This window comes from Burkholderia sp. BCC1972, from assembly GCF_905339605.1.
Taxonomy (GTDB): domain Bacteria; phylum Pseudomonadota; class Gammaproteobacteria; order Burkholderiales; family Burkholderiaceae; genus Burkholderia.
Genome location: NZ_CAJPGH010000001.1, coordinates 629307 through 684440, shown reverse-complemented (window position 1 = coordinate 684440; position 55134 = coordinate 629307). Strand labels below are relative to the sequence as shown.

At 65.4% G+C, this 55134-nt stretch carries 57 protein-coding genes and 3 pseudogenes (2 of these 60 running past the window's edge); 33 read left to right on the top strand and 27 right to left on the bottom strand.

The window, feature by feature from the left end; genetic code table 11:
• The 8 genes from U5798_RS03070 to U5798_RS03035 form a co-directional block, all read left to right on the top strand.
• Positions 1-813, top strand: the 3' portion of a protein-coding gene (locus U5798_RS03070; RefSeq protein WP_124448732.1) for an ABC transporter substrate-binding protein. The gene continues 396 nt to the left of window position 1, outside the view; the window shows 813 of its 1209 coding nt (coding positions 397-1209); its start codon lies beyond the left edge, outside the window; the stop codon is at positions 811-813.
• Between the two features lie 70 nt (positions 814-883).
• Positions 884-1744, top strand: a complete 861-nt coding sequence (locus U5798_RS03065) for a branched-chain amino acid ABC transporter permease (protein ID WP_124448730.1) — start codon at positions 884-886, stop codon at positions 1742-1744.
• On the top strand, positions 1741-2784 hold the full coding sequence (locus U5798_RS03060; protein ID WP_322081126.1) for a branched-chain amino acid ABC transporter permease: 1044 nt from the start codon (positions 1741-1743) through the stop codon (positions 2782-2784). Before U5798_RS03065 ends, U5798_RS03060 begins: the two co-directional genes overlap by 4 nt.
• Positions 2781-3548 (top strand): ABC transporter ATP-binding protein, encoded by a 768-nt coding sequence (locus U5798_RS03055; protein ID WP_124448725.1) that lies wholly within the window; start codon positions 2781-2783, stop codon positions 3546-3548. The genes U5798_RS03060 and U5798_RS03055 overlap by 4 nt, the downstream gene beginning before the upstream one ends.
• Positions 3545-4246: an ABC transporter ATP-binding protein gene (locus U5798_RS03050; RefSeq protein ID WP_124448723.1), complete on the top strand. Its 702-nt coding sequence runs from the start codon at positions 3545-3547 to the stop codon at positions 4244-4246. Before U5798_RS03055 ends, U5798_RS03050 begins: the two co-directional genes overlap by 4 nt.
• A gap of 32 nt (positions 4247-4278) precedes the next feature.
• Positions 4279-5559 (top strand): Zn-dependent hydrolase, encoded by a 1281-nt coding sequence (locus tag U5798_RS03045; RefSeq protein ID WP_322081125.1) that lies wholly within the window; start codon positions 4279-4281, stop codon positions 5557-5559.
• Positions 5556-7058: a M81 family metallopeptidase gene (locus tag U5798_RS03040; RefSeq protein WP_124448719.1), complete on the top strand. Its 1503-nt coding sequence runs from the start codon at positions 5556-5558 to the stop codon at positions 7056-7058. Before U5798_RS03045 ends, U5798_RS03040 begins: the two co-directional genes overlap by 4 nt.
• A 122-nt stretch (positions 7059-7180) precedes the next feature.
• Positions 7181-8368, top strand: a complete 1188-nt coding sequence (locus tag U5798_RS03035) for a beta-propeller fold lactonase family protein (RefSeq protein ID WP_124448717.1) — start codon at positions 7181-7183, stop codon at positions 8366-8368.
• A gap of 73 nt (positions 8369-8441) precedes the next feature.
• Here U5798_RS03035 and U5798_RS03030 read toward each other — a convergent pair whose 3' ends face one another.
• Positions 8442-8576, bottom strand: a complete 135-nt coding sequence (locus tag U5798_RS03030; protein WP_006405345.1) for a hypothetical protein — start codon at positions 8574-8576, stop codon at positions 8442-8444.
• A 401-nt stretch (positions 8577-8977) separates the two neighbouring features.
• Between U5798_RS03030 and U5798_RS03025 the strand changes: the two genes are divergently transcribed.
• Positions 8978-9445 carry a hypothetical protein gene (locus U5798_RS03025; RefSeq protein ID WP_322081124.1) on the top strand — a complete coding sequence of 156 codons (468 nt, stop codon included), beginning with the start codon at positions 8978-8980 and terminating at the stop codon, positions 9443-9445.
• An 86-nt stretch (positions 9446-9531) separates the two neighbouring features.
• Positions 9532-10344, top strand: a complete 813-nt coding sequence (locus U5798_RS03020; RefSeq protein ID WP_322081123.1) for an alpha/beta hydrolase — start codon at positions 9532-9534, stop codon at positions 10342-10344.
• A 57-nt stretch (positions 10345-10401) separates the two neighbouring features.
• On the opposite strand, the gene U5798_RS03015 is transcribed toward U5798_RS03020, so the two are convergent.
• Genes U5798_RS03015 through U5798_RS03005 form a run of 3 tightly spaced genes read right to left on the bottom strand, consistent with a single transcriptional unit; the run spans position 10402 to position 14470 of the window.
• Positions 10402-12390 (bottom strand): DUF4034 domain-containing protein, encoded by a 1989-nt coding sequence (locus tag U5798_RS03015; RefSeq protein WP_322081122.1) that lies wholly within the window; start codon positions 12388-12390, stop codon positions 10402-10404.
• 14 nt (positions 12391-12404) lie between these two features.
• Positions 12405-13187 carry a DUF1266 domain-containing protein gene (locus tag U5798_RS03010; protein ID WP_322081121.1) on the bottom strand — a complete coding sequence of 261 codons (783 nt, stop codon included), beginning with the start codon at positions 13185-13187 and terminating at the stop codon, positions 12405-12407.
• Positions 13181-14470 carry a hypothetical protein gene (locus tag U5798_RS03005; RefSeq protein ID WP_322081120.1) on the bottom strand — a complete coding sequence of 430 codons (1290 nt, stop codon included), beginning with the start codon at positions 14468-14470 and terminating at the stop codon, positions 13181-13183. Before U5798_RS03005 ends, U5798_RS03010 begins: the two co-directional genes overlap by 7 nt.
• Positions 14471-15081: 611 nt before the next feature.
• On the opposite strand from U5798_RS03005, the gene ampC reads away from it, so the two are divergent.
• Positions 15082-16251: a class C beta-lactamase gene (gene ampC / locus U5798_RS03000; protein WP_322081119.1), complete on the top strand. Its 1170-nt coding sequence runs from the start codon at positions 15082-15084 to the stop codon at positions 16249-16251.
• Positions 16252-16272: 21 nt separating this feature from the next.
• Here ampC and U5798_RS02995 read toward each other — a convergent pair whose 3' ends face one another.
• Both U5798_RS02995 and U5798_RS02990 read right to left on the bottom strand, forming a co-directional pair.
• A complete protein-coding gene (locus U5798_RS02995; RefSeq protein ID WP_415859482.1) occupies positions 16273-16644 on the bottom strand; it encodes a cupin domain-containing protein in 372 nt (123 codons plus the stop codon).
• A 77-nt stretch (positions 16645-16721) separates the two neighbouring features.
• Positions 16722-17840 (bottom strand): polyamine ABC transporter substrate-binding protein, encoded by a 1119-nt coding sequence (locus tag U5798_RS02990; protein ID WP_124448701.1) that lies wholly within the window; start codon positions 17838-17840, stop codon positions 16722-16724.
• Positions 17841-18111: 271 nt separating this feature from the next.
• Here U5798_RS02990 and U5798_RS02985 point away from each other — a divergent pair, with 271 nt between their 5' ends.
• From U5798_RS02985 to U5798_RS02970, 4 genes are all read left to right on the top strand, one after another.
• On the top strand, positions 18112-18969 hold the full coding sequence (locus U5798_RS02985) for a helix-turn-helix transcriptional regulator (protein ID WP_322081117.1): 858 nt from the start codon (positions 18112-18114) through the stop codon (positions 18967-18969).
• On the top strand, positions 18962-19675 hold the full coding sequence (locus tag U5798_RS02980) for an ankyrin repeat domain-containing protein (RefSeq protein ID WP_260434815.1): 714 nt from the start codon (positions 18962-18964) through the stop codon (positions 19673-19675). The genes U5798_RS02985 and U5798_RS02980 overlap by 8 nt, the downstream gene beginning before the upstream one ends.
• Before the next feature lie 377 nt (positions 19676-20052).
• A complete protein-coding gene (locus U5798_RS02975) occupies positions 20053-21072 on the top strand; it encodes an aldo/keto reductase (protein WP_124448697.1) in 1020 nt (339 codons plus the stop codon).
• Between the two features lie 17 nt (positions 21073-21089).
• A complete protein-coding gene (locus U5798_RS02970; RefSeq protein ID WP_322081116.1) occupies positions 21090-21506 on the top strand; it encodes an SRPBCC family protein in 417 nt (138 codons plus the stop codon).
• Between the two features lie 230 nt (positions 21507-21736).
• On the opposite strand, the gene U5798_RS02965 is transcribed toward U5798_RS02970, so the two are convergent.
• Positions 21737-22648: a LysR family transcriptional regulator gene (locus tag U5798_RS02965; RefSeq protein WP_124448693.1), complete on the bottom strand. Its 912-nt coding sequence runs from the start codon at positions 22646-22648 to the stop codon at positions 21737-21739.
• Between the two features lie 298 nt (positions 22649-22946).
• Positions 22947-24983, bottom strand: a complete 2037-nt coding sequence (gene shc / locus U5798_RS02960) for a squalene--hopene cyclase (RefSeq protein WP_322081115.1) — start codon at positions 24981-24983, stop codon at positions 22947-22949.
• Positions 24984-25036: 53 nt separating this feature from the next.
• On the opposite strand from shc, the gene U5798_RS02955 reads away from it, so the two are divergent.
• Positions 25037-25726: a TetR/AcrR family transcriptional regulator gene (locus tag U5798_RS02955; RefSeq protein ID WP_322081114.1), complete on the top strand. Its 690-nt coding sequence runs from the start codon at positions 25037-25039 to the stop codon at positions 25724-25726.
• Positions 25727-25871: 145 nt separating this feature from the next.
• Here the strand turns inward: U5798_RS02955 and U5798_RS02950 are convergent, their stop codons facing one another.
• Positions 25872-26255 (bottom strand): ATP-dependent protease, encoded by a 384-nt coding sequence (locus U5798_RS02950; RefSeq protein ID WP_124448687.1) that lies wholly within the window; start codon positions 26253-26255, stop codon positions 25872-25874.
• 451 nt (positions 26256-26706) lie between these two features.
• Here U5798_RS02950 and U5798_RS02945 point away from each other — a divergent pair, with 451 nt between their 5' ends.
• Together U5798_RS02945 and U5798_RS02940 are read left to right on the top strand one after the other, a co-directional pair.
• The gene (locus U5798_RS02945) at positions 26707-27261 is read left to right on the top strand and encodes a hypothetical protein (RefSeq protein WP_124448685.1); all 555 of its coding nucleotides are present in this window, start codon (positions 26707-26709) and stop codon (positions 27259-27261) included.
• 302 nt (positions 27262-27563) lie between these two features.
• Positions 27564-27797: a hypothetical protein gene (locus U5798_RS02940; RefSeq protein WP_006487081.1), complete on the top strand. Its 234-nt coding sequence runs from the start codon at positions 27564-27566 to the stop codon at positions 27795-27797.
• A gap of 199 nt (positions 27798-27996) precedes the next feature.
• Here U5798_RS02940 and U5798_RS02935 read toward each other — a convergent pair whose 3' ends face one another.
• Together U5798_RS02935 and U5798_RS02930 are read right to left on the bottom strand one after the other, a co-directional pair.
• Positions 27997-28575 (bottom strand): DUF4337 domain-containing protein, encoded by a 579-nt coding sequence (locus U5798_RS02935; RefSeq protein WP_124448683.1) that lies wholly within the window; start codon positions 28573-28575, stop codon positions 27997-27999.
• Between the two features lie 63 nt (positions 28576-28638).
• Positions 28639-29934, bottom strand: coding sequence for a citrate synthase family protein (locus U5798_RS02930; protein WP_322081211.1), 1296 nt, complete (start codon positions 29932-29934; stop codon positions 28639-28641).
• Between the two features lie 103 nt (positions 29935-30037).
• Here U5798_RS02930 and U5798_RS02925 point away from each other — a divergent pair, with 103 nt between their 5' ends.
• From U5798_RS02925 to U5798_RS02915, 3 genes are all read left to right on the top strand, one after another.
• Positions 30038-31471: a CoA transferase gene (locus U5798_RS02925; RefSeq protein WP_322081113.1), complete on the top strand. Its 1434-nt coding sequence runs from the start codon at positions 30038-30040 to the stop codon at positions 31469-31471.
• A 108-nt stretch (positions 31472-31579) separates the two neighbouring features.
• Positions 31580-31990 carry a VOC family protein gene (locus tag U5798_RS02920; protein WP_322081210.1) on the top strand — a complete coding sequence of 137 codons (411 nt, stop codon included), beginning with the start codon at positions 31580-31582 and terminating at the stop codon, positions 31988-31990.
• A 197-nt stretch (positions 31991-32187) separates the two neighbouring features.
• Positions 32188-33753 (top strand): methyl-accepting chemotaxis protein, encoded by a 1566-nt coding sequence (locus tag U5798_RS02915; protein WP_322081112.1) that lies wholly within the window; start codon positions 32188-32190, stop codon positions 33751-33753.
• A gap of 49 nt (positions 33754-33802) precedes the next feature.
• On the opposite strand, the gene U5798_RS02910 is transcribed toward U5798_RS02915, so the two are convergent.
• Together U5798_RS02910 and U5798_RS02905 are read right to left on the bottom strand one after the other, a co-directional pair.
• Positions 33803-34210, bottom strand: a complete 408-nt coding sequence (locus U5798_RS02910) for a DUF3224 domain-containing protein (protein ID WP_322081111.1) — start codon at positions 34208-34210, stop codon at positions 33803-33805.
• 175 nt (positions 34211-34385) lie between these two features.
• A complete protein-coding gene (locus U5798_RS02905) occupies positions 34386-35366 on the bottom strand; it encodes a YafY family protein (RefSeq protein WP_322081110.1) in 981 nt (326 codons plus the stop codon).
• Positions 35367-35465: 99 nt separating this feature from the next.
• On the opposite strand from U5798_RS02905, the gene U5798_RS02900 reads away from it, so the two are divergent.
• On the top strand, positions 35466-36128 hold the full coding sequence (locus tag U5798_RS02900) for a glutathione S-transferase family protein (protein ID WP_322081109.1): 663 nt from the start codon (positions 35466-35468) through the stop codon (positions 36126-36128).
• 74 nt (positions 36129-36202) lie between these two features.
• Here the strand turns inward: U5798_RS02900 and U5798_RS02895 are convergent.
• Positions 36203-36364 (bottom strand): annotated as a pseudogene (locus U5798_RS02895) (alpha/beta hydrolase); the annotation flags it as partial.
• A 27-nt stretch (positions 36365-36391) separates the two neighbouring features.
• Here U5798_RS02895 and U5798_RS02890 point away from each other — a divergent pair.
• A pseudogene (locus U5798_RS02890) lies at positions 36392-36529 on the top strand (FMN-dependent NADH-azoreductase); the annotation flags it as partial.
• Between the two features lie 27 nt (positions 36530-36556).
• Here the strand turns inward: U5798_RS02890 and U5798_RS02885 are convergent.
• A complete protein-coding gene (locus U5798_RS02885; protein WP_322081108.1) occupies positions 36557-37174 on the bottom strand; it encodes a LysE family translocator in 618 nt (205 codons plus the stop codon).
• 67 nt (positions 37175-37241) lie between these two features.
• Between U5798_RS02885 and U5798_RS02880 the strand changes: the two genes are divergently transcribed.
• Together U5798_RS02880 and U5798_RS02875 are read left to right on the top strand one after the other, a co-directional pair.
• Positions 37242-38225: a LysR family transcriptional regulator gene (locus U5798_RS02880; protein ID WP_322081107.1), complete on the top strand. Its 984-nt coding sequence runs from the start codon at positions 37242-37244 to the stop codon at positions 38223-38225.
• Between the two features lie 313 nt (positions 38226-38538).
• The gene (locus U5798_RS02875; RefSeq protein WP_322081106.1) at positions 38539-39348 is read left to right on the top strand and encodes a DUF6602 domain-containing protein; all 810 of its coding nucleotides are present in this window, start codon (positions 38539-38541) and stop codon (positions 39346-39348) included.
• 324 nt (positions 39349-39672) lie between these two features.
• Here U5798_RS02875 and U5798_RS02870 read toward each other — a convergent pair whose 3' ends face one another.
• From U5798_RS02870 to U5798_RS02840, 7 genes are all read right to left on the bottom strand, one after another.
• Positions 39673-40572 carry a DMT family transporter gene (locus U5798_RS02870; RefSeq protein WP_322081105.1) on the bottom strand — a complete coding sequence of 300 codons (900 nt, stop codon included), beginning with the start codon at positions 40570-40572 and terminating at the stop codon, positions 39673-39675.
• A gap of 157 nt (positions 40573-40729) precedes the next feature.
• Positions 40730-41461, bottom strand: a complete 732-nt coding sequence (locus U5798_RS02865) for a transporter substrate-binding domain-containing protein (RefSeq protein ID WP_322081104.1) — start codon at positions 41459-41461, stop codon at positions 40730-40732.
• 139 nt (positions 41462-41600) lie between these two features.
• Positions 41601-42062 carry a MarR family transcriptional regulator gene (locus U5798_RS02860; protein WP_322081103.1) on the bottom strand — a complete coding sequence of 154 codons (462 nt, stop codon included), beginning with the start codon at positions 42060-42062 and terminating at the stop codon, positions 41601-41603.
• A gap of 160 nt (positions 42063-42222) precedes the next feature.
• Positions 42223-42936, bottom strand: coding sequence for an SDR family oxidoreductase (locus U5798_RS02855; protein WP_322081102.1), 714 nt, complete (start codon positions 42934-42936; stop codon positions 42223-42225).
• Between the two features lie 71 nt (positions 42937-43007).
• On the bottom strand, positions 43008-43382 hold the full coding sequence (locus U5798_RS02850) for a hypothetical protein (protein ID WP_322081101.1): 375 nt from the start codon (positions 43380-43382) through the stop codon (positions 43008-43010).
• A gap of 33 nt (positions 43383-43415) precedes the next feature.
• Entirely contained in the window at positions 43416-44297 is an 882-nt protein-coding gene (locus U5798_RS02845; RefSeq protein ID WP_322081100.1) for an NmrA family NAD(P)-binding protein, read from the bottom strand.
• A gap of 409 nt (positions 44298-44706) precedes the next feature.
• Positions 44707-44877: a hypothetical protein gene (locus U5798_RS02840; protein ID WP_322081216.1), complete on the bottom strand. Its 171-nt coding sequence runs from the start codon at positions 44875-44877 to the stop codon at positions 44707-44709.
• On the opposite strand from U5798_RS02840, the pseudogene U5798_RS02835 reads away from it, so the two are divergent.
• Positions 44800-45750, top strand: a pseudogene (locus U5798_RS02835) (MFS transporter); the annotation flags it as partial. The gene U5798_RS02840 and the pseudogene U5798_RS02835 overlap by 78 nt on opposite strands.
• Before the next feature lie 244 nt (positions 45751-45994).
• Here U5798_RS02835 and U5798_RS02830 read toward each other — a convergent pair.
• On the bottom strand, positions 45995-46798 hold the full coding sequence (locus tag U5798_RS02830) for a glutathione S-transferase family protein (protein WP_322081099.1): 804 nt from the start codon (positions 46796-46798) through the stop codon (positions 45995-45997).
• Positions 46799-47034: 236 nt separating this feature from the next.
• On the opposite strand from U5798_RS02830, the gene U5798_RS02825 reads away from it, so the two are divergent.
• The gene (locus U5798_RS02825; protein ID WP_322081098.1) at positions 47035-47412 is read left to right on the top strand and encodes a RidA family protein; all 378 of its coding nucleotides are present in this window, start codon (positions 47035-47037) and stop codon (positions 47410-47412) included.
• 99 nt (positions 47413-47511) lie between these two features.
• Positions 47512-47841: a cupin domain-containing protein gene (locus U5798_RS02820; RefSeq protein WP_322081097.1), complete on the top strand. Its 330-nt coding sequence runs from the start codon at positions 47512-47514 to the stop codon at positions 47839-47841.
• A gap of 137 nt (positions 47842-47978) precedes the next feature.
• On the opposite strand, the gene U5798_RS02815 is transcribed toward U5798_RS02820, so the two are convergent.
• Entirely contained in the window at positions 47979-48278 is a 300-nt protein-coding gene (locus U5798_RS02815) for an H-NS family nucleoid-associated regulatory protein (RefSeq protein WP_124448856.1), read from the bottom strand.
• A gap of 226 nt (positions 48279-48504) precedes the next feature.
• Here U5798_RS02815 and U5798_RS02810 point away from each other — a divergent pair, with 226 nt between their 5' ends.
• Positions 48505-48993 carry a RidA family protein gene (locus U5798_RS02810; RefSeq protein WP_124448854.1) on the top strand — a complete coding sequence of 163 codons (489 nt, stop codon included), beginning with the start codon at positions 48505-48507 and terminating at the stop codon, positions 48991-48993.
• Positions 48994-49029: 36 nt separating this feature from the next.
• On the opposite strand, the gene U5798_RS02805 is transcribed toward U5798_RS02810, so the two are convergent.
• Both U5798_RS02805 and U5798_RS02800 read right to left on the bottom strand, forming a co-directional pair.
• A complete protein-coding gene (locus U5798_RS02805; RefSeq protein ID WP_124448587.1) occupies positions 49030-50022 on the bottom strand; it encodes an AraC family transcriptional regulator in 993 nt (330 codons plus the stop codon).
• Positions 50019-51077 carry an NAD-dependent epimerase/dehydratase family protein gene (locus tag U5798_RS02800; protein ID WP_322081096.1) on the bottom strand — a complete coding sequence of 353 codons (1059 nt, stop codon included), beginning with the start codon at positions 51075-51077 and terminating at the stop codon, positions 50019-50021. Before U5798_RS02800 ends, U5798_RS02805 begins: the two co-directional genes overlap by 4 nt.
• 203 nt (positions 51078-51280) lie before the next feature.
• Here U5798_RS02800 and U5798_RS02795 point away from each other — a divergent pair, with 203 nt between their 5' ends.
• From U5798_RS02795 to U5798_RS02785, 3 genes are all read left to right on the top strand, one after another.
• Positions 51281-51685 (top strand): hypothetical protein, encoded by a 405-nt coding sequence (locus U5798_RS02795; protein WP_322081095.1) that lies wholly within the window; start codon positions 51281-51283, stop codon positions 51683-51685.
• Positions 51686-51787: 102 nt separating this feature from the next.
• Positions 51788-52840: an ankyrin repeat domain-containing protein gene (locus U5798_RS02790; RefSeq protein WP_322081094.1), complete on the top strand. Its 1053-nt coding sequence runs from the start codon at positions 51788-51790 to the stop codon at positions 52838-52840.
• Positions 52841-53144: 304 nt separating this feature from the next.
• A complete protein-coding gene (locus U5798_RS02785; protein WP_124448581.1) occupies positions 53145-53396 on the top strand; it encodes a hypothetical protein in 252 nt (83 codons plus the stop codon).
• 73 nt (positions 53397-53469) lie between these two features.
• On the opposite strand, the gene U5798_RS02780 is transcribed toward U5798_RS02785, so the two are convergent.
• Entirely contained in the window at positions 53470-54582 is a 1113-nt protein-coding gene (locus U5798_RS02780; protein ID WP_322081093.1) for a histidinol-phosphate transaminase, read from the bottom strand.
• A 429-nt stretch (positions 54583-55011) separates the two neighbouring features.
• On the opposite strand from U5798_RS02780, the gene U5798_RS02775 reads away from it, so the two are divergent.
• Positions 55012-55134, top strand: partial view of a helix-turn-helix transcriptional regulator gene (locus U5798_RS02775; protein ID WP_124448577.1) — the 5' portion only. It continues 969 nt past the right edge of the window; 123 of the gene's 1092 nt are visible here — the first part of the coding sequence; it begins with the start codon at positions 55012-55014; the stop codon falls past the right edge of the window.

The window sequence follows — 55134 nt, the reverse complement described above, 5'->3', positions numbered from 1 at the left end:
GAGATCACCGGCAAGGATTGCAACGCGGCGACCTTCCGCTGGTCGGTGCCGACCTTCGGCGCGATCGAGCAGACGGTGCGCCCGCTGATCCAGATGCTGCCGAAGGCGAAGCGCTGGTACACGATCACGCCGCAATACGTGTTCGGCGACGGCCTGCTGTCGGCCGCGAAGGCGGTCTTCAAGGAGAAGGGCATCGAGCACGTCGGCAACAGCTATCACTCGCTCGCCGAGAAGGAGTTCAGCGGCTACCTGACGAATGCGGCGGCCGCGCAGCCCGACGTGCTGCTGATCCTGAACTTCGGCTCGCAGTCGTCGGACACGCTGCGCCAGGCCGTCAGCTTCGGAATGAAGCGCAACTGCACGATCCTGCTCGCGTGGGCGTCGGGCCTCGAGCAGTTCGAGGCGCTCGGCCCGGACATCTGCGACGGCGTGTATTTCGGCGCGCAGTACTGGCACGGCATCGATTCGCCGCTGAACCGCGATCTCGTGAAGCGCGCGAACGCCGCATTCAAGGCAAACCCGAACTACAGCCTCGCGGGTTCGTACATCTGCTCGAAGATCCTGATCGACGCAATGGTGAAGGCCGGCAGCGCCGATCCGAAGAAGGTCGTCGCGGCGATGGAGGGGATGAAGTACGACGGCCTCACGGGGCCGGAGGAAATCCGCAAGGGCGACCACCAGGTGCTGAAGAACTACTACCTGCTGAAGGGCAAGCCGAAGGGCCGGATGAAGAACGCGGACGACTATGCCGACATCGTCAGCTCCGGCCAGTCGTTCCTGCCGCTCGACAAGACGGGCTGCAAGCTCGCGTGACGCCGTGCATGCGTTCGCGGCGCATCGCGCGCCGCGGGCGTCCGTTACCTTCCTTTCCGACACGGAAGCCATGAACGTCTATCTGCTGCAGATCGTCAACGGCATCGGCGTGGGCATGCTGTATTTCCTGCTCGCCGTCGGCCTGTCGATCGTGTTCGGCCTGCTGCGCTTCGTGAATTTCGCTCACGGCGCGTTCTATCTGCTCGGTGCGTACCTCTGCTACCAGGCGCTGCAATGGTCGGCGAATTTCTGGGTCGCGCTCGCGATCGTGCCGCTCGTCGTCGGCGCGTTCGCATGGATCGTCGAGAAGCTGGTGCTGCGTCACGTGTACGCGCAACAGCACGAATTCCACATCCTCGCGACGGTCGGCCTCGCGCTCGTGCTGCAGGAATGCGCGATTCTCGCGTGGGGGCCGCTCGGCGACAACGTGCCGCCGCCCGATGGGCTGAATGGCGTCGTGATCTGGGGCGCCTTCGTCTACCCGAAGTACCGGCTGTTCGTGATCGCATTCACGGCCGTCCTCGCCGCGTTGCTGTGGTGGGTACTCGAAGGCACGCGGCTCGGCAGCACGGTGCGCGCGGGCAGCGAGTCGACGGAAATGGTGTCGCTGCTCGGCATCAACGTGACGCGCGTGTTCAGTCTCGTGTTCGCACTCGGCGCGGCGACGGCCGCGCTGGCCGGCGTACTCGCCGCGCCGATCCGCGGCGTCGATCCGTTCATGGGCATCGAGGCGCTCGGCGTCGCATTCGTCGTGGTCGTCGTCGGCGGGATGGGGAATTTTCTCGGCGCGCTCGTCGGCGGGCTGCTGGTCGGCATCGTGCAGAGCCTGATGAGCACACTGTGGCCCGAAGGCGCGCGGCTGATGATTTATGTCGCGATGGCGGCCGTGCTGCTGCTGCGTCCGAACGGTTTGCTGGGGAGGGCCGCATGATCGATTCGTCGAAACCGATGCCGCCGGACGCGGCAGCGTCGCAACGCTCGCAGCCGTGGCGCGGCGTGCTGCAGCGGCCGGAAGGCTGGCTCGCGGTGGCGGCCGCGTGCGTGTTGCCGCTCGTGTTGAGTTCGGGCTCGCTCGCGACCGAAGTGCTGGTGTTCGCGCTCGCCGCGCTCGGCTGCAACCTGCTGCTCGGCTACACGGGGTTGTTGTCGTTCGGGCAGGGCATCTTCTTCGGGCTCGGCAGCTACGCGGCGGGGCTGGTGCTGACGCGCGGCGTCGCATCCGTGACGGCGGCGCTGGTCGCGGCCACGGTGCTCGGCGCCGCCGCGGCCGCACTCGTCGGCTGGTTCTCGATCCGGCAGCGCGGCACCTATTTCGTGATGCTGACGCTCGCATTCGGGCAGCTGTTCTACTTCCTCGCGTACACGACGCCGGATGTGACGGGCGGCGACAACGGTTTGCTCGACATTCCGCGCCCCGTGCTGTCCGCGTTCGGGCATCCGCTCGTCTCGCTCGATTCACCGTGGCGTTACTACGGCTTCGTCGCGGTGCTGTTCGTCGCGGTGTTCTGGCTACTGCTGCGCGTATCGCGCTCGGTGTTCGGCCGGACGCTGCTCGCGATCCGCGACAACGAGGCGCGCGCGGCGGCAACTGGCTACGACGTGAAACGCTTCAAGCTCGCCGCGTTCGTGATCTCGGGCGCGGTCACGGGCCTGGCGGGGGCGCTGCACGCGTTGATGACGGGCATCGCGCCGCTGTCGAACATCGACTATCACACGAGCGAAATGATTCTCGTGATGACGGTGATCGGCGGCACGGGCAACCTGTTCGCGTCGGTGCTCGGCGCGGCGTTCTACGTACTGTTCGCGGACTGGCTGTCGACGTTGTGGCCGCGCTGGCTGCTGCTGCTCGGCCTCGTGCTGATCGCGGTCAGCCTGTTCATGCAGCGCGGGTTGTGGGGGCTGGGCGAACGCATCGTGACGTCGCTGCGGCGTAGCGACGGCGCGGCGGGAACGGTCAAGGAGCGGCAATGAGCGAAGCGATTCTCGAAGCACGCGGCATCGTCAAACGTTACGGCAAGTTCACGGCGCTGGGCGGTGTCGATCTGCGCATCATGCCGCGCACCGTGCATTCGGTGATCGGCCCGAACGGCGCGGGCAAGACGACGCTGTTCCATACGCTGACGGGCACGCTGCCGATCACGTCGGGCTCGATCCTGTTCGATGGCCAGGACGTGTCGCACGAACCCGATCACAAGCGCGTGCGGCGCGGCATCGCACGCTCGTTCCAGGTGACGAGCCTGTTTCCGAACCTGAGCGTGCGCGAAAACCTGCGCGTCGCCGCACAGGGCGTCGAATCGCGGCGGGCGCTGAATCCGTGGACGCCGCCGCGCGGCGCGCTCGCGCATGACGGCATCGTCGACGACGTCCTCGAGCGGCTCGGCCTGCAACGCTTCGCCGACACGGCAGCGGGCGTGCTGTCGCATGGCCAGCAGCGCCGGCTCGAGGTCGGCATGGCGCTGGCGGCGCGGCCGCGCGCGATTTTTCTCGACGAGCCGACGTCGGGCATGGGCATCGACGATCTCGACGACATGAAGGCGCTGATCCGCGGCCTGCGCGACGACTACACGGTGGTGCTGATCGAACACAACATGGGCATCGTGATGGATATCTCGGACACGATCACGGTGATGCAGCAGGGGCGCGTGCTGGTGGAAGGCAAGCCCGACGCGATTCGCGGCGACGCGCGCGTGCGCAGTGCGTATCTCGGCAACATGATCACCGGAGGCCGCGCATGATGCTCGACGTGAAGGAGGTTCATGCGTGCTACGGCAAGAGCCACGTACTGCAGGGCATTTCGCTGAGCGTGAACGAAGGCGAGACGGTGACGCTGCTCGGCCGCAACGGCGCGGGCAAATCGACGACGCTGAAGACGATCGCGGGCGTCGTCCCGCCGACCGGCGGCACGGTGACGTTCGCGGGCCGGCCGGTGTCCGGGCAGCCGGCGCACCGAATCGCCGCGCAAGGGCTGTGCTTCGTGCCCGAGCATCGCGGGATCTTCCGGCTGCTGTCGGTCGAGGAAAACCTGCGGCTCGGCGCGCGTCGCGATTCGCCGTGGCAGCTCGACGACATCTACCGCATCTTTCCGCGCCTGAAGGAGCGCCGCCGCAACGGCGGCGCGCAGTTGTCGGGCGGCGAGCAGCAGATGCTCGCGATCGGCCGCGCGCTGATGAATCATCCGCGGCTGCTGATGCTCGACGAACCGGTCGAGGGGCTCGCGCCGGTGATCGTCGAGGAGATCGTCGAGCAGTTGAAGCGGATCAAGGCGGCCGGCGTCGCGATCCTGCTCGTCGAACAGAACCTCGAAGTGTGCACGCAGCTCGCGGATCGCCACTTCGTGATCGAGCAGGGCGTGATCGTCTACGAAGGCAGCAACGCGGCGTTCGCGGCCGATCATGACGTGAAGGACCGGTACCTGGGCGTCGGCGTCGCATGAGCCGTGCCCTTTCAATGCGAGGAATGGCAACGATGCAAGTACAGGATTTGACTCCGGGCGTCGCGGCGTCCGGCTTGCGCGTCGATGGTGCGCGACTGTGGGACAGCCTCATGCGTCTGGCGCGGATCGGCGCGACCGAGAAGGGCGGAGTGTGCCGTCTCGCGCTCACCGAACTCGATCGCGAGGCGCGCGACCTGTTCGTCGCGTGGGCGAAGGAAATCGGTTGCACGGTGCGTGTCGATGCGATCGGCAACATCTTTGCGCGACGCGTGGGCGAACGGGACGACCTGCCGCCCGTGGCGACGGGCAGCCATATCGATACGCAGCCGACGGGCGGCAAGTTCGACGGCAACTACGGCGTGCTGGCCGGCCTCGAGGTGCTGCGTACGCTCGATGACGCCGGGGTGCGTACGCGCGCGCCGCTCGAGGTTGCCGTCTGGACCAACGAGGAAGGTTCCCGTTTCGTCCCGGTGATGATGGGTTCCGGCGTGTTCGCGGGCGCGTTCACGCTCGACCATGCGCTCACGCAATGCGATCGCGATGGCGTGTCGGTGCGCGATGCGCTGGCCGCGATCGGCTATGCGGGCGACGCGAAGGGCGCGCATCCGGTCGGCGCGTATTTCGAGGCGCACATCGAGCAGGGGCCGGTGCTGGAGGCGCACGATACGACGATCGGCGTGGTCGAGGGCGCGCTCGGGCAGCGCTGGTACGACGTGACTGTCCACGGCATGGAGGCGCACGCCGGCCCGACGCCGATGGCGCTGCGGCGCGACGCGCTGCTCGTCGCGTCCGATCTCGTGCGCAAGGTGAACGAGATCGCGTGTGCGCATCCGCCGCATGGGCGCGGCACGGTTGGCTGGGTCGACGTGCACCCGAACTCGCGCAACGTGATTCCGGGCCGCGTGACGCTGACCGTCGATTTGCGCGCGGCCGACGACGCGACGCTGACGGCGATGGATGCGCAACTGCGTGCGGCATGCGCCGACCTGGGCGCGGCGGCCGGGATGCGGATCGACATCGAGCCGGTCGTGTACTTTCCGCCGCAGCCGTTCGATACGGCACTGGTCGGGCAGGTCCGCGCCGGTGCGCACGCGCTCGGGCTGTCGTCGATGAACGTGATCAGCGGCGCGGGTCACGACGCCGTGTATCTCGCGCGTGTTGCGCCGACCGCGATGATCTTCGTGCCGTGCAAGGACGGGATCAGCCACAACGAGATCGAGGACGCCGATCCGGCGCATCTGGAAGCCGGCTGCAACGTGCTGCTGCAGGCGATGCTGGGTGCTGCCGGGATCGCGGAGGGCGCTGCGCGATGAAGATCCTGATCGCCCGGATGAACCACGAGACCAACACGTTCTCGCCGGTGCCGACGCCGCTTGCCGCATTCGGCCGCAACGGGCCCGACTGGGGCGGCGACGCGTATCGCGCGAACCACGGGATGCGCACTGCGATGGCCGCATTCATCGATGCGGCCGCGCGCGAGGGCGCCGACGTCGTGACACCCGTGTCGGCGGCCGCGAACCCGAGCGGGCCCGTCGCGGCCGACGCGTATGCGGCGATCTGCGACGCGATCGTCGCGGCCGCGCCCGGTTGCGACGCGGTGATGCTCGACCTGCACGGCGCGATGGTCGCCGAGCAGAGCGCGGACGGCGAGGGCGACCTGCTCGCACGCGTGCGCGCGGCGCTGCCCGATGCGCCGATCGCGGTCGCGCTCGACCTGCACGCGAACGTCACGCAGAAGATGGTCGACAACGCGGACGTGATCGTCAGTTTCAAGACCTATCCGCACGTCGACATGTATGAGACCGGCGAACACGCGGCGCGGCTGCTGCTCGACCGGCTTCACGGCCGTGCGCGGCCGGTGCTCGCATGGCGGCAGCCGCCGCTGATGGCGTCGACGTTGCGCAGCGCGAGCGCGGAAGGCGCGATGCGGCGCGCGGTGGAGGCCGCACGCGCGGCCGAAGCCGACGGGATGCTCGCGGTATCGGTGCTGCCCGGCTTCTCGCTCGCGGACATTCCCGCCCCGTGCATCAGCGTGGTCGTGGTGGCCGATGGCGACCGCGCCGCGGCCGATGCGGTGGCCGAGCGCATTGCGCGGCAGATCTGGGACGCGCGCGACGACTTCGTCTATCGCAGCGCGCCGCTCGCCGAATCGGTTGCGCAGGCTGCGGCGCTCGCACAGGGCGCGGACCGCCCCGTGCTGATGCTCGATCACGGCGACAACTGCATGTCGGGCGGCCCGTGCGACACGATGGACCTGCTCGAGGCTGCGCTCGCGCACGGGCTCGACGGCATCGTCAGCGGGCCGTTGTGCGATCCCGAGGCCGTCGCCGCGCTGATCGACGCGGGTGTCGGCGCAACGGTCACGGTGCCGGTCGGCAACCGGCTGCCGTCGCATGGCGGCGTGCGGCGCGAGCCGTTCCGTGCGACGGGCGTCGTGCGAGCGATCACCGACGGCGAATACGTGATCACGGGGCCGACGTATACGGGGCAGCGCGCGTACATGGGCCGCGCGGCCGTGCTCGACATCGGCGCGGCCACGCTCGTCGTCACCGAGCGCACGCAGGAGCCGTGGGATCTCGGCGTGTTCGAGAGCGTCGGCGTCGATCCGCGCCGCGCCCGTTTCCTGCTGCTGAAGTCGCGGATGTATTGCCGGCCGGTGTTCGTGCCGATCGCGGCGGCGCTGGTCGAATGCGACAGCCGCGGCGTGACGGGCTCGGACTACGGGCTGTTCCGTTACGAGCGGCTCGTGCGGCCCGTGTATCCGCTCGACGATGCCGCACAGTGGGAGTCGGGCGCGCGATCTGCAACCTGACGGATCGCGGCGCGAGACACCGGATCCGCGCGCTTTCGGGCATCATGCGATGGCGTCGACCCGTCGAGCAGCAGGGTCGTGCCATTCATTGCGTCCGCAACCGATCCGGAGAACCGACCGCCATGCATTCGAATCCCTTCCGCCTGCGCAGCGCGCGCCTGCTCGCCGCGCTGACCCTCGCCACGACGGCCGTTGCCGTGCACGCCGCCGACTGGATCGTGTCCGGCAACGACGGCAAGTACCAGCGCGTCGAGGGCCGCGACACCTATCTGCCTTCCCCGCCCGCCGACACGCTGACGCTGCTCGACGCCAGCACGTTCCCGCCGAAGGTCGCGCTGCAGGTCGACGTCGAGAACGGCATCCAGGGCCCGCCGCAGGCCGTCGCGATCACGCCCGACGCGAAGCTCGCGCTCGTCGGTGCGCCGACGCGCTACGACACGGCCGCGAAGCAGCTCGTGTTCGATACGTTCCTGCAGGTCGTGACGCTCGACGCCGCGCCGCCCGCGATCACGCGCATCGAGCTCGGCACGCATCCGCAAGGGATCGCGATCGACCGCTCGGGCCGGCTCGCGCTCGTCGCCAATGTCGACGGCAGCGTGTCGATCCTGCGCATCGATGGCACGCAGGTGACGCTCGACGGCAACCTGAAGATCGGCAAGAAGCGGCTGGCCGGGATCAGCTTCACGCATGACGGCAAGCACGCGCTCGTGTCGCTGCGCGACGAGCAGGGCGTCGCGGTGCTGAACGTCGACGACGGCAAGGTGACCGACAGCGGCACGCGCCTGAGCACGGGCGTCGCGCCCTACACGATCGACGTGTCGAGCGACAACCGCTGGGCCGTCGTCAGCAACGTGGGGCTCGCGGGGCTGCCCGGTTATACGGGCACGCTCGCGGGCGATGCCGATTCGGTCGCACTGATCGACGTGTCGCGCGTGCCGTTCCGCACGGTCCAGTACCTGACGGTGCCGTCGCTGCCGGAGGGCGTCGCGATCTCGCCGGACGGGAAGTGGATCGCCGTGCAGGCGATGGACGGCTCGAACCTGACGCCCGACAACCCGGGCCGCCACAAGCTCGGCAAGGTGCTGCTGTTCGCGATCCGCGACGGGCAGGCCGTGAAGGTGAGCGAGCTGCCTGGCGGCGAAGCCGCGCAGGGCATCGTGTTTACCGCCGACAGCCGGCACGTGATCGTGCAGTTCAACGTCGAACGGCAGCTTGCGCTGTATGCGGTCGAAGGCGGCAAGCTGCGCGATACCGGCAAGCGAATCGCGCTGACGGGCGGGCCGTCGTCGTTGCGGACGCTGCCGCGCTGACGCGCACGGCGTCCCGCTCGTTCCTCCCGGTGAGTTCATGCGGCGCCCGGATTTACGGGGCGCTGACCGGGCATTACGGACGCAGCAGATCGAACCCGCCGAACACGACGACACCGCTGAGCGCGATCATTGCGACGGAGTGCTGGCCAAAGTAGAGAATCGCGGCGGCAAGCCACGTCGTGATGCAGAAGGCGCCGATGCGGGCCATCGTGTGTTCCTCGAATGCGTGATGAATGAAGCGCGCGCCGCATGGCGTTCGCCGCTCGAACCGGCGAGCGGGTCACGAAGGCGGACGGAAAAGGCGACCCGCTGCGCTGCGATTGCGGCGTCGGCACGCGTAGCATGCGGCGCCGGACAGGGCGGGAGTCGATACCGGCGACGTTGCGCGTAGGCGCCCGAAGGCGGTCGGCGCGCGATTCCGGCCGGCGAATTCGCGATTTTACCAGCGCTGCCGCGGCGCGAATCTGGCCCTTTCGCGACCGGAACGGGGCGATTTGCGAAGCATTCGTCCGATCGCGGTACTCAAGTTTCGTGTGACGAATGCCGTAAACGAGTTGGAAGGCTTTCCCGCCCCGTCACGATTCGTATACCGACCCACGGACCGACACGATGCAGATCGATTTCTCCACGACCGCGCGCGCCTCGCTGGCCGACAGCGGCGCAACCGCAAACCCGGCGGCCGCCCCGGCCGCAACCTCGTCCACCGACGGCACGACGTCTGCCACGGGCAGCACCGGCGCGTCGGGCACGAGCAAGACCAACGGCACCCAGGCGGCCGGCGACACCGGCGAAACGCTTGGCGCGGCGGGTGCCGCGTCGGCGGAGGACCCGGCCGTCGCCCAGTTGAAGGCATTGGTCGAGCGGCTGCAGAAACAGCTCGCGACACTGGAACGGCAGATGGCGGACGCGGCCCGGCGCGCGAAGGACGATCCGTCCGCCGTCATCGAGCAGCAGACGCTGGGCGCGGAAGCCAGCTCGATCTCGGCGGCGCTGTCGACGGCGATCTCGCAGCTCGCGGCGGCGCTCCAGAAGTCGGGCAACCCGTCGTCGGGCGGGCTGGTGTCGACGCAGGCCTGACGGTTTCGCGCGGCGCAGCCGTCACGGCTGCGTCGCCCGTACGCATTACAATCGCAGCTCGTCTCATTCGAAAGGATGGCAGAACGATGCATGCGGAACTCGACGACGACGAACTCGTCCGCTTCGACGCCCACGGCGGCACGCCGCTGCCGCCGGCCGATGCCGAAGGCTGGCTGGAACACGACGGCGCGCGCATCTGGCACGCGTCGTTCGGCCATGGCCCGCCGGTCGTGCTGCTGCACGGCGGCCTCGGCCACGGCGGCAACTGGGGCAACCAGGTGCCGGCGCTGCTCGCGGCCGGCTACCGCGCGATCCTGATCGACAGCCGCGGCCACGGCCGCAGCACGCGCGACGCGCAACCCTATTCCTACGAACGCATGGCGTCGGACGTGCTCGCGGTGCTCGATGCGCTGCACGTCGATCGCGCGCGCTTCGTCGGCTGGAGCGACGGCGCGTGCATCGCGCTCGTGCTGGCGGCCCGCGCACCGGAACGCGTGGCCGGCGTGTTCTTCTTCGCGTGCAACATGGACCCGAGCGGCACGAAGGAGATGGTGCCGGGCCCGCTGATCGACCGTTGCTTCGCACGGCATCGCAAGGACTATGCGCAGCTGTCCGCGACACCCGACCAGTTCGACGCGTTCGTCGCGGCCGTCAGCGAAATGATGCGCACGCAGCCGGATTACAGCGAGCAGGATCTCGCGGCGATCGCGGTGCCGGTGACGATCGTGCAGGGCGAGCATGATGAATTCATCCGGCCCGAGCATGCCGCGTATCTGGCGCGCACGATTCCCGGTGCAACGCTGACGATCCTGCCCGGCGTGAGCCATTTCGCGCCGCTGCAGCGCCCCGCGCGATTCAACGCGGCGATGCTGGCGTTTCTCGACCGGCTGCCGGGGTGACGCGCGGACGGCACGCGCGGCGCGTTGCCGGGCGCGCGCGTTCGATCCGCACTTCGTTCACACCATCACGTTGTCGGCGCCCGGAATCTCGTGCGCCTTGATCTGCTTGCGGTGCAGCTTGTACAGCAACTTGCCGAGCATGCCGTCCTCGTGGCGCAGGCGCGTGATGTTGCGCACGTAGGCGTCGTCCGGCGCAATCGCCTGGGCACCCATGATCCAGCGCACGCTTTCGCGATAGTTGTAGAGCGACTTGTCCTCGCTGTCGGCCAGGATCGACGACAGCGCGGCCATGGCGGTCGGATGGCCGCCTTCCGCATGGCGCCGCAGTTCGTCGACATATCGATGGCGCGACGGGAGATCGTCGACGTCGGCGATGAACATCAGCATCGTTTCGAGGCCTTGGCTATGGCCCATTTCGTGTGCCTTGCGCGCGGCCTCGACCGCCTCGACCTGCATGCGCATCCGTTCGGCCGCGTCCTTGCTGGCCCCCGCGATGTGAAAGTACGCATACCCGAGCTTGTACGCGGCCATGTTGCCGTCGTCCGCCATCGACTCGCGGTAGTAGTGGGCGGCGCGGTACAGGTCCTGCGTGACGTGCATGCCTTCGTCGTAGAAGCATCCGAGCAGGTAGTCGCACGAATCGCCGCCCGCCTCGTAGCCGAGCTCGCACAGCGCGACCGCGTCGGCCGGGCGGCGGCCTTCGTCGCGCATCGCGGACGCGAGCTGGTTCCACGCGAGCGAGCCGGGCTCGTTCTCGCGCGCGGCCGCGAGCCAGGCGGCGCCGCGTGTCTCGTCACGCGCGAAGCCGAACGTGCCGGTACGGTGTGCGTAACCGCGCAGGATCATCGCCGCCGTGCATGCGCGCACATCCGACGCGCGTTCGATCGCGCGGGTCAGCCACGTGCCTTGCGGATCGAGATCGAGCACGAGGCGCACGCCCATCGCCATCGCGTGGTTGTCGTCGATCGGCTGATTGCGTTCGGCTTCCTGCAGGCGCGCATAGGCCTGTTCGTATTCGCTGCGCATGAAGTGGCTGTGCGCGAGCCAGTGCAGCGTCTCCCAGCGGTGATACGGATGCAGCGCGGCCTGCGCGCGTGCGAGCGTCGCGGCCATCGCACGGCGCGCGTCGTCTTCGTCGTCTTCCGAATCGAGCGTATTGCCGGCGTAGTCGTCGCGCCAGATCTCGTGGCGCAGCCTGTCCTTCTCCACCGCATCGAGGTGCGCGCATGCATCGGAATCGACGAACGCGCGGATGTGGTCGTGCGAGCCGCCCCAGCGCGGCTGCATGTACCAGATGAACGTGCGCATCGGGAAGAACAGGCTCCGGTGGATGTGCAGCGTCGCTTCCATCCAGTACCACTTTTCCTTGCGCAGCTTCTTGCCCTGCACGGGGCCCGGCAGCGCGTCGGGAAATTCCGCCGGGCACGCGACCGGCACGTCGGGATTCAATCCCGAGCGCGCAAGCATGCGCTGCACGTCGGCGCGCGTGGCTTCGTCTTCTGCGCCGACGTTCAGGTGCAGCTCGGTGACGGGCCAGCGGCGCTCGCGGACGAGCTGCGTGAGCCACTCGGGCTCGCCGAACGACGATACGCTCGTGAAGATCACCTTCGGCGCGCTCCACATCGTCGGCGCGAGCACCAGCGCGCGTAACGCGGCGACGATCGTCATCGCGGCGCACGCATGCGCGCAGATCCAGCCGGCTTCGGTCACGGTCTCGGCCCAGCCGGAACCGCGGTATTCGTAGGCCCAGTGGTGCCAGTAATGCGCTTCGCACAGCCACGCGTGCGCGGAGCGCGGGTTCGCGGCTTGCCAGGCGCGCAGCCGTGCGAGGCCGTCCGCGCCGGCGTCGATGCACGGCTGCAGGTCGGCCGGCAGCGCGTCGACGTACAGCGCTTCGGCCGTGCGGTCGGCGAAGCTGGCGGCGAGCGCGGCGTCGAGCTGCGCGTCGAGCGCGGCAAACTCGCCCGCGCGCAGCAGCGTGTCGATGTCGCAGATGAACCATCGGGACTTCGCGGGCGGGATCAGGTCGGCGGGAACGGAGGACATGTCGGTGTCGGCGGTCATGACGAAACGGGTTGGGGATCGAAGATGCGGTAGCGCTTCCACGGCAGCGAAAGCCAGTTTCCGGACGGATTGCGCAGGTGTTCGCGCACTTCCTGCGTGGCGCGCGACGACGCGGGGCCGTCCTGGCCGCTGCCGCGCAGCCAGTGCTGGCGCGCCCGTGCATACGCGAGCCCGAAGTCTTCCCAGCTGTCGAAGCTGTCTTGCGCGCGCTGCGCGTTGAGCAGCAGCACGACCCACGCGTGCTGTTCGGATGCCCAGCCGAGCAGCGCGATGCAGCGCACGAGGAACGCGGTGCGCGCGCAGTCGAACGCCAGCGCGTCGCGCACGCGGCCGACGGCGGCGAGCTGTTCGTAGAAGCCTTCGTGCGAGCGGCCGACGCCGCGGATCCAGCCCGCGAGGATCGACGGCACGCGCTGCACGATCTGCCACTCGGGCAGGTCGGCCGGCAGGTCGAGTTCGCGCCGCATCTGGAGTGCGAGTTTCTCGCGCTGGGCATCGGGCAGCGTGTAGACGAGGTCGTCGCAATCGCAGCGCAGCCCGTTGCGGATCAGCAGGATGTCGGCGAGCGCCAGCGCCCAGCGGCGGCGATTCGGCGGCGCCTGGTCGGCCAGCGAGTGCGCGAGCCTGACGGCCGTGGTCTGCCGCACCGCTACCGCGCCGTCGGCCCCCGCGGCCTGATCGGCGTCGACTTCGCGCACCATTCGCGCGGCGACCCGAAACGATCGCCACACGTACCACGCGAGCCACAGCACGGCGATTCCGATCAGCAGTTTCAGCATGATGCGCTCCCGTCTGCCGGCGCAGGCAGCGCGAATGCCGCGCACAGCGCGGGATCGATCGCGATGCCTTCGATTTCGAAAGCGGCCGTTGCCGGTGGTGCATCCGATTCGCGTGCGGCCGGCAGTGCATCGGCCGGCAACGCATGGCGTGCGGCAGCCGCGACGGCCGGGTCGATTTGCCGGAGCTGGCCGAGCGCGTAGGGCGCGTTGCGCAGCAGCAGCCATTGCAGCACGGCCGGCGGCTGCGGGAAATGCTCGATCAGGTGGAAGTTCTCGCTCATCACGCTCAGCAGATGGTCGGGCGAGCGCACGTCGGTGACGAAGGTCCACGTGCCGACGGCCGCGCCCGGCGCGTCCGGCTCGAACACGAGCCCCATGCCTTCGCAATCGAGGTGACGCTCGCCGCGCGGCGCGAGCGCGCGCAGGAACTGGCGTACGTCGTCCGCATAGCGGCGCACCGGATGGCGGTTCTGCTTGCCCTTGATCTGGTCGATGCGCAGGCCGTCGCCGGCCACCTGCAGGCTGATCGTCACGTGAGGCTGGTTGCCCGCGCCGCGCAGCGTGAACAGGCGCAGCCGGCCTTCCTGCGCGGCCTGCGCGTACTGCTCGCCGTAGCCGCCGCGCAGCCGGCGGCGATCCGCGAACTGGCCGAGGCAGTGCTGCATGTAGAACGACTCGTAGGCCAGTTCCTCGCGCAGCGCCGCGTGCTCGCCGATGAATTCGAACACGATCCCGTTCGGCGTGCGCAGCACTTCGCGCAGCGCGAGGCCGCTGCTCGGCACCCAGCCCTTGTCGCGACGCGCCTGCATCCGCTGATGCTCGCGCTCCCACATGTCGAGCGCCATCGTGCACGTGATGCGTTGCAGCTTCTGCGCGAGCCGCGTGCCGGCGCGCGAGCGCAGGAATTCGACCAGCACGCGCTCGCGGTCGATCAGCAGCATGTGCTCGGGATCGATGAAGTAGAGCGGCGCCGGTTCGACGGCCCGCGGCGCTGCCGCGTCGACCGCCGTGCCGGATGCCGGTGATGCGCGGAACCGGCGCACGAGCCAGTCGGGCGCCGGCCGGTCGGCGCCGGCGAGCGCGCGGTAATCGGCGAGCGACTCGAGCGGCTGCGCCTGCTCGAACGCGCCGACAACCCACCGGAAGAAGTGGTTGCCGAGCCACGCGAGGATGTCGGCCGGATCGCCGCGCTCGGCGCTGCGGCGCGCGATGGCCGCCTTGATGTCGGGTGCATTGACGACATCGCGCGGCCGATAGGCGGACGCGGCCACGGTTTCTGTCACGAGGTCACTCTCCGGTCAGGCGGGGCGTGCGCGGGCAGTGCGCGTGAGACCCCGGCGGTGCTTTCGGCTGGCGGGCGAAGCCGCGGACGTGCGCGCGAGCGATGCGCGGCAGCGTTGCGGTTTCCCGATACAGGTTGGTCGGTGCGTGAAAATCACGCGACCGGCCGGCAACCAGCGACGCGGGAGCGGGCGATCAACGAGTGGCGATTCATTGTTTCTCTCAGGATGGGTTTTATTTTTTGCTTTCGCGAGTCTACTGCGATCCGCGCGGGTGAATCAATCGCGCGGCATGCCGGCGTCGGCGAATCTGACAAGAGTTATCTCTTTTTCATGGATTTTTTATGCGGCGCCATTCGGCGCCGGATTCGATGCTGTTAAAACCGACAGGTTTTCCCGCGCAAACCGGTCGGTGGCCCGCGATTGCGGCGATGCAATCCGGCGCCTCGCGTATCTCATAAGATTTTCTTTAGGCTCGCGTAACATATCGTCGATTGTTGGCGGCCGGCCCGCAGCGGATAGTCCTGCTTCGACAGGCCGGCCAGCACGATCGTCGTGTGGTCCGTACCGGCCTGTTGCTCATGCAACCATCCGATACCAAAGGAACCGCAACCATGCGATTCAACGTGACACGCTTCGCCGCGACGCTGCTCGTCGTCGCGTGCGCCACCGCCGCGGCCGGCCGCGCGGCTGCCGCCGCGCAGGACGACCTCCATGACACCGTGACCCGCCACATCGCGCCGCTGATGAAGCAGTACGCGATTCCCGGCATGGCGATCGGCATCGTCGCCGACGGCAAGCCGCACGTGTTCGACTACGGCGTGATGTCGACGCAAACCGGCAAGCCCGTCACCGGCGATACGCTGTTCGAGATCGGCTCGGTCAGCAAGACGCTGACCGCGACGCTCGCGGCGGATGCGCAGGAGGGCGGCGAGCTGTCGCTGGCGGACCCGGCCGCCAAGTATCTGCCCGAACTGCAGGGCAAGCCGTTCGGCGTCGTCACGCTGCTCCAGCTCGGCACGCACACGCCCGGCGGCATGCCGCTGCAGGTGCCGGACAGCATCCGCGACGACGCTGACCTGATCCGCTATCTCGATGCGTGGCGGCCCGCGTATGCGCCGGGCACCTGTCGCACGTATTCGAACGTCGCGATCGGGATGCTCGGGTGGCTTACCGCGAAGGCGATGCACAAGGACTTCGCGGCGCTGATGGAGCAGCGGCTCTTTCCCGCCCTCGGGATGACGCATACGTACATCGACGTGCCGGCCGGGCGCCAGGCCGACTACGCGCAGGGCTATACGCAGGACGGCAAACCGATTCGCATGAAGGGCGGCATGCTGTGGCAGCCGGCATACGGCGTGCGGACGACGGCGGCCGATCTGCTGCGCTTCGTGCAGGCGAACATGGGGCTGGTCGACACGGCGCCGCGGCTCAAGCGCGCGCTCGAGCACACGCACACCGGCTATTTCCGCGCGGGGCCGCTGACGCAGGACCTGATCTGGGAACAGTATCCGTACCCGGTTGCATTGCCGACGCTGCTCGAGGGCAATGCACCGAAGATGCTGTTCAATGCGACGCCGGCCAGCGCGATCAAGCCGCCGCTCGCGCCGAGCGCCGACATGTGGATCAACAAGACAGGCTCGACCAACGGCTTCAGCACGTATGTCGCATTCGTTCCGTCGAAGCGGATCGCGATCGTGATGCTCGCGAACCGCAGCTTCCCGATCGAGGACCGCGTAAAGGCTGCGTATGGGATTCTCGGCGCGCTCGGCGGCGAGCGGTAACGTTTCCGCTGGCGTCGCTGCTTACTCGGGCGGATGCTCGTCGTACGCGACGAAGATTTTTCGCGTGCGTTCGACGACTTCCCACGTGCCGCTGAAGCCCGGCGGAATCGTGAAGCGATCGCCGGCGCGCACGGTTTTCGTGTTGCCGTCCCGATCGGCGATCACGGACGTGCCTTCCAGGATCTCGCAGTATTCGGCTTCGGTGTACGCGACGTGCCAGCGGCCGGGTGTGCTCTCCCAGATGCCCGTCGAGAAGCGGCCGCACGGGCTCGTGAAGCCGGGCGTAAGCGCCTGCAGCGGGTCGCCGGCAATCAGCTTCGCGGGCGGCAGGCGGTATTGCACGGGCTCGCCGCTCGGGGCGAGTGCGTCGGTGATGGTGGAAATGTCGAGCACGGCTGGCATCCTTCGTCGAATGGAAATGAACGCGCCGGCGGCGCGTTCGCATGATTTCACAGTTGCGGGCGGCGCGGTCAGTTGCCGGTTTTCAGTTGCTGCCACAGGCGGTTCTCGAGCCTCGCGATGTCGGCCGAACGCGGCTTCGACAGCGTCATCCTGTCGAGCACGTCGGCGGACAGGTACACGTTCGGATCGTGCGCGACGGCCGGCGTCACGTACTGATGGGCCGCCTGGTTCGCACTCGGGTAGTAGATCTCGTTGGTGATGCTCGCGTTGACTTTCGGGTCCTGGATGTAGTTGATCCACTGCAGCGCAGCTTCCGGGTGCGGCGCATCCTTCGGAATCGCCATTACGTCGAACCACAGGATGCCGCCTTCCTTCGGGTTCGCGTAGCGGATCTCGTAGCCGCGTTTCGCCGCCGCCGCTTCGCGGCGCGCGACGCTGACGTCGCCCGACCAGCCGAGCACGACACAGACGTCGTTGTTCGCGAGATCGTTGTTGTAGCCCGACGAGTTGAACTGCGTGATGTACGGGCGCACCTTCTTCAGCATGTCGAATGCCGCGTGGTAGTCGGCCGGGTTCTTGCTGTTCGGATCCTTGCCGAGATACTGGAGCGCGGCCGCGAACACGTCGTCCGGCGCATCGAGGAACGACACGCCGCAGCTTTTCAGCTTCGACACGTTGGCCGGATCGAACACCAGCGCCCAGCTGTCGAGCGGCGCACCGTCGCCGAGCGCCTTCCTGACCGCCTGCACGTTGTAGCCGACGCCGTCCGTGCCGTAGGCCCACGGCACGCCGTACTGGTTGCCCGGGTCGGATTCGGCGATCTTCTTCATCAGCGCGGGATCGAGGTTCGCGAGGTTCGGCAGTTTCGTCTTGTCGAGCTTCTGGTACACGCCGGCCTGGATCTGCTTGGCCATGTAGTTCGAGGTCGGCACGACGATGTCGTAGCCGGAACTGCCGGCCAGCAGCTTCGACTGCAGCGTGTCGTCGCTGTCGTAGACGTCGTAGCGCACATGCACGCCGGTCTGTTTCTGGAAGTCCGGGATCGTCGTTTTCGCAATGTACTCGGACCAGTTGTAGACGTTCAGCTCGGTGTCGGCCGCGCGGGCCGGCGACACCGACAGCGGCGCGAAGCACGCAACGGTTGCGATTGCAACGGGGAAGGCGAGACGAAAAACGCGGACGATCATGGTCACTCCCTTTCGGAACGAAGGCGGCGCACTGCGTGGCGCATGCGCGCCGCGGGTCGGACAGCGAGGCGCGCGGCGGTTCGCGTCGAACCTGCGAGGCGCCGACGGGCCTCGCCGGATATCGGGGATGACTGTATGGGGCGGCCGGCCGGATGTCTGTCCATGAAATCCGTACAGCCGCGCGGCCGCGCGGACCGGAACCGGGCGCGAGAGAATTGGCAACGTACTTTTGGCGTGGTAACGATAATCGTCCCGTTCTCCCGTGCACCGTATGACCGACCAAGACGCAGCCGCGACGATCGATATCCAGTTGAACCAGCTCGTGTTCATGTCCGACGCGCTGTCGGCCGTGGCCGGTGCGATCGGATCGCCGGATTTCGTCGCGATCGTGTTCGAGAACCTGACGCGCATCGTCGATTGCGATTCCATTCATCTGGATTACGAGGACGAGTCGTTGCTCGACCGCCGGGTCGGCTGGATTGGCAGCTACGGTACGTATCCCGACCAGATCGAGCGCACGATGACGCGCTATTACCGCGATTTCGCGCAGGTCGATACGACGTTCGACTGCATCCGCGGCGAACGCGATACGCAGTTGCTGCAGTTGTCGACGCTGCGGTTGAACCCCGAGATCCGGCGCGCGTTCTACGACACCGAGGACATACACGACGAATGCGTCGTCACGTATCGTGTGGACGAGCTGACCTATGCGTTGTCGGTGTGCCGTGCGCGCCGGCTGCCGCCGTTTTCGCTGAAGGAGCTGAGCGTCGTCCGGCACGTCGCGCTGATCGTGTTGCCGCTCGCGGTCGCGCATCGGCGCATTGCCGGCGACCGTTCGTCCGATGCGCAAGCGCCTGCGCCGCGCACGCCGGAAGGCGGGACCGCGCAGCGCCTGAACGATGTATTCGACAAGCTGACGTCGCGCGAATCGGAGGTATGCGCACGGCTCATTCGCGGCCGAAAAACGCAGGATATCGCGCACGAACTCGGCATCCGGCCGTCGTCGATCGATACCTACGCGCGGCGCGCGTTCGCGAAGCTCGGCATCGAATCGCGCCGCCAGCTGCTGAATCTGCTCGTCGATCATGATGCACTCGACGCGTCGTCGGCCCGGAGAGGCGATGCGTGATCGCCATGATGCGCACGTACCGCGCAATGAGGAGGAGCGCCGCTTGAGCCTCGTATGGGACGGCATCACGGGCGCCGACGTGCTCGGCGACGCGCAAATCGCGAGCCGGCACGCGCTGGCCGACGCGGCACGCAACGGCGAATGGTCGACGGTGCTCGACCTCGTGACGCAACAGCCAGGTCTCGTCAACGCCACGCGGCCTGGCGGGACGTCGCTTTATGCGCCGTTGCATCAGGCCGCTTACGGCGGTGCACCGGAAGAGGTCGTCACCGCACTGCTGCGGCTCGGTGCGTGGCGCCTGCTGCGCGATGCACGACGTGACCGCGCGATCGACATCGCCGTGCGGCGCGGGCATCGGCATCTGGTCGGGTTGCTGACGCCGCAGCCGCGACGCTTCGTACCCGACGACACGCTGCGCGCCATTCAGCGCCATTTCCACGACATGATCCTCGGCCGCATTTCGCAGCTGCGCGTCGACGCGCTGCGCCTGCCCGAACTCGAACCGCTGCTCGAACTCGACGCGCAGGCCCGAAGCACGTGGTTCGCGGTGCCGGGCATGTACGGCGGCTTCAGCTACGCGCTGCACGCGGACGGCGACGCGGCCATGCTCGTGTCGGCGAGCTGGAGCCGCGTGGTCGGCGGCTCGGGCCAGCGGCACGAAATCACCGCGAATGGCTGTACGCTGGTCGAAGAGGGATTCGTCTGACGCGGCCGATCACATCACCGCATGGGAGGTGCAGGTCGAAGCACGGCATGATGCTCGACTGGATCCGCAACGAGATGCCCGTTGCGATGTGAAGTCGGTGCATCGACCTCGATGAAGGAAAGATTGCGAGCATGGGAAAAAACGGTCGCCGGCTCAAATGACTTTTGATCTGGAATCACGAATCAAGTGCTGATTCGGTCGAAATCCTTGCCGCACGGGCGTCTCGTCTGAACGGGGTGTCGGGGCCGCCGCGCGAGACAGGCATCAAACAGGCCGATCAGACCTCCTGGGACTCAAGTGTGTCGAATTCCGTCTTGGACAGACTTAACCTGCCTCCATAGACTGAACTCGCTTTCCCTCATTCCCTGGAGAAAATCGTGAGTCTCAAAGACAAGCTGCCCGGTAACAAGATCCTCGGTTTCGGTACTGCCCCGCTCGGCAACATGTTCCGCAACATTCCCGACGCGGAAGCCGCGGCCACCGTCGAGGCGGCATGGCAACACGGCATCCGTTATTTCGATTCAGCTCCGTTCTATGGTGCCGGCCTCGCGGAAATCCGCCTCGGCGACGCGCTGGCGAACCACCCGCGTGACGAGTATGTCCTGAGCACGAAGGTCGGCCGCGTGATCCTCGACGAAATCGAAGACGTGACGGCGCGCGATCTCGGCGAAAAGGGCGGCCTGTTCGAATACGGCCGGCCGAACCGTATCGTCAACGACTACACGGCCGACGCGACGCTGCGTTCGATCGAGGACAGCCTGAAGCGCCTGCGTACCGACCGCCTCGACATCGTCTGGGTGCACGACATCGCTCAGGACTTCTACGGCGACGAATGGCTCGCGCAATTCGAAGTGGCGCGCAAGGGCGCATTCCGCGTGCTGAGCAAGCTGCGTGAAGAAGGCGTGATCAAGGCCTGGGGCCTCGGCGTAAACCGCGTCGAGCCGATCGAACTGGTGCTCGATCTTGCCGAACCGCAACCGGACGGCATGCTGCTGGCCGGCCGCTACACGCTGCTCGATCACGAGCGCGCGCTGCAACGCGTGATGCCGGCTGCTGCCGCGCAGAACGTCGGGATCGTCGTCGGCGGCCCGTACAGCTCGGGCGTGCTCGCCGGCGGCACGCACTTCGAATACCAGAAGGCGTCGCCGGAAATCCTCGCGAAGGTCGAGCGGATCAAGGCGATCGCCACGCGTTACAACGTGCCGATCAAGGCCGCCGCGCTGCAGTTCTCGATGTCGCATCCGGCGACCGTCGCGGTGATTCCGGGCGCGAGCCGTCCGGAGCGGATCGCGGAAGACCAGGCTGCGCTGAACGTGGCGATTCCGGCCGACTTCTGGCGCGAGATGCGTGAACAAGGCCTGATTGCGGCCAGTGCGCCGCTGCCGGCCGGTCGTTGATCCTGATAGGTGATGACATGGCACAGGCAAATGCCGGCATCGAACTCCCTGCTTCGGCCGGGGCCGTCTGGCAACTGATCGGCGGCTTCGGGTCGCTGCCCGACTGGCTGTCGTACATTCCGGCCAGCGAGCTGAGCGAAGGCGGGCGCGTGCGGCGTCTCGCGAACCCGGCCGGCGAGGCGATCGTCGAGCGGCTGGTCGCGTTCGACGAAGCGGCACGCAGCTACACGTACGCGATCCTCGAAGCACCGTTCCCGGTCGTGAACTATCGCTCCACGCTGCGCGTGCGCGAAAACGGTCCGAACGCGTCGACCGTCGAGTGGTCGGGCACGTTCACGCCGCACGGCGCGACCGACGACGACACCGTCCGGCTGTTCCGCGGGATCTACGAAGACGGCCTCGCGGAACTGGCGAAGCGGTTCGCGGCGGCCTGACGGCAGCGTATCGCTTCGTGCGAGCAGGAGTGGGGTCGTATTCAACTTCCACCACGCGCCACGCCGTCGTCGCAGGCTCAGGCCCGCGGCGACGGTGTGGCGCATTCGTGCCGCGTGTCGATCGCAAGTCGCGCGCGGCGTGAGGAAGATCAGGTTTGCGAAGCAATCGGCGCGCTCGCTACCGATGCGTGGGGCGCCGCGATGCGATGGCGTCCCGTGCTTTCACGGTTTCATTTTCCCGTTGTCGCGACGATCTCCTCGCCGGTCAGGATCTCGCGGAAGATGCCGACCAGCGGCCGCAGGTTGACCTTGTGCCACGCGGCCCACAGCGGTGTGCGGTAGCTGAACCACGGCAGTTCGCGCAGCACGACGCCTTCCGGTACCTGGTGGCGCAGGCTCTGCTGGATCATCGTCACGCCGAGCCCGGCGGCGACGAGCCCGAGCGCCGCGAGCGGCTCGGTCGCTTCCACCGAGATGTCCGGCGAGAAGCCGGCCTTCGCACAGGCCGCGACGAACGCGCCATGACGCGGCGCGCTTTCCTGCTGCGTGACGCCGATCCATGCCTGCGCGGCGAGATCGTCGGCGACGAGCGTCTTTTTCTTCGCGAGCGGGTGTCCGTCGGGCATCGCGAGCAGCATCGGATCGTTCAGCACCATCGTCGAATCGAGTTCGGGATCGTCCGGCGCGGGCGGCTCGGTGACCAGCGCGATGTCGAGGCTGCGCTCGCGCAAGCCTTCGAGCTGCGCAGCAGACTGATAGTTGTACAAAGCGATGTGAACGGCTGGGCGATCGGCGCGCAGTGCCTTGAGCGCGCGTGGCAGCACGCCCGAGTGCGTGGCCGTTTCCAGGTAGCCGATGCAGAGGCCGCCTTCGTCGCCGCGACCGAGCCGGCGCGCGAGCGATTCGAGCCGGTTTGCATGGCGCAGGAACGCATGCGTTTCGCTGAGGAACGTGCGGCCGTCACGCGTCAGACGAATGCGCTGCTGGCTGCGTTCGAACAGCGTCAGGCCGAGCTTTTCCTCGAGCTGCGCGATCTGCCGGCTGAGCGGCGATTGCGAGATGTGCAGGCGTTCGGCCGCACGGCCGACGTGTTCCTCTTCCGCGACCGCAATGAAATACTGAAGCTGGCGGATGTCGAGCATATAAGACCTTCGAGGACTCAAGTTTCGAGAATTATGTCGCGAACAGACTTATTCGTGCAACCTGGACTGGGGGCGCTTTCCTGTCAAACCTGGAGCAACACACGAGTCCCAAAGACACGCCAAATCGCGCCTCGGCGACGCGCTCGCCGGCCATCGTCGCGACGCTGCCGGTCGATCGTCGAGCGTTGCGCGATGCGTTCGCGACGATGAGGGAGAAGGGGGGGCGAGTGATGCGGCGGGGAGGGGGATCCTGTAACGACCGCGCCGGGTGCCTTCGGGCACCGCGGCGCGCGATCGATCAAGCGACTGCGGTGTCGGTTGCTTCCACTGCGGCCGGTGCCGCAGCCGCAGCACCCGCCAGACGCCGGTAACGCGCGAGCGCCCACAACGGGAAGTACGCGGTATAGCCGTGATACTTCAGGTAGAAGATGCGCGGGAACCCGGGCGCATTGTGCGAGCGGTGCCACCAGAAGCCGTCGTCCTGCTGCACCGACTGCAGATACGCGATGCCGCGTTTCACCGAATCGGATTCGTAGTCGCCGAACGCCATCTGCGCGAGCAGCGCCCACGCGGTGAAGTTCGACGTGCTCTCGCCGCCGTTCGTGCCGCCCAGCTTCGGGTCGATATAGCTGTCGTTCGTTTCGCCCCAGCCGCCGTCCGCATGCTGCCGGGCGCGCAGCCAGTCGATCGCGCGCGCGATATACGGCTGCGACTTGTCCTCGCCGGCGAGCGCGAGGCCGGCCAGCACGCTCCACGTGCCGTAGATGTAGTTCGTGCCCCAGCGGCCCCACCAGCTGCCGTCGGGCTGCTGCGTGCGCTTCACGTAGTCGATGCAGCGCGCGAGCGAAGCGCGTTCTTCCGCGCGTTTCGTCACGCCGAAACACAGCAGCACGCGGCCCGACACGTCCTCGGTCGGCGGATCGAGCAGCGCACCGTGATCGGCGAACGGAATCGCGTTCAGGTACATGCGGTCGCAATCGGCATCGAACGCCGCGAAGCCGCCGTTGCGCGATTGCAGCCCGCGCATCCAGTCGAGCGCGCGTGCGACGCGCGCCGCATGCGGGTTCGTGCCGTCCGCGTTGCGATGCGTGCGGCCGCGGCGATCGAGCATCGCGGTGACGACCGCGGTGTCGTCGATGTCGGGGTAGTACGGGTTCGCATACTGGAACGCCCAGCCGCCCGGCTCGACGTCGGCCGGCACGTTCTCGATCCAGTCGCCGCGCAGGTCGTTGACCTGGCGCACGGCCAGCCAGTCGTATGCGCGTGCGATGCGTTCATCGAGTTCGCGCAGCGCGCCGTCCGGGTCGCCGGCTTCCGGCGCCGCGACGCCGCGCGCCTGCTCGAGCGCCATCGTGCTCCATGCGGTGTCCCACACCGGCGACAGGCACGGCTGGCAATACATGCTGCCGTCCGGCCGCGTGACCAGCAGCTTCTCCAGCGCGTTTTCGCAATCGCGTCGCAGCGGATGGTCGTCCGGATAACCGAGCACCTGCATCATCTGGTAGCTGTAGACGATCGGCGGGAAGATGCCGCCGAGGCCGTCCTCGCCGTTCATCCGTTCCGCGCACCACGCTTCCGCATGCCGGATCGCGCGCTGCCGGAGGCGCTTCGGCATCAGCGGCTCGATATGCCGAACCGTGCGGTCGAGCGCGAGGAACACCTTGCGCATGCCGCTCGCGGGCGGGAAGTACTGGCGTTCCTCGTCCGGCGGCGTGACGAACAGCTCGCGGATCGAGATGTTGCGGGGATTGCGCGCACGCGCCTTCAGCGAGCACAGCACCAGCAGCGGCACCATCGTCGTGCGCGCCCAGTACGCGACCTTGTACATCGAGATCGGCACCCACTTCGGGAACAGCACGAATTCGATCGGCATGAACGGTGCCGCGCGCCACGGCACCTGGCCGAACGTCGCGAGCAGGATGCGCGTGAATACGTTCGCGCGCGCCGCGCCGCCGAGCTTCAGGATCGCGTCGCGCGCACGGATCATGTGCGGCGCGTGTTCGCTGTCGCCGGCCGCCTTCAGCGCGAAATACGCCTTCACGCTGCACGACACGTCCGCTGCGCCGTCGACGTACAGCGCCCACGCGCCGTGCGTGTCGAGCCGCTGGTTCGCGCGCAGGTAACGCGCCATCTTCTCCTGGCGATCGTCGTCGATCTTGTCCATGAAATGCATCATCAGGATGTATTCCGCGGTGATCGTCGCGTCGGATTCGAGTTCGAAACACCAGCTGCCGTCCGGCTGCTGAAGACGCACGAGCGCATCGCGTCCACGGGCGATTGCGGTGTCGAGGGCGGACCAGGGAGAGGGGGCGGATTTGTTCATGCGGCGGATCATACCATCCAGCCGGAATGTTTATATCGAGACGCCCGGGTGCTACCATCCGCACCATGAAAAAACGCCTCGAACCCGCGCCGCAAGACGTGTCCGCGCCTGTCGAACCGGCTGGAATGGCCGGTGCACGGGCGTCCGAAGGATCATCGGCGCCGGCCGTCGCCGCCGGCGGCGTGCGGCGAAAAAAAGCGCCGGATCAGGTGCGCGCGCAGTTGCTGGCAGCTGCATCGGAAATCGCGACACATCACGGCGTGGCCGCGCTGACGCTCGATGCGGTGGCCGAGCGTGCCGGCGTGACGAAAGGCGCATTGCAGTATCACTTCGCGAACAAGCAGGGGCTGCTGGATGCGCTGTTCGGGCAGGCGACCGCGCGGTTCGGTGCGCAGATGGACGCGCGAATGGCGGCGGATCCGAACGGCGACGGCGCGGCGGCGCGCGCCTATTTGCATGCGGTGCTCGATGCGGCGAATCCGGCCGCGAGTACCGATGTGCTGCGCGTGCTCGTCGCGTCGATGATTACCGAGCAGGACACGCGCGAGCGGTGGTCGGTGCCGATGCGCGAATGGACGCTGCCCGATCCCGTGCCGCTCGAGCAGGCTGCGACGCTGATGATCTGCCGGCTCGCGGCCGACGGGTTGTGGATTTCGGAATTGCTCGACAGCGTCGAGGTATCGACCGAACTGCGCGCGGAGATCGTGCGGCAGCTCGACGCGATGAGCAGGGGCGTGTTTCCGAAGGGCGGCTGACGCAATCTGTATTGCCGGCGTGTTCGCGCCCGGACGGTTCGTCATTCCGATGCGCATGAATCGATCGCACAACTATCCGATCATTCGCGCCGCACTTTTTGCCGGCGGAGTCGCCATCGACCGAGACCCCGACGGCAAGCACGGATCAGAGATCTCCGCGCACTTCCCCGGTTCCCAGCGCGTTCCGCTGTCGATTGACTTCCGCCCAAAGCTCATCGCTGTCGTCGTCGCGCAGCAGGACCATCCAGTCCAGTTGGTCGTCGGTCACGCCGAAGTATTCCAGGATTTCCTGGCGAACCGCATCGATGAACTGCGCGTATTCCGGGGTTGCCTGGGCCTGCGCGTGCAGGGCATCGTATTCGGCATCGTCCACACCGCCGCCATGCTCGTCGATGTAGCGCGAGATCCACTGGTCCCGTTCGTGGTCGTAGTCGGCCTCGGCGCGCATCGCTTGCACGGCCGTGTGGAAATCCAGTTGGGCAAACGCGGCGATCGCCGCCGTTGTCGCCTCGTCGAAGGTAGTCGTCATTCCATTTCTCATGTTGGTCAGGGCGCATGATCGCATGGGCCGCGCTCGGACATGCCGTTTGGCATCGACGTTTGCGCTCGTGCGAAGGCGGCATACCGGAGGCTCAAGCCGTCGGGTGCGATTCTCGTCGGAGCCGCATGGGAGACAGGGTACTCGTTTTGCTGCACTGCAAGCATCGCGATGAAAGCAACCGGGCGCCGTAGATCGCAGAACAAGCTTCGCGCCTATCGGCGCGAGCGTCACGCCTGCTCGTAAGCGCCAATGCGGGCGCTGGTCATGAATTGCTTGTAATGGCCGAATTTGGCCGGATACCAGCGGCTCAAAACGACTCGGAGCGGTCGTTCCGCTCGCCCGATAGCAGCCACTGGATTAGCACGACGCTGACGAAGATAATAGGCACGAACCGCGGTGACGGGGAGATGTTATGCAATTCGAGACTGCCGAGAGGACAATGTGGGATCTCGTGCAAACTTACACAGGTCGAGTCGGATATCAGCGCGGCGTGAAGTCGGAAGGCCTATTCGCCGACCCGCCGGTCATCGACTGCTCGGGGTGGACCAGGGTGCTCCTGACAAAGGCGATGCAAGCAGAGAACGAGGCCGCAGGCCGCGCGGTGTTCGGTTCTGGTGACGTGAAAGCCCTTCAAGTGTGGTCGGATAGGATCATTCAGGAGATCGCGACTCGCACGGACTTTGTCCTCGAAGGGGACAAAATTACGACTCACAGTCTCCCGCGCTGCGCCACCATTGGCCTGAAAATGGGAGAGCCTTCGTGGGCGAGCAACCATCCTCGTGCTCGCGGAATCACCCACATTGTTCAGATCGTGCGCCGCCCTGGCGATAGCGCGCCGTTTGTCTCCGAGTCGTTCGGCGGCACAGTTTCACCAGGCATCGGTCTCACGCCGCTCGAAGAGTGGCTCGCTCAGTCACAGCCTCGTCTCCGCGAGGGCGAAATGTGGGCCGTTGATCCGTTCCGGCTGGCCTCAAAAAACCGAATACCCCCTTGAATGTCATTTCCCGGCCGACCACGGCCTGCCGCCGCCCTGCAACGTGCGACCGGCGCAGATCGACCCAGAACGGCCCTTCAGATTTATCCAAAGCGGCCAATCGTTGCGATCTGCGGCGGGATTTTATAGCCACGCTCGATGAGTATCTTGGCCTCGGCGCGGCTGCGGAATCATTCCCGATTAAATCGCTTCTCCCGCAGCGTGCCGTTGGAACCTTCAACGGAGTCGTTCTGCCAAGGGCGGCAAGAACGGACACAGCGTGTACGATCTGGTCTTCAAGAAAACCATCCAAGGAGAGAGGAATGAATCCGGAACAGGCCCGAGCCGAAGAAACCGAGGCGATGGAGCGCATGGTGGCCGCCACGCTGCGCGTGCAGAGTACGTTCGCCTCGATGCAGAAGCAATTTCCGCCGCAAGGCAGCGGCGAGCCTTCGCCGTTCGCGCTGCAAACCTTTGATGCCGCCCTGCAGGAACTTGAAGACGCACAGGCCGCGTTCGATGCGCTGCTGAACGATCTGATCGACGGTAACCGCTAAAGGCTACGCCCTTATCCGCACCGATTGTCGACGATCTAAAAAGCTGTGTCGAACGGCCGTTCGTGGCCGAGCGCGGCCGGCGGCTGCCCCGTGACGCACGCCCGGCGCAGATCGGCCCGAAGCGGACGATGCCCCTGTTCCGAAGGAGCGCACAAGCGTAAAACCACCGGCGGCTGACAATACCGCCACGTGCTCGACCTTACACACCGAAGAACGCCAGCCCTGCCAGGACGACACCGATCGCGGCAGCACCCATCGACAGCCGTGCCATCCATGTCCGCCGCGTGAGAATCGTGATCGCAGCAAGCGCGATCGAGATCTGGATGATGGTAGTGGCCTGCGCCCACCGATGGTGCCGGTGTAGCCGCTCCTCGCTTGCAGCATTGCTCTTCACGACTTCCTGCTCGAGCGCTTCGGCGCGGGCGCGGATCGGCTCCTTCTCTTCGCGATATCGCGCCGCGTCTGCTTCGAAACGCTTTCGTTGCGGCGACGCTTCCTGGCTCAAGGCCGCGCCGAGCTCGGCCAGATTCTGCTTTTCGCCCTTTGCCTGGTAATAGGCCCACAGGTTGGCCGCCTCGGTTTTCTGGATCGCGGCCTCGTTCTTGTGCAGCAATGCGAAATTCTCGTCCGCACCGCTCTGGTATGCGGAAATCGCGCCAATGCAGGCCAGGACGGCCGTCATCACGGCGATGCGCGCCGCTCCGTGGTCTTCTCCATGCGCCGCGGGATGCTCTACTGCATGATCGTGCGGGCCGTGAACTTCGAAATCTTCTGGCATAACAGGGAGGTTCGCATGAGTTGAAGGGTTTATACGCGCTTCGCACACCACTTGCACGCTACGCTAACGGGCTTTGAAAAACGTCGCAAGTATGTCGGTTTCCGGCCCCGCATGCTGCGCCACGGACCGCTTTCCGGACCTCCCGCGTGACCGCGGCTGCGCCGAGCCTGCATCGACACCGTCTGGTCGAACGCCCGTATACACCGCACGAGGCCGGATCAACTCGGGATGTCCGCGTTGCTCGAGCCCGTGCGCGATCCAGCCGATCGAGCGGCCGAGCGCGAACAAACCGAACGCGGCGCCAACGGGAAGCCGCAAATGCCTGCGCAGCGCAACGAGCGCGAGATCCACCGAAGGCTTGTGGCCAACCAGCGAACTACCTGCATCGATCATTGTTTTCCATTGCGGATGGCGCGGCAGGATGCGCGACAGCAGGGTTGCCGCGCGCACGTCGCCACCGGGATAGAGCGAATGTCCGAACCCCGGCAGATCGTCGCCTCGGTGCAGACGCTCGCGCATCTTTCGCTCGACGTCCCGGTTGCCGATTTCATCCCACATCGCTTCGACACGCGCGGTGGTGGCGCCGTGCCGCCCGCCCGACAGGGCGGCGAGGCCGCCGATCACGACCGCGCGCAAGCTCGCATTCGTCGATGCCACGCATCGGCCCGTAAAGCTCGATGCGTTCAGTTCGTGATCCGCGCACAAGACGAGCGCGATCCGGATGAGGTCCGCACCCGACGGCCCGACGCCCCATGCACGCGCGCATTGCTCGTGGACGGGCGCCGTATCGAACCCGGTGCGCAACAGGCATGCCGCGAGGATCCGTACCAGGTCGCCGCAGCCCTGCGCCTGGCTGTCGGCCGATTGCTGCCACGCTGCGGTCGGCGCGTCGTCGGTGGCGACGGCGAACAACGACAGGAGCGCTTGCTCCGCGCGTTGATCGCCGTAGTGTTTGAACAGGGTCCGCAACACCGCGGGTGCGCGGGGGACGCGAGGGCCGAACGCAGTCCGCTCGTCGCATTGCCACAGCAGCGCGGCGACTTCCTCGAGACTCGCGCGGCCGGCGAGCTCGAGTGCGTCCACGCCGCGATAGAAAAGCCTGCCGCCCTCGATCAACGTGATGCTCGATTCGAGCACGGGCGAGCCCCAGTTCAGCGCGGCTTTCGCGACTTCTTTCGGTTTGCGGCCGCGCGCACGTTCGGCCGCGAGCCGGTCGACGTCCGCTGCGAAGTAACGGCTTTCACGCGGATGGCCGGAGGGTTCCGCGCGCAGCAGGCCGCGGCTGACGTAAGCGTAAAGCGTCGGCCGCGAGACGCCGAGCCTCGCGGCCGCTTCGGTCGAATTCAGGTAGGGCGACATGGCGCGAGACTCGATTCGTTCGGCAGGTTGATCAGGATAATCAACGTTGACAATAAATGCGAGCAGGCCGATCTTTGCGTCACCCAAACGATTCGAGGCGAACATGCGTGTCGATCAAATTTCCCATGTTGCGGCTGCGGCCGACGAGGGGCTGATGCCGCGTCATCTGCAGGAATTCTGGGCTGCGCTGGGCGGCGCGCCGCAACGTCTCGAGCATTGCAGCTTCAGCGGGACGGGCGAACTGCTGTCGGCGTTTCGCGTGACCGACCTGGCCGGTGCGGCAATCGGCGCGGCAGGTGCGGCCGTAGCCGAATTGCTGCGCGAGTCGAGCGGCATATTGCCGGCGGTTCACGTCGACCGGCGCATGGCGTCGCTGTGGTTCGGCATTTCGCTGCGCCCGTCGGGATGGACGTTGCCGCCTCAATGGGATCCGGTGGCCGGCAACTATCGGGCGCGCGATCGCTGGATCCGGTTGCACACCAACGCGCCGCATCATCGGCAAGCCGCGTTGACGGTGCTCGACTGCGCCGCAGACGCCCAGGCGGTCGCGCGAGCGGTCAGCCGCTGGGATGCCCATGCGCTCGAAGACGCGATCGTCGAACGCGGCGGGTGCGCGGCGGTGATGTACTCGCGGCAGGAATGGGCCGCGCATCCGCAAGGCAAGGCCGTTGCGTCCGAACCGTTGCTGCACGTTCATACCACGCAGGCAGTTGCGGCACGCGACTGGCAGCCGTCGCGAAACCGGCCGCTGCGCGGCATTCGTGTGCTCGACCTGACGCGCATACTCGCCGGCCCCGTCGCGACGCGATTCCTGGCGGGCCTCGGCGCCGACGTGCTGCGCATCGATCCGTATGGCTGGGAAGAGCCGGGCACGGTGCCCGACGTCGTCCGGGGCAAGCGCTGCGCTCGGCTCGATCTGAAGCAGCCCGCGGATCTCGCGACGCTCGAGCGGTTGCTGCGCGACGCGGATATCGTCGTGCACGGTTACCGGTCCGACGCGCTTGCGCGTCTCGGGCTCGATGCCGCGCAACGGCGCGCGCTCAATCCCGCGCTCATCGACGTATCGCTCGACGCATATGGCTGGACCGGCGCGTGGCGTTGCCGGCGCGGCTTCGACAGCCTCATCCAGATGAGCACGGGAATCGCCGACGCGGGCATGCGCGTGACGGGTAGCGACGAGCCGGTGAACCTGCCCGTCCAGGCGATCGACCATGCGACGGGCTACCTGATGGCGGCGTCGGCCATACGCGGATTGACGGCGCGACTGAAGGGCGGCGTGGGCACTGAAGTTCGTGCTTCGCTGGCGCGTACGTCGGCCGTCTTGCAGTTGCGTGCGGAGCCGATGAGCGACGTGGTTGTCGTGGCTCCGGATACGCAGCATGATCGCGCGGAGCACGTCGAAACGACGTCATGGGGGTCTGCCACGCGGCTTCTCCCGCCGCTCGAGATCGAGGGTGCGCCGCTCGCGTGGTTCCATCCGGCGCGCGCATTGGGCGCCTATGAACCGCGGTGGCTGGAGTCGAACGCCAGCCTTTGACGAACGGCGAAAGGGGGCGCGGTACTTGAGCAATCCTTCGCATTCCTTTGCAGACCGCCGGTGCGCGGAGCACAATACCGCTGACACCCGAATCGGAGGTTGCGCACCATGGCCCTATTCCAGCCCGATGGATGGCATACCGTCACGCCGCGCATTGTCGTGCCGGATCCGCAAAACCTGATCGCATTCGTCCGGACGGTGTTCGACGCCCACGGCGAATTTCGCGCCGGCTTGCCTGCCGAGATTCGCATCGGCGATTCCGTCGTGATGATCAGCGGCGCAGACGGCCTGCGCGAGCCGATGCCGGCGTTCCTGTACGTGTATGTCGAGGATACCGATTCGATTTATCGACGGGCGATCGCGGCGCAGGCGGTTTCGCTGGAAGCGCCCGCCGACCTGCCGTACGGCGACAGGCGCGCGATGGTGAGGGACCCGTGGGGCAACGTCTGGCAGATTGCCACGCACCGGTACGACCTGTCGGCCGACGAGATCAGGGCGAGGCTGGCCGGCGGCAGATAGCCGCATGCGGCTTGCGCATCGCCTCCATCTGTCGCAATCGTCAAGATTCACGTCGCGTACAAGTAAAACCTCGCCGTTTCCCCCGCCGTTAACCCGTTCGCAGCCCCCGCGCCGCGTATTGCGATGCGGCGCCCGTCTTTCGTGATCCGGAATCCACATCCGCCGCTGGCCGCACCGGGCCCGCGCAAGGGAACGTCATGCGAAAACAATTCACCATCCGCGGTGGACTCATCGCGACCATCGCCGGCTATACCGTGCTGCTCGTGCTGGTGGTCGGCGCCGGCATTGCCGCGCTCTACACCGGCAACGGTTCGCTCGAGGCGATGTACCGCGACGACACCGCGTCGCTGTTGCACCTGAAGACCAGCTCCGAGCGGATGCTCGTGTTGCGCGAACGCATGAGCGACGTCGCGCAGATCATCAGCGCGGGTCAGTCGGGCAAGGAGGGCGCCGCGCAGCTCCATACGCTCCTCAAGCAGAGCAATGACGAACTGGATGCCTACACGCGCCTGCATGCGCGCGACGGGAACGAGCAGGCGCTGTTCGACACGCTGCAGCGCCACCGCCGCGCGCTGCTCGACCGTGTGTTCCTGAAAGCGCTATCGCAGCTCGACGGCGACGACGCGTTCAATTTCCTCGATACGCAGCGCACCGCGCCGCCGGCGCTGTTCGCCGCCTACCAGGATGCGATCGACGCGCTCGAATCGTTCCAGGTCGCGCGCCAGAAGGCCCGCTACGATGCGGCCGGCGTGCATTTCCACCGGATCGTGTGGGGGATGGCGGCGGTCGCCGGGCTGGCGCTCGTCGTCGGTTTCTTTGCGCAGCGCGTGCTCGCGAAGGCGATCATCGAACCGATCAATCTCGCGGTCGGCCAGTTCGAGAAAATCTCGAAAGGCGACCTGACGGGCACCGTCGTCATCGCGGGCGAAAACGAAATGGCCTATCTGCTCAATGCGCTGAAGCGGATGCAGGACGGCCTCGTCGACACCGTGAACCAGGTGCGCGCGAGTACCGAAACGATCGTCGGCGACGTCCGCACGATCGCGAGCGGCAACGTCGACCTGTCCGCGCGCACCGAGCAGCAGGCCGTGTCGCTGCAGCAGGCGGCCGCGAGCGTCGAACAGCTGACGGCGGCCGTGCGCCAGAACGCGGACAACGCGCGCGATGCGCGTACTTATGTCGAGGGGGCGGCCGGCATCGCGTCGCGCGGTGGCGAGGCGATGCAGCGCGTCGTCGAGACGATGTCCGCGATTTCGACGAGCTCCGCGCGGATTTCCGGCATCGTCGGCACGATCGAAAGCATCGCGTTCCAGACCAACATCCTCGCGTTGAATGCGGCCGTCGAAGCCGCGCGCGCAGGCGAGCAGGGACGCGGGTTCGCGGTGGTCGCGACGGAGGTGCGCGGGCTCGCGCAGCGTTGCGCGTCGGCGGCGAAGGAGATTCGCGACCTGATCGGCAATGCCGCACGGCGTGTCGAAGACGGCAGCGGCCTCGTCACGCTGGCCGGCTCGGCGATGAGCGAGCTCGTCGCCGCGGTCGAACGCGTCAACGCGATCATGGGCGAGACCAGCAACGCGTTCGAGGAGCAGTCGTCAGGCATCGAGCAGGTGAATGCAGCGGTCATCCAGATGGAGCAGACGATGCAACGCAATGCGGCGCTGGTCGAGGAGGCGGCGGCTGCGGCGTTGTCGCTCGATGAACAGGGTTCGCGACTGAGCGCGGCGGTCGCGCAGTTCCGTTTGCGCGACGAGGCATTCGCGTGACGCGGGAACGTGTCAGCGCCGCGAGTCTAGTGGCATTTCATCGAGCGACTCACTGCGCAGCATCGGGCAATTCATAGTCGAAGCCGTACGAATGCAGGCCGTCGTCGATATGGATGATCATCGAACCGGAAAGCCCCAGCAGTTCTCCCGTCCCGGAATCGGGCACGACGGTGATCGACTGCTTCGGCTCCCCGCGCGTCATCGTGGAGCTGTGCTGGAGGACGAAGCTGCCCTGGCGCCCGCCGAGCACACCCTGTACCGTTTCCATCGCCACGTAGCCTGCGGAGCCCTGGACGCTGCTGCGAAACGCGAGCATTTCACCGTGGCTGACGGCTTCCAGATCACCGTGAAATTGCTTGTCGAGCGACATGCGGCCGAGCCCGGAATGTTCGGCGACGGCGCTCAGGGACTCCGGGTTCAGCTTCACTTCGAACGGACCGTTGGCCAGCAGCTTCATTACAGCGCTCCTCGTTGAATGGACAGTCCGCACTATAAGTCAGTAGGGGCTGCCGGAGATAGCTGTTTGCTTTACGAGCTGGCATCGGGGAAACCGGATTCGACATCGGGCCGTGAATGCGGCTCGGTTGCAACCCCTTCTCGACGCGTTTCCGATGAGATCTGACGGCGGCGCTTCAAGCGTCAGCAGATGGATAAAGCGCCGATACCTGCGATAACTCGTCGATGAACCGATCCTTGAGCGCCTGCGGCCCGAGGATTTTTACGTGTGCGCCGAAGCCCAGCAGCTTGCGCGCACCGTGCTCGATCGATTCGATCGGCATCAGGAATGCTTTCCATCCTGGCGGCACGTCGGTACCGGATGACGTTTCGAGGATCGGTGCGGTCTTGATCCGCGCGTTGGCAAGCCAGGTTTCGCCGCGCGGCGATACGGCGATATGGGCGGTCAGCTGATGGAGATCTTCTTCGTACCGCTTCATCGCGTCGCGCCAGTGCGTGGCCAGATCGAATCGCGCCGGGCGCTTGAAACGGCGGCGCGTTGCGCTGAATTCGAGGATGTTGGCGAGCCGGAAGGTGAGCGCGCCGCGCTTGCCGACCACCTTCGCAATCAGGTACCAGGCACCGCCCTTGAGCACGAGGCCGAGCGGTTCAAGCGCGCGGCGCGATATGCCGCGCCAGCTCTGGTACGTCACGTCGATCCGGTACGCACCCCACACGGCGTCGGCAGCTTCACGCAGGAACGCGGGCGTTTCCTGCGCGCGGTACCAGTCCACGGTATCGATATGCAGCCGGCTGGCGACGCGATCGGCCCGCTCGCGCGAGGCCGGCTGCAGGCTCGCGATCATCTTCAGCCGCGCGGAAGTGGCCATGCCGTCGAGACCCAGTTCGCTCGCCGGCCCGGGCAAACCCGCGAGGATCAGTGCGTGCGCCTCGTGTTCGGTCAGCCCAGTGAGATCGGTGCTCCAGCCGTCGCGCAGCTGGAATCCGCCGTTGCGGCCGCGGTCGCCCCAGATCGGCACGCCGGCCGTGGAGAGCTGGTCGATATCGCGCAGGATCGTGCGCTCGGATACTTCCAGCGCTTCGGCCAGCGCCGGCGCGGTCATCCGACCGCGCGCTTGCAGCATCATCATGATCGACAGCAGGCGGCTCGCTTTCATGCATGACACATTACTCCAAATACATGACATCAGGTGTCATGTTTTCAGGTTTATGCTTTGCCGCATCCCTGACCCGTTCCATTGAAGCGGAGACGAACCATGAAGATCATTTCAGGACCGCTGAGCATGTTCGGCGCCAAGGTCGAGATTGCAGCGCACGAGAAGGGCATCGACTTCGAACGGGTGATGGTGCCGTTCAGTCAGCAGCGCGGCTACGAGCCCAGGCATCCGGACGTCTTGCGCATCAATCCGAAGCGCCAGGTGCCGGTGCTGATCGACGGCGATCTGGAAATCTTCGATTCGACGCAAATCTTCGAGTATCTCGAGGACCTGAAGCCGACGCCCGCGTTATGGCCGGCGCAACCGGCAGCGCGCGCCGTCGCGCGCCAGCTCGAACATTGCAGCGACGAAATCTATTTCCCGCACATCGTCCGGCTGATGGGGCTCGAGGGCACGCCGGACGATCCGGCGGCGCAGGCCGCGCGTGCCGAAGCGGCGCGATACTACCGGCAGATGGAGCGTGTGCTCGACAATCGGGATTTTCTGGCCGGCGCTTATTCCTACGCCGACATCGCGTTCTACATGGCGCAGTTGTTCGGTGCGCGCAAAGGTGCGCCGATGACTGCCGAAACGCCGAACCTGCTTGCGTGGCGCGAACGGATGACGGCGCGTCCCGCCGTGCGCAAGGTGGCCGGTGCGATGGCGGCATATCTTGTGTCGATCGGCGAAGCGGTTCCCGATTTTCTTCGCGAACTTCACTAGCTGCGTTCGGCAGCCGCTCGAGAAGGCCTTCAGCCTGCGACTCCAGCTGAAGGCCGCACCGTCATTCGCCGGGTTCAGCTGCGGATGAACGCGAGCAGATCGGCGTTGATCGTATCGGCGTTCGACGTCGGCATGCCGTGCGGAAAGCCCGCATACACCTTCAGCGTGCTGTTCCTCGCCAGCTTCGCCGACAGCAGGCCGGAATCGGCGTACGGGACGATCTGGTCGTCGTCGCCGGCGGAGTGGCCCACATGGACGGCACCCTGGAAACCTGGCTCAAGTTCGTCGGTGTGACGGACGTCACCGGGATTGTCGTCGAACGCACGTTGTTCGGTCCGGACGGGCAGGTCGATCGCAGCCGTGCGATCGACGAAGCGCGGGCGATCGCGCACACGTTCTGACGTTGCCGTTCGCCGCGGGCTGCGAGGTCAGCGCCCGCCGCGCGCGATGGCGAGCGCGACGCCGAAGCCCACGAGCAGGCATCCGAAGGTGCGGTCGATCCAGTGACGCAGCGACAGCAGGCGATCGCGGACGGCCGTCGCCGAGAAGCAGACGGCCACCAGACTGAACCAGCCGGCATGCGCGACCGCGATGAAGGCGCCGTAGCCGAGCTGCACGATCAACGGCGTGTCGGGGCGGACGGCCTGCATGAACAGGCTGACGATGAACACCGTGGTCTTGGGATTCAACGCATTGGTCAGGAAGCCGGTGCGCAGTGCGGCGAGATCGGACAGCGGGGCCGCCGGTGCATCGGTTTGCCCGTCGCGGGCCTGGGTCATGAGCATCTTCACGCCAAGGTAGATCAGGTAGATCGCGCCGATCAGCTTGACTGCATTGAAGAGCCACAGCGACTGGCGGATCAGCAGCCCGACACCCAGCAGCGTGTAACTCACGTGAACCGTGACGCCCAGCCCGATTCCCAGCGCGGTGAGCACGCCGGCGCGGCGAGACAGCATGAGGCTGTTGCGCGTGACCATCGCGAAGTCCGGGCCCGGGCTGATGACGGCCAGCAGTGTGATGGTGACTACGACTATCAGTTCGGTCATTGCCTTTTCCTTGCGGCGGGAGTCTTGATGGCACAATGCTAGCAACCGCGTCACATCATGAAAAACGATGATTTCTGACCAGAATGGTGAGGCTGACTCACAATCGACTCGTACGAGCCTGCCGTCATTGATGGCGCTGCGCTGTTTCGAGGCGGCGGCGCGTCACGAGAATTTCAGTCGTGCCGCCGACGAGCTGTGTTTGACCCACGGCGCGGTCAGTCGCGCGGTGCGGCTCCTCGAGGATGATCTGAGCGTCGCGCTGTTCCTGCGGCGCAGTCGTCGTGTATTCCTGACTGATGCAGGACGCAAGCTGGCGCAGGCCGTCCATGACGGCCTCGGCCTGATGCGTCACGCCACGCAGGAATTGCGTAGCGAGGCGGCGCGTGCGCGGCGGTGGGTGTTGTCGTGCGAGCCGACGCTTCTGATGCGCTGGCTGATCCCGCGCTGGCCGGATTTCCAGGCGCGATACACGGGTGTCGATATCCATCTGGTCGCGGCGGGCGGGCCGTTTTCGTTCGACAGCGGGATCGACATGGCGATTCGCCGCAACGATTTTGCGTGGCCGGCGGGGTATCACGCGGAGCAGCTGTTTGCCGAGCGGGTGGGGCCTGTTTGCCGGCCGGACAAAGTCGGTGCGTGGTTTGCCGCGCGTCGCGGTACGCGTTCGTTGAAGCAGGATGCGCCGCTACTGCATACGCGGACCCGGCCGGATGCGTGGAAGGAGTGGGCGGTGGCGGCCGGTCAGCCGGCGGCGCGTGGGCGCGGGCAGGTGCTGGAGCATTTTTACTTCAGTCTGCAGGCGGCTGTCGCGGGGCTGGGCGTGGCGATCGGGCCGTGGCATCTCGTGCGCGACGACATCGAAAGCGGTGTGCTGGTTGCGCCGATGGGGTTCGTCGAGGATGGTTCGCATTACTGCCTGTTGACGCCGGCGCCGGTGGTGGAGGGGAGTGCGCAGGCGGAGTTGTTGGGGTGGTTGAGGCTGCGGTTTGATGGGAGAGTGAGATTCAGATTTGAGGCAAATCGGGGAAGATGCCCGGAGCGTGGCGATTGAGGGCGAACACGATCGGTTGTTGTCGATCCACTTCGGTAGTTTACCTTCGTGTGACCTCAGGGACCGCTTCCGAGGTACAACAGTCTTTGCGGTCCGGACGCAGTCGGCACGTCCACAACCTGAGCCGATTCTTCAATGCCGATCTCGTTCAAGCGGAGTCGGATTGTTTTTTCGCCATAGGGCAACCCGATTCGCTGAGCGATCAATACTCGAAGTATGTTGGTACGTCTCGATCTGAGACTGTCTTGTTATCATTACTCTTGGTGGGACCCTACCCGACCGCTGGACAAAACGGACCGCTTGGAACATTGCTATGCTTTTCGCCCATATGGCAGCAGTAGAGGATCAACTCCTGGCCACTTCCAAAATACCGGCCAATAGCGGTCACTCCCTTCCCAAAGGAACCCCGCGCGAAGCTTTCATCAAGGAGTTTCTGGAGGCGCACCTTCCATCTACCCTCGCGATAGGTTCGGGCGAATTGATTGACAGCGAATCGCAACCGTCCGAAGCAAGGCGGCAGTTCGATCTCGTGATATACAAGCGAAGTTTGCCCAAGCTCGATTTTGGGGGCGGCATCAGTGGTTTCTTAGCTGAATCGGTAACCGCTACGATAGAGGTGAAGTCCACCCTCGATAAGACCGGCATGCAGCAAGCAATTACGGCAGCAAGGGCAGCAAAGCAGCTTAAGAAGAGTGAAACATGGTCGTTCAGCAGCGGTTATGTCCCGCCGGCGATTCTGAGTTTTGTGGTGGCGTATGATGGTCCGCAGCAGATTGAGACCATTCTCAATTGGATCACCGAAATAGAGGCGGCAGAGGGGATCGGCGGCGCGCGCCTTCCCATTGGCGAAGAGAGAATCAGAACACCCAGCCAATCGATCGACGGTGCGTTCCTTCTGGGAAGAGGATTCGTAACGTTTGATAATTTCCCCGTCGGTTTCCTTGACGATAATGCTCGCAGTAGCGTTCCTGACACACGATGGGTCGCAGCATCAGCAACCCACGGTTCACTGTTGTGGTTGTTTCAGATGCTCACGCAAGCGTCTATGAACATCAACGGCACGTTTCTGAACATGGTCCCGTACATGAATAAGCTCCGTGCGGAGATCAAGACGGGAGGCTAGGTGTTCTGCACGGCGAAGACATTCGGGGCGCAGTTATCCAATGCCCTATCTTTGCGGAATCCATCAGCGCCCTCTCATCAAACGCCGAGCAGCAACGGTCCAGTGGCCGAACGGCCGCTTGGTATTGGTGAAGAGACGTTAAAGAGGCAGCATTGAGGCGAGGGAGAATGGCCGCTTATGGCCGGATGCCGCCCGACGCGGCTGGCTATAGCAGACCCACAGGGACCTTCCCCCTTCCTCGATTGCGGTCATGCGCGATCGACACAGTCCTGTCGCCTATTCGTCGATTCACCTCAGCCAACGACTGCCAGCCTGTTTGCCAGACTAGACCGCTGGCCCCTCCGGCGGCTCCTCCCGAATCGCGACAGCGATCGAACTCCCGACGATCGCGACGATTCCGAGAACCGAAACGATGCTTGGCGTTTCGCCCCACAGGAAAAAGCCGAACAGCGTTGCCCAAATGATGCTCGTGTAAGTGTAGGGAGCCAGTTTCGCAGCACTGTCACGCCTTACTGCGACCGTAAAGAAAAGCTGGCCGGCTGTCGCAAACAGCGCCAGTAGCGCCATGACGAGCAAGTCTTTGAGCGTCGGCGTGCGCCAGGCAAAAAATAAGGAAATGCCGGTAACGGCGGTTCCGAAGGCAGTGAAGAAGAGTACCGTGATGCTCGAGTCGTCGCTGGCTTTGAGTTTGCGAATCTGAATCATGGAAAGCGCACCACACAAGGCACTGAGCAGCAGCAGACCTGGGCCTATGAGATTCGACAAGCTACCGTGAGGTCGGACCACTAGAAGGACCCCTATGAAGCCCACGAGCGCGGCTGCGGCATTTCGCGCGAGTAAACGTTCCCCGAGCAAAATGGGCGCGAGGAGAACGACAAAAATCGCCTCCGAATAGACGATCGCCACGGCCTCACTCAACGGCAGATACGGCAAGCCAGCGAAAAAAAGTCCGGAGGCACAGAGAAGGGTGAGCGCGCGGGTTGTCTGTCCGCGAAGGTCGATCTTTCGGAGCCGAGCGCCGAACGACCCACCACGAAGGCTGACGAGTACGGCCGGCACGACGCCGAACAGCATTCGGAAGAAGGTCACTTCGTTAGCGGGATAGTCGAGAGCTACCGCTTTGCCCAGTGCATCGACGACCGCAAAACAAAACATCGAGATCAGGACCAGTGCGATTGTTTGATACTGGGCGGCGCGATCGGGGACTGAGACGTTGACGGACATATCATTTCGGCAGCGGGTGGTCCAATTCAAGAAAGAAAATTTTCAACCATTTTGGTGTTGCTTGTCGAAGGATCCTTTCCGGAGAGGGCGCCCGAAAATTGACGGCAATCCATCAGGGCCCTGCCGATTGGCGATTATCGGTTGACATCCGTCATGCTCACCGCGCAAGAACGGGATCGATCTCGTTGGATGCCAAGCCGAAGGCCGCCATTCTGGCGCGATGGTCCGGCGAGCCCAGATATGAACGTAGTTGCCTGTTTACTGCATTGAGCAACGCGTTGTTTTGCCGGTTAAACGAGAATGCTCCGAGTGGGAGCCTCTGTTGCCTGCCATCCGCCTCCGGCTCGTGCGGCACGGCCTCGAGCGCTGAGCCTCCCATCCGATCCGCAACAATGCGATTGCCCAGCGCCGTGCTCGCATATGCACCGATCGCGCCGGAGAGAACCGCGTCAATCGCGTCAGCTTGTTGCGCGAAGACGGCTATCTGGCTCTCGCTTACGCCTGCCTCTTTTGCCGCGTCGTGCTGAACCTGTCCGGCAATGATGCCAAGGCGGACGTCGGAGCGTTTGGCGAGTGACGCGTAGTTGCTGAGACCCTTCGGGTTTCCGGCCCGAACCAGAAAGCCGTCGCCGATCCCCCATACGGGTACGCTGAATGCGACCGATCTAGCGCGTTCAGGCGTAATGAAGAGCGGAACGTTCATATCCCAGCGTCCCGTTGCCACGCCGGGCAGCAGTTCACTGAATGTCGTCAGGCGATGCTCGATCTGGGTGACGCCAATCGCCCGAAGAACTACACCGGCCAATTCAATGTCGGCGCCCGATGCAGTTCCTCCGGGTTCCGTCCATCCAAATGGGGGTTCGTCGATGTATGCAATCGTTACCTTCATCGCCATGTCTCGCGGAATGGGGAGGCGGCCACCGCATCTGGTGCCGATTGGTCATGATTCTACCCATACGCATGGTCTCGATCCGCTACGGGATCCGAATCGCTCAGAATGGCGTTGTTACCGCAATGCATCCGGTGGCTCAGTCTTGCGACGAACGCATCGACACGTCGCCGATGCGTACTTCTCTCAATCCTTCTCGCAACGCCGTAACATTGTCCGCACCGTTCAGTCGCTCGAACTCCCGTTGCGCTTCCTGCCAGAGCGGTGATGCTCTTTCGTGCAGGCGCCGTCCCTCCTCGGTGAGTTCGACGAGGCGGCTTCGGCCGTCGGTGGGCGAGGGCTTGATCGTGACGAAGCCGTCGCGCTCCAGGAAGCCGACCATTTTCCCCATCGCCGTTCGTTCGATATCGAGCCGTTCGGCAAGGGCGTTGACCGGGGTACTTCCCACTTCGTGCAGGGCGGCCAGCGTCAGGAACTGCGTGATGCGCAGACCCGACGGCTCGAGATGGCTATCGTAGAGTCGGGAGATCTGCCTGCTCGCCTTCCTGACGGCGAAGCAGTTGCATTGATCGATTCCGAGCGGCTGGTTGACGGGCAACATCTGCTGCACTCCTGATTTCGGTTAATTGCGCGAACGCTCCGCGCGCGTCGCGCGAAGGCAGGGTGGATTCTATCGATGAAAGCCGCAAGCGACAGCGCCGGCGTACGATCTGCGCACCTCGGGGCTCGCCGCCGAATCCGGCCCGTGTCGACTGCGGTGTTCAAAGCCCCGCCGGCGGTGTGATGTAGCCCGGTATCTCGGCCGCGAGCGTGCTCTTCAGCACCGCTGTCCCCTCGTCGGCCATGACCTCGCTCTTGCCGGCGGCGAGCGCGTCGTAGGTCTGTCGCACGACGTCCTCGGGACGGGCTTTGGGCACGTCGATGCCGTTGGTCAGATCGGTATCCACGAACCCGACGTGCAGGCCGAGAACCTGGATGCCACGCTCGCGCAGGTGAAAGCGAAGCTGGTTCGTGTAGCTCCAGGCGGCGGCTTTCGACGCGGCATACGGTGTCAGATAGGGGCGCGGGAGCCACACGATGTCGGAAAGCACGTTGATGATCGCGGCATGCGGCCGCGCCGCCAGGATCGGTTCGAAGGCCTGTGTGACGCGCACCACGCCATAGTAGTTGGTATCGAACAAGCGGGCGGACTGCGCTTGCACGTCGGCCGCCAATGGCCCGTCGATCAGGGCGGCAATGCCCGCGTTGTTGATCAGCAGAGTCGTGTCGGCCGCCAGTTTCGCCGCTTCGGCGATCGACGCCGGATCGGTGACATCGATCCTGACCGGCACGATGCCGTGCTCGTCGAAACCGTTCGTATTGCGCATGCCCGCGTACACTTTCGCCGCTCCGCGCCGAAGCGCCTCGCGTGCAAAAGCGAGGCCTAGGCCGCGATTGGCACCGGTGATGAAGACGGTGGCGTTCTTGATATCCATGACAAGCTCCTTTTCAAAAACCGTGTGCTGGAGGCGTGTCGACTCCATCCACGAGCGCGCGGGTGCCCGGTTCAAAGAAAGACGTGTTCCGGCAACTGCTTCGAAAGCGACTCCCGCAGATGGGTGGCGAGAGTCAGTACGGCGCCAAGCGGGCTCATCCGCACGCTGACCCGCGGCACTGAACCGTCGGCGTTGCGATCGACGACCACGACCGCGCTCAATGTCTCGTCGCTCGTCAGAACGGCCTCGTATTCGAGAAATAGTCGCGAGCCGACGGCTTGAACGAACGTTGGCGTCTGTGAGACGTAAAAGGTCCCGACGGCGTCGACGGCGAGCCGGATTTCGTCGCGCCCGATTACGGGGGCGCGCAACACCGAGCTGACCAGTTCGGCGTCGGCCGTCAGATCATCGAGAAACGGGTGACGATCGGGTTGGATGGATGACATTTTCAAACCTCTCGATTCGTTTCAAGGACGTGTTCACACGAATGCGGCCCGATATTTCGCGACGAACTCCTGGACCGACAGCGGCGGCTTTCCGGTGATCTGCTCGACGGCGTCGTTGGTGCCCGAGAAGATGCCGTCGCGGTAGTTCTGCGCGACTTCGACCAGATGCTGCGTGAGGAACGGCGGAAACTGGTAAAGGGTTTCCATCTTGATTCGGAATTCCTCGATGGAAGTCGGCGCGTATTCGATCCGGGTGCCGAGAACCTCGCTCATCGCGGCTGCGATCTCGACGTGGTCCATTTCGACGGGGCCGTGGAGCGTGTAGGTCTTGCCCTCGTGGCCTGCGGGGTTGGCGAGGAGGTGGGCGATCACGCGTCCCTGATCGTCGCTGGCGATGGGCGCATGACGGCCGTTGCCAAACGGGAATTCGATCTTCTTCGTGGCCCATATCTCCCGCGCAAAGTGCGGATAGACGAGCCAATCGGCAAAGAAGGTCGGGCGCAAATGCGTCGTCGCGACACCCGACCAGTCGAAGACCTGCTCGGAGACCCAGTGATCTTGTGCCGCGTGGCTCATCGACTCCCGGCGCGCGGAAATCTGCGACATGTTGACGATCGCCGTGACGCCCGCTTCCTTTGCTGCCTGCGCGAAATACGCCGCGGCCCCGATGATTCCCGGCGCGATCGGATGAAGGAAATACGCCGACCGGATGCCTTCCATCGCTGGCCGAATGTCGTCGATGTCGGTGAAGTCCCCGACCGCGACATCGACCCCGCGCTGCCTCAGGGCTGCCGCCCGATCGTCGTCCGTGCGCACATAGGCGCGCACGCGCTTGCCCATCTCGAGCAGTTCGTCAATGGCAAAACCGCCGGTGCGTCCGGTTGCACCGCTCACAAGAATCTCAGGCTCGTACATCGCTTCGCTCCGTTCAAAAGTAGGAGCATATGCTCCATTTGAGTGAAGAGTAGGAGCATATGCTCTCATCGTCAAGTTTTTTTGTTGGTGCCCCGGATAACATCCCGCCCGGTTCGGCAGGCGGCATGGCGGGCGAGCATCGGCAGGATGCCGCGTAGGTGTCATGCAAACGAAAGTGCTGGACGCGTCGATGTCGCGACTGCATGGGCGCGTTTCGACTGGGGGCTTTCCCGCTAACCGGCGATGTCCGCCTCCACTCAGCTGTGCAGAGGAAAATCGCCGTCACTGTACATTTCGTTCCGTCATTACATAAAACACACTTCCCATCGAGACCGGGGCCGGTAATGCCGAATCGACCTTCGTTCCGCTATACGCAGTCAAGAAAACCTCTGCCAGAAAGCCGCCGCGCTCAACGCGTCACGGCGGCGATAAGTAACCGGACGCCCATCCCATGAACACACCCGCTGACCCGCTGCCGTCGTCGCTTGGTGCTGCCACTTTCATTCCATTTCTCGGCGCGAGCATCGCGCTTGCCGCCGCATACGGCGCGAGCTTCCTGCTTGCCGAGCATTTGCGTCATTGCGGGCTCGATGCGTCGATGGCAGGGGCAGTCATCTCGACCGGCATCCTGACCATGATCGTCAGTTCCCTGCTCGCCGGATGGATCGCGCAGCGAATCGGGCTGATGCGGACGATCGTTGCCGCTGCCATCGTGATGTCCGTTGCCATGCTCGCGTTCAGCCTGGCCGCGATCGATCCGGCGATCGCGTTCATCGGTGGCTTGCTGCTCGGCATGGGATGGTCGGCGTTCTACATCCTCGCGCCGCTTCAGATCATTCATCATCTGAGGCCCGACGCGCGAATCAAATACCTGACGTTGCTGTCGGGCGGTCAAATGGTTGGACTCGGTCTTGCGTCGCCGGTCGGTCATTTCGTCGCCGGCCGAGCCGGGTCGTATTCCATCGTTTATGGCGGCCTGGCCTGCATCTGCCTGATTGCTGCTGCCGCATTCTCCGTGGTCGGAAAACGGGCGGCACACGCGCTGACTCCGCAGATGGCCGCAACCGGCCTGACGCCTGCACGGATCGCCGAGATCCTGCGCAACGTGACGCGGCTGCCGATCATCATGATTGCGCTGGCCGCTTGCGTCTTTTCCGCGTTATCGAATTTTCAGTCGGCCTATGCGGAATCGCGCCACCTGTCGCCGGACCTGTTTTTCGTGACCTTCACGCTGACGACCGTTGCGTGCCGTTTCACGCTGGCGCAAACGATCAGCCGGCTGCCCGTTCGAAAGCTCGCCTGCGCGCTGTTCAGCGCGACGCTGTTGGCGCTGGTACTGTTCGTTTCCAATCCGGGCAGCGAAATGCTGTACGTGATCGGCTCGGTCATCTTTGCAATCGGCTACGGGCTCAGCTATTCCACGCTGAACGGCATGGCCGTCAATCTGGCCGGCGAACGGGGGTTGTCCGCATCGGCGAGTTCCCAGGTCTTCACGATTGCCTACTTCATCGGCTTGTTCGGGTTTCCATACATCGCAGGCGTATTGGTCACGCGCGGCGGCGTGAATCTGATGATCGACGCGACCATCGCCGTTGTCGTCGTCAACCTGCTGATGCTCACGCACGCCAGCCTGCGAACCGGCAACGCGCAGATCGCGGCGCGCTGACGGGCGCAAGCGTCAGGTCGGTTGGAGGTCATTACTCGGCGCCGCAGCGCCGTTCCTGCGGCGTTGTGTGCGTACGGTCGCGCTCTTCCAGATACAAGCGCAACGCAAATTGTCCGGCGGCGGTATCCCGTAGACGCAGGGCTTCGTCACGCATCGCGGCGGGCACGTGATCGAGCGCCGGGTAAGCCGCGCGATAGCCGGACGGAAAGAGCACCGGCGCGGCGAGCGCCGCGAAGGTCAGATCGGCGGCCGTGAAGCGTTCGCCGACCAGGAACCGTCGGCCATCGGCCAGCCGGCCGTCGATCTCGTCGAAGACGCTGCGTACGCGTTCGATGGAGCGCGTGGCGCTGTCCGGCGTGATCCTGAGCGTCGCACGAATGAGCCGCACGACGCCTGGCAGGATGACCGGCAGCAACGCGGCTTCGAACCGCGGCACGCCGCGCGACATCACGTGCAGCAGCAGGCTGCGCTCCGGCAGCAATTGCGCATACGCCCAACGCCTCGTATGCGGGCCCAGCACTTCGTCGAATTGCGTCTCGAGCGCTTCGACTTCCGGCCGCGAGTCGACATCGCGCGGGTACAGGCAATCGCCGCCGTGAAGCAGATCGATATGTACGAGGATATCGGTCGAATCGGTGAAGCGCGCGCCGCGATGAAGCAGCAAGGGCACGCTGCTGCCACCATTGGGTACCGTGGCCAGCCGGTGCAGCAGCGGGACATGCGGCTGTTCCCGGTAGGGCAGCTCGAGCCTGTCGAGCGCCCATCGCGCCTTCTCGCTGTAATGGCTGTGCGGCATCGTGATCAGGACAGCTGCATGAACGCTGTCGGTGTTCATGAATATCGCCCTCGCTCGTCACTGCATTGCGTATGCGATAAATGCGGGTTGCCTTCTGAATTGTGGCAAGTTCGAAGAACCGCTTCAAGGCCTGAGCGTTCGTCCAACTGCTGACGGAAGCGATCGATTTCGACGTTGGACATCCGTCGGTCCCCGGAATTGGCAGCGCTGTTGTTCCGCGCTACGCTCGTGAGCGATGATTGGCGCAGATGCCGGCTCGGGCGAAGGAGAGTCAAATGGCGATCGAATATTTTGCAGAGCGCAATCCGCTGACACGAAACCTGCCGCGCTCGCTGGCGACCAAAGCCGGCGACCTGGTATTCGTATCCGGTCAGGTCGCGAGAAACGAAGACGGGAGCCTCGTCACCGGCGGGATCGACGCGCAGACACGCCGGACATTGCAGAACGTCGCTCACGTATTGGCGCTGGCGGGGTGCACGCTCGACGACGTTGTCAAAACCACCGTATGGCTTGAAGACGCGCGCGACTTCGCGGAATTCAATCGCGTCTACGCGGAGTTCTTCCCAGGGAACAAGCCGTCGCGATCGACATTGCAGGCGACGAATATGGTCGGCACGAAGATAGAAATCGAAGCCATCGCGTGCAGGCCTTGAATGCCGGCGGCGGCGTGGCAAAGGCTGGACGACAATGAGCATTCCCCGGCGTCTTTAAGCGCGTTTACTTCATCAGAAAGTCAATGAAAAGGTCGAGCAATGCAACTTCAAACCGGTAACCTGTTCAGCGTCGAAGGGCAACGTGGCGGCGACGAGCGAATCGATCTCCTCGTCACGGGGCAGCGCCTGAATGTCGAACGGATCGTATCGATGGGACACGCGAGCGCGGATGGATTCTGGTATGACGACTCGCGCGCGGAATGGGTCGTATTGCTGTCGGGCGCGGCCGTGCTCGAATTCGAAGAGGGTCCGGCGCGGCACGAGATGCACCCGGGCGACTACGTGCTGATCGAGCCGCATTGCCGCCATCGCGTTGCGTGGACGCATGAAGAAACGCAAACCGTGTGGCTTGCGATTTATTACGAATGATGAGGAAAGAATGGGCGTGCGACGCGTCGAATGAGACAAATCGGCATTAACCCGGAGCGGTCTTTGAATCCCGCCGGTGTCAATGCCCGACTTGCCGGACAGCGCGCTGAACCGCGCGCCGGTACGCGTCGAAAATCTTATTCCTGAATCAGGAATCGATTGCGGTTCTTCGCATCCTTGATCCATGCCGGCGCACGACCGCGGCCCGACCAGGTTGCACCGGTCTTCGGATCGCGATACTTCGCCTGCACGGGTGCCGCTGCCTGCTTGGCCGGCCGACCACGACGCGTGCCGAAAATGTCCTTTTCGGTAATGCCGTATTCCGCGACCTTGGCGCGGATGTCGTCGACGATCGCCTGGAATTCCGCGACGCGTGCAGCTTCGGCTTTCTCGGCCAAAGCGTCCATTTGGGCTTTCAGTTCCTTGTAAGTTGCCATATATCGCTCATCAGGTTGTGTTCTCACATGATAGCGGTTTCAACCGGAAATGATGAAGAAAATCTCGCCGACTACGAATTACGGTGTCGATATGGCGTGCTGGACTGCTTCGAACACCTGATAAGTGGGTCAATTTTGTCATTTTTTGCAAATCGGCTCCCTCGGGACAAGATTCGGCGACTCAATTATTCTTTGTCTTTTTTATGAAGGATTGGGGAATTCACTGATGAACAGAGACGATAAGCTGAAACAGATCGCGGCCGATTTCGGATTCGATCCGGACGAGGAAATCAGGATCGGCGGAAAGTACACGCCCGTTCTGGTCGATGGAAGGACGGCCTATCTGTCCGGTCAGATTCCGCGAATCGGGGAAACCGTGCACTTCGTCGGCGTCGTCGGCGAATCCGTTTCGCTGGAGGACGGCCGCCGTGCGGCCGGCATATCGACGCTGCGTGCGCTGTCGCTGATTCGCAAGCATTGCGGCACGCTCGATGCGATCGCGACGGTGCCGCGCATGACGGTCTATGTGCGGAGCGCGCCCGGCTTCACGATGCAAAGCGAAGTGGCCGACGGTGCCTCCGACGTTTTGTACGCAGTGCTCGGCGATGCCGGCGTCCATACGCGTTCGTCGGTCGGCGTGCTGCAGTTGCCCAAAGGCGCGGCAGTGGAAGCCGATTTCATTTTCGGGCTGAACCGCAACGACGCCGCGCGCTGATGCCGCATCGGCTCGGCGATGGGGCGACCGTGCGCGTCAGCGTGGCGTCGTCCGCGAGCGAGCGGCGTCGGGTGTCATGCCGGTCCATTCATTGAACGCGCGGAAGAACGAGTTCGGATCCTGGTAGCCGAGCAGGAACGCGATCTGGCTGTAGGGAAGGTCCGAGCGGTCGAGGTAGTGCCACGCGAGCTTTTCGCGGACCTCGGCCAGGATGGTCTTGAAGTTCGCGCCGTCGTCACCGAGGCGGCGCTGCAGCGTGCGCTTGCTGATGGCGAGCGTTCGTGCAACGTCGTCCGTGGTGGCGAGGCCGCCCGGGATCAATTCTAGCAGCGCCGCGCGCACGCGCTCGACGATGCCCGCGCCGGCCGACAACGCGTCGAGGCGGCGGCGCAGATCGGGCTCGAAGATCTGCCACATTGCATGGTTGGCCGTCACGAACGGACGTCGCGCATCCTGCAGCGCCACGCTGACGCAGGGCGTATCGCCGTACTGCGGCGTCACGCCGAAGAACCGCGCATAGCCGGGATGCGGCTCGACCTCGCGCGGCAGCGTGACGGCGCGGGCAGGCACGCCGGTGCGGGTCGCGAGCCGTGCCAACTTCACGAAGAAGCCGAGTTCGGCCGTGAGCAGCATGCCGGGTGGCGGCTCCTCGCGTTCCAGGAAGTCGACGGCGAGGGTCAGCACGTCGGCCTCATGCGCCACGCGCAAGCGTACCGGGCCGATCAGCGGCTTGAACTGGCTGATGCGCCGAATCGCAATTTCCAGGTTCGGGCTGCACAGCGCGGCAAACAGCGGCGGATCGAAGGCCTCGACCGAGACGAGATCGAGGATGCGCAGCGCGACGGCGGGCACGTTTGCCATCTCTTCCGTCGCGCGCCACAAGCGGAAGTATTCGCGGGTCGTGAGCCCGCCTTCCGGCCGCGTGAACAGGTCGGCGGGCAGTTGTGCGCGCCGCAGCAGTTCGTCGACGCGCAGGCCCAGGTCGACCATCACGACCTGCCAGCCAGGTGAGATCGCGAAGCGGTTCATCGCCGCAATTGCCCGGTTTCGACGAGCTGCTGAAAAAAATCGTTCATCGACTCGGCGAGCGGGCGATAACGGATGCCGAGTTCGTTGCGGCTGCGGCTGTTGTCGCCGCGCCAGGGAAGCCCGATGTTGCGCGCGATCATGCGGCGCGTCACGGCTTTGTTCGCGAGCGGCCCGACCAGCCACACGAGCCATTTCGGCAGGATGCGCCGCGGAATCGGGTAGTCGGCGCCGTATCGTTCGAGCAGCGTGGCGGCCATCGCCGGCAGGTTGGTATCGTGACCCGACACGATGTAGCGGCCGTTGGCGCTGGGCAGAAACGCGGCACGGAGGTGGGCGTCGGCCACGTCGCGCACGTCGACCGCGCCCAGGCCGAGATTCGGCGCGCCCATTTTCATCGTGCCGTTGCCCATCTGCCGTACGATCTCGAAGCTTTCCGACGTGGCATGCGGATTGATGCCGGGGCCGATCACGAGCGTCGGGTTGATCGTCACGAGATCCCAGCGCTGCTGCGCGCGGGCGATTTTCCACGCTTCGCGTTCCGCAACAGTCTTCGAATACGAATACGGCTGGTGGGCGAGCGACGAGCTGGTGTTCCAGATCGCTTCGGTGAACACGCCGTTCGGCGTCGCGGCGAGATCGGCATTGTCGCCGTAGATCGCCGCGCAGCTGCTGGTCAGCACGACGCGCCGCACCGACGGTGTGCGGTTGGCCGTCTCGAGCACGTTGCGCGTGCCGAGCAGCGCCGGATCGACGAGTTCCTTCTGCGGGTCGCGAACCGTGACCGTGAACGGCGACGCGGTATGGAACACGATGCCGCAACCGGCCATCGCGTCCGCGTACGAGCCGGGGTCGAGCAGGTCGGCACGGAAAAAGCGGATCGTGCCGGGCTTGCCGGCCGCGATGCGCTGGAGGTGCTTCAGCTTGTCCGGGCTGTCGGGATCGCGGACGGCCGCGTGGACCGTCAGGCCGGCCTCGAGAAGCCGTTGCACGAGCCAGCCCGCGACGTATCCGGTCGCGCCGGTCACCATGACAGGGAGGTCGGTATCGATATTCATGGGCGTGGGTTCCGTTGCAGAGGTGATGCGCCATGATGCCGCCTTTTACGCGCCAGTTCACTCGCAAAGCGCGCCAATCGACATGCAAGAGGCGACAGGCGGCGCGACACCAGGCGCGCGTGCCGATGCTCGCGACGGCGGCCATTGACGCGTCGCCCAGCGCCGGATTACGCTCGTCCGCGATTCCATTCCGAGGAAGAGCGATGAACGATGCCGCAACAGAACGGTTGGTCGAGCTGGCCCGACATGTGATCGGCTACATGCAGGCCGCGTTTCCCGGCTGGAGCGAAGTCTACGTTCGCTTCAACGCGCCGGGCGAGGCCCAGTACGGCGCCCGCGCGTCCTGCGCGACGGCGGCCGGCGTCGAGTTGATCTCTGCGATGGAGCATCGCGACTTCATCGACGGCATCATGCGCATCGGGCCGCCACTGCGCGACGCGCTGGCGAACGACGGCAGGAAATTCCGCGCCGCGCTGTTTCGCGCCAATGCCCGGTTTTCCTATCGAATGGATTACGACTGGGAAGACGCTGCGCGCTGGAACATCACGAAGCTGGATGGCAAGTCCGGCCGACCGGACGGTCTGGAACTGCTGGAGCCGCTGGACTGACGTGCGCGCCAGGATGCGCTGCGCCCGCAGCGGGTGCCAGGCAGGTTTATCACACTGACGAAATGCCGACGATGCGCGCGCGTCCGAAGGCAGGAGGCCGACATGCCGAAAGCAAAAAAGAAACTGCTGCCGAAGGACTTCGACGCATTGCTCGACGGGGGCGACCTCGCGACGCTGCAGGCGGTGTTCGACACCTGCGACGTGAACGCGCGCGGCGGGCCGAGCAAGCGGACCGCGCTGTCGTTCGACCGGTGTCCTGACGATCTCGCGCGCTGGCTCGTCGCGCAGGGTGCGGACATCGGTGCGGCCGACGCGTACGGCAATACGGCGCTGCATGTGCGCGCCCGCAGCAGGCGCAGTCGCTTCGACGTGCTGTTCGAGCTGGGTGCGGACGTTCACGACGACGGTGCGTCGATCGGCACCGCGCTGCATGCGGCGGCCGATTCACGCAATGCGCTGTCCGCGCGGCTGCTGCTGGAACATGGCGCGCGCGTCGACGCGCTGAACCGCGACGGGCACACGCCGCTCGAGCGTGCACTGCGCACCTGCGGCAACGCGGACCTGGAGCACATGGTGGCGCTCGCCGACGTGCTGCTCGGCGCCGGCGCGGCGAAGACGCCATCCATGCAGGCCAGCGTCACGGCGATCGGCGAGCGCTTCGAGTTCATGCGCGAGCGCTTCAATCCCGAGACCCTCGACGCGGCCAGCGCCGCGCTGGACCGGCTCTATGCGCTGTTCGACGTGCCGGCGGTGCCGCGCCGCCAACTGCACGACGGCCGGTCGCCGATCGTCGTCGCGGACGGCACGTGGCAGGCCCAGCATCAGGCCTTGTGGACGCAACTGGTGCCGGGAAGCGGGCATGCCGCGACGGTGCAGGGCGAACTCGTCCGGATCGCGGGCCGCATCGCGCACGAGCTCGATCACAACGGCGGCGGCAACTGGGATGCGGACTTCCGGAAGATGGCCGATGCGTTCGCGGCAATCGTGCGGACCGGCACGTCGTTGCCGGCAGCCGATTTGTCAGACGTGGACGCGCTCGTGCAGGACGTCAAGCGCCAGGCCGGCGATCCGGCGCAACTGTGCCGGCTTGCGGTTGCGTGGGTGCGCCTGAACCCCGATCCGCTCGAACTCGCGCCGCCGCCTTATCGGCGGTAGGCCGTCCAGCCCCCGTCGTTTCCGGCCCCCCCTTTCGCGATATCCGCCGATATCCCCACTTTTGGGGATGCCGGCGCGGGCCGGTGCGCCTACGATGGGCAGCAGGGTACGGGGGCCGCGTGTCACGAACACGAACGAACGGGCCTGCCATTCAATGTCGATTGCCGCGACCGTCCGCGCAGTTGACCGACACAGTCGCCGCGTACGATGAGCACGGCGTGGACGGTGCGTCGTTGGCATCGCGACACGATGGCGCGTTGATGATGGAAGGCCTGATGTCGTATTTCGGGGAATCTCAATCAATATGCTGGCAAGAGACTATGTGGAACGAGAGCTCTCTCACATCCAGAGAATGGTGGCTCTCCTGGACAGCGACACGGTCGCTGACGACGTATCGATGTCGGGCGCCGGGCGCGTCAGGCATCCGAGTTACTGGCGAAGGCGCATCGAGGAACTGATGTCGGCGCCCGATGTGCCGCATCATGTCAGGAAGCTCAGCAATGCCGTGCTCGCGAAGATCGACGAACTGGAATCGCGTCTCGCGACGATGAAGTAAGTACACCGTCCGATCGTGCGTCGACACGCATTCCGTTGCGTCGTCGACCGTTCCCGTCCTGCCCGCCGCTCACTCACCCGAGCGCCATCACGTCAAGCAGCGCCGCGCGAAACGCGGCCATCTCCGCCGCCGTTCCGATCGACACGCGAAGGTACTCGGGCGGCCCGGATTCGCGAATCAGGACACCGTGGCGCAGGAGTCCGCTCCAGATCCGGTGGCGATCCTCGAACTTGCCGAACATCACGAAGTTGGCGTCGGAATCGGCCACTGCGAGGCCCAGGCCGCGCAGCCAGCAAACGGTTGCGTCGCGCTCGACCTTGATTGCGTCGACCTGCGACAGCATCTCGTCACGTGCGACCAGCGCCGCGCAGGCCGCCGCCTGCGTAAAGGCGGACAGGTGATACGGCAGGCGAACCAGCTTCAGTGCGTCCACGATCGCGGGCGCGCATGCGCAATACCCGACGCGGCCGCCCGCGAACTTGAACGCCTTGCTCAACGTGCGCGTCACGATCAGCCGCGGATGGTCGGGCAGCAGCGTCGCCGCGCTGCGGACGCCGTGACGCCGGAACTCCGCATAGGCTTCGTCGACGACGACCACGCCCGGCGCGAGGTCGAGGATCGCGCGGATGTCGTCGAGCGGCAGCGCGGTTCCCGTCGGGTTGTTCGGTGACGTCAGCAGGATCACGCTCGGCCGGTGCGCGCGGATGCTGTCGAGCGCCTGGTCCACGTCCAGCGCGAAATCGCCGGTGCGCGGCAACGTATGCAGGCGCGTGAAGGTCGTCCGGCAGTATTCGTCATACATCGGATACGCGGGCGTGAAGGCCAGCGCCGAGCGCCCCGGGCCGCCGAACGCCTGCAGGATCTGCTGGATCACTTCGTTCGAACCGTTGGCTGCCCAGACGCTCGTCGCGTCGACCGGCACGCCGGTGTCGTGCGTCAGGTAGGCGGCCAGATGCGATCGCAGTTCGGCGAAGTCGCGGTCGGGATAGCGGTTCGCGTCGCGCGCCGCATCGGCCACCGCGGTCGCGATGCGCTCGACGAGCGCCGGCGACGGCGAATACGGATTCTCGTTGACGTTCAGGCAGACCGGCACGTCGAGCTGCGGCGCTCCGTACGCGTGCTGCAACTTCAAGTCTTCCCGGAGCGGCAAGTCCGACAGGGCAATCTCTTTCCACGGTTGTTGCATTGGAAACACTCCGTACGTGATCGATGGGGCGGCGCGGCAGGATTCTTCAGGCGGCGGAAAACAAAAAAGGCGCCGGAGGCGCCTTGGTCGTCGTCTTGATCGGGGCCAGCCCGATGCAATGACTAGATGCGAAACGAACCACGGCGCAATGGAGGGCGGCCGTGGTGATGGTGCAGCGAGGGCGTGGCGTTTCGGATCGTCATGCGCCGCATCATGGCATACCCTGATCGGGATGAAAAGCGGGCCGCGCGCCGGTGGATGCCGACGGCGACTGCGCTTTCGTGTCGGAAATGGCCCATACGTCAGACGAGAAACGGTAATAAACGTAGTATTTCGAACCAAACGCACACGCGTTATTTGAACGATCTCGTTCATTGAGTAAGATGGGCTGAGGACGTTCGACAGAAACGCACGGCGCGGGGTAGCCAGATGCCACTGAACGGATTGATTCCATCGGCGTGGGTCGACGACATCTACGCTGCGGCACTGGGCGATCAACGATGGGAAGCGGTGCTGGACGGGCTGCGATCGTCGGTCGGCGTGCGCATGGTC

Bases quoted from the DNA above. Each gene is read 5' to 3' on its own strand.
- U5798_RS03065 (WP_124448730.1), top strand. From the start codon at position 884: ATGAACGTCTATCTGCTGCAGATCGTCAACGGCATCGGCGTGGGCATG.
- U5798_RS03060 (WP_322081126.1), top strand. From the start codon at position 1,741: ATGATCGATTCGTCGAAACCGATGCCGCCGGACGCGGCAGCGTCGCAA.
- U5798_RS03055 (WP_124448725.1), top strand. From the start codon at position 2,781: ATGAGCGAAGCGATTCTCGAAGCACGCGGCATCGTCAAACGTTACGGC.
- U5798_RS03050 (WP_124448723.1), top strand. From the start codon at position 3,545: ATGATGCTCGACGTGAAGGAGGTTCATGCGTGCTACGGCAAGAGCCAC.
- U5798_RS03045 (WP_322081125.1), top strand. From the start codon at position 4,279: ATGCAAGTACAGGATTTGACTCCGGGCGTCGCGGCGTCCGGCTTGCGC.
- U5798_RS03040 (WP_124448719.1), top strand. From the start codon at position 5,556: ATGAAGATCCTGATCGCCCGGATGAACCACGAGACCAACACGTTCTCG.
- U5798_RS03035 (WP_124448717.1), top strand. From the start codon at position 7,181: ATGCATTCGAATCCCTTCCGCCTGCGCAGCGCGCGCCTGCTCGCCGCG.
- U5798_RS03030 (WP_006405345.1), bottom strand. From the start codon at position 8,576: ATGGCCCGCATCGGCGCCTTCTGCATCACGACGTGGCTTGCCGCCGCG.
- U5798_RS03025 (WP_322081124.1), top strand. From the start codon at position 8,978: ATGCAGATCGATTTCTCCACGACCGCGCGCGCCTCGCTGGCCGACAGC.
- U5798_RS03020 (WP_322081123.1), top strand. From the start codon at position 9,532: ATGCATGCGGAACTCGACGACGACGAACTCGTCCGCTTCGACGCCCAC.
- U5798_RS03015 (WP_322081122.1), bottom strand. From the start codon at position 12,390: ATGTCCTCCGTTCCCGCCGACCTGATCCCGCCCGCGAAGTCCCGATGG.
- U5798_RS03010 (WP_322081121.1), bottom strand. From the start codon at position 13,187: ATGCTGAAACTGCTGATCGGAATCGCCGTGCTGTGGCTCGCGTGGTAC.
- ampC (WP_322081119.1), top strand. From the start codon at position 15,082: ATGCGATTCAACGTGACACGCTTCGCCGCGACGCTGCTCGTCGTCGCG.
- U5798_RS02990 (WP_124448701.1), bottom strand. From the start codon at position 17,840: ATGATCGTCCGCGTTTTTCGTCTCGCCTTCCCCGTTGCAATCGCAACC.
- U5798_RS02985 (WP_322081117.1), top strand. From the start codon at position 18,112: ATGACCGACCAAGACGCAGCCGCGACGATCGATATCCAGTTGAACCAG.
- U5798_RS02980 (WP_260434815.1), top strand. From the start codon at position 18,962: ATGCGTGATCGCCATGATGCGCACGTACCGCGCAATGAGGAGGAGCGC.
- U5798_RS02970 (WP_322081116.1), top strand. From the start codon at position 21,090: ATGGCACAGGCAAATGCCGGCATCGAACTCCCTGCTTCGGCCGGGGCC.
- U5798_RS02965 (WP_124448693.1), bottom strand. From the start codon at position 22,648: ATGCTCGACATCCGCCAGCTTCAGTATTTCATTGCGGTCGCGGAAGAG.
- shc (WP_322081115.1), bottom strand. From the start codon at position 24,983: ATGATCCGCCGCATGAACAAATCCGCCCCCTCTCCCTGGTCCGCCCTC.
- U5798_RS02955 (WP_322081114.1), top strand. From the start codon at position 25,037: ATGAAAAAACGCCTCGAACCCGCGCCGCAAGACGTGTCCGCGCCTGTC.
- U5798_RS02950 (WP_124448687.1), bottom strand. From the start codon at position 26,255: ATGACGACTACCTTCGACGAGGCGACAACGGCGGCGATCGCCGCGTTT.
- U5798_RS02945 (WP_124448685.1), top strand. From the start codon at position 26,707: ATGTGGGATCTCGTGCAAACTTACACAGGTCGAGTCGGATATCAGCGC.
- U5798_RS02940 (WP_006487081.1), top strand. From the start codon at position 27,564: ATGAATCCGGAACAGGCCCGAGCCGAAGAAACCGAGGCGATGGAGCGC.
- U5798_RS02935 (WP_124448683.1), bottom strand. From the start codon at position 28,575: ATGCCAGAAGATTTCGAAGTTCACGGCCCGCACGATCATGCAGTAGAG.
- U5798_RS02930 (WP_322081211.1), bottom strand. From the start codon at position 29,934: ATGTCGCCCTACCTGAATTCGACCGAAGCGGCCGCGAGGCTCGGCGTC.
- U5798_RS02925 (WP_322081113.1), top strand. From the start codon at position 30,038: ATGCGTGTCGATCAAATTTCCCATGTTGCGGCTGCGGCCGACGAGGGG.
- U5798_RS02920 (WP_322081210.1), top strand. From the start codon at position 31,580: ATGGCCCTATTCCAGCCCGATGGATGGCATACCGTCACGCCGCGCATT.
- U5798_RS02915 (WP_322081112.1), top strand. From the start codon at position 32,188: ATGCGAAAACAATTCACCATCCGCGGTGGACTCATCGCGACCATCGCC.
- U5798_RS02910 (WP_322081111.1), bottom strand. From the start codon at position 34,210: ATGAAGCTGCTGGCCAACGGTCCGTTCGAAGTGAAGCTGAACCCGGAG.
- U5798_RS02905 (WP_322081110.1), bottom strand. From the start codon at position 35,366: ATGAAAGCGAGCCGCCTGCTGTCGATCATGATGATGCTGCAAGCGCGC.
- U5798_RS02900 (WP_322081109.1), top strand. From the start codon at position 35,466: ATGAAGATCATTTCAGGACCGCTGAGCATGTTCGGCGCCAAGGTCGAG.
- U5798_RS02885 (WP_322081108.1), bottom strand. From the start codon at position 37,174: ATGACCGAACTGATAGTCGTAGTCACCATCACACTGCTGGCCGTCATC.
- U5798_RS02880 (WP_322081107.1), top strand. From the start codon at position 37,242: ATGATTTCTGACCAGAATGGTGAGGCTGACTCACAATCGACTCGTACG.
- U5798_RS02875 (WP_322081106.1), top strand. From the start codon at position 38,539: ATGCTTTTCGCCCATATGGCAGCAGTAGAGGATCAACTCCTGGCCACT.
- U5798_RS02870 (WP_322081105.1), bottom strand. From the start codon at position 40,572: ATGTCCGTCAACGTCTCAGTCCCCGATCGCGCCGCCCAGTATCAAACA.
- U5798_RS02865 (WP_322081104.1), bottom strand. From the start codon at position 41,461: ATGAAGGTAACGATTGCATACATCGACGAACCCCCATTTGGATGGACG.
- U5798_RS02860 (WP_322081103.1), bottom strand. From the start codon at position 42,062: ATGTTGCCCGTCAACCAGCCGCTCGGAATCGATCAATGCAACTGCTTC.
- U5798_RS02855 (WP_322081102.1), bottom strand. From the start codon at position 42,936: ATGGATATCAAGAACGCCACCGTCTTCATCACCGGTGCCAATCGCGGC.
- U5798_RS02850 (WP_322081101.1), bottom strand. From the start codon at position 43,382: ATGTCATCCATCCAACCCGATCGTCACCCGTTTCTCGATGATCTGACG.
- U5798_RS02845 (WP_322081100.1), bottom strand. From the start codon at position 44,297: ATGTACGAGCCTGAGATTCTTGTGAGCGGTGCAACCGGACGCACCGGC.
- U5798_RS02840 (WP_322081216.1), bottom strand. From the start codon at position 44,877: ATGACGCAAATGCTCGGCAAGCAGGAAGCTCGCGCCGTATGCGGCGGC.
- U5798_RS02830 (WP_322081099.1), bottom strand. From the start codon at position 46,798: ATGAACACCGACAGCGTTCATGCAGCTGTCCTGATCACGATGCCGCAC.
- U5798_RS02825 (WP_322081098.1), top strand. From the start codon at position 47,035: ATGGCGATCGAATATTTTGCAGAGCGCAATCCGCTGACACGAAACCTG.
- U5798_RS02820 (WP_322081097.1), top strand. From the start codon at position 47,512: ATGCAACTTCAAACCGGTAACCTGTTCAGCGTCGAAGGGCAACGTGGC.
- U5798_RS02815 (WP_124448856.1), bottom strand. From the start codon at position 48,278: ATGGCAACTTACAAGGAACTGAAAGCCCAAATGGACGCTTTGGCCGAG.
- U5798_RS02810 (WP_124448854.1), top strand. From the start codon at position 48,505: ATGAACAGAGACGATAAGCTGAAACAGATCGCGGCCGATTTCGGATTC.
- U5798_RS02805 (WP_124448587.1), bottom strand. From the start codon at position 50,022: ATGAACCGCTTCGCGATCTCACCTGGCTGGCAGGTCGTGATGGTCGAC.
- U5798_RS02800 (WP_322081096.1), bottom strand. From the start codon at position 51,077: ATGAATATCGATACCGACCTCCCTGTCATGGTGACCGGCGCGACCGGA.
- U5798_RS02795 (WP_322081095.1), top strand. From the start codon at position 51,281: ATGAACGATGCCGCAACAGAACGGTTGGTCGAGCTGGCCCGACATGTG.
- U5798_RS02790 (WP_322081094.1), top strand. From the start codon at position 51,788: ATGCCGAAAGCAAAAAAGAAACTGCTGCCGAAGGACTTCGACGCATTG.
- U5798_RS02785 (WP_124448581.1), top strand. From the start codon at position 53,145: ATGCTGGCAAGAGACTATGTGGAACGAGAGCTCTCTCACATCCAGAGA.
- U5798_RS02780 (WP_322081093.1), bottom strand. From the start codon at position 54,582: ATGCAACAACCGTGGAAAGAGATTGCCCTGTCGGACTTGCCGCTCCGG.